We start from the raw sequence: 55544 nt of genomic DNA on the forward strand, positions 1-55544 counted from the left end.
CGTTCTGCAGGAACGCGAACGCGGTGTCCAATTCCTCGTCGTCGGTGACCAGTGCGCCGCCCACCACATCGGAGTGCCCGCCGATGTACTTGGTGGTGGAGTGCAACACGATGTCCGCACCCAGAGTCAGCGGCTGCTGCAGTGCCGGTGAGGCGAACGTATTGTCCACCAGGACTCTCGCCTTCACCTCGGCGCCCAGCTCGACGATGCCGGCGATGTCGGCGACGGACAGCAGCGGATTGGTGGGCGTCTCGACCCAGATCAACTTCGTCGCCGGCGTGCAGGCAGCCCGCACTGCGTCGAGATCACCGAGCGCGACCGGGGTGTGCGTCACGCCCCAGTGGGTGAACACCTTGTCGATCAGCCGGAAGGTGCCTCCGTACGCATCGTCGGGGATGACGATGTGGTCACCGGGGCGCAGGACGGCGCGCAGCGCGCAGTCGGTGGCAGCCATACCCGAGCTGAACGCCCGGCCGTAGGTGCCGTCCTCGACGGCGGCCAGCGACGCCTCGAGCGCCTGACGGGTGGGGTTGCCGGTGCGGGCGTACTCGAAGCCGCCGCGCAGGCCCCCCACGCCGTCCTGGGCAAAGGTCGAACTGGCATAGATCGGGGCGTTGACGGCGCCGGTGGCGGGGTCGGGCCGGAACCCGGCGTGAATGGCCTTGGTCGCCAGACCCTGCCAGCGGTGGGCATCGGCCTTGCTGCGCTGCTCGCTCATTGCACCGAGCCTAATGAACGCAGCAAGGCCCGGCTGACGCAGGGACCTCTAGCGCGGCGGCTGGATGGGCACGCAGACGGTGGTCATGATCTTGTCCGCGAAGGTCTGCCGCTTGCTGTCCCACAGTGGCCACAGGTAGCCGAGGTAGCAGACCAGGCTGTCGAGGATGTGGGCGATCTGCCGCACGATCGACAACCCGAATCCGATGGGCTGCCAGGTCTTTTCGCTGACCACCTTGAACTTCATGATGGACTTGCCGACGGTGGACCCGGTGGTGCCCTGGCGGTAGCCGTAGTTCCAGATGGCGAACACGAAGGCCGCGACGCCCACCACGATGGTGATGATGATGCCCAGCGCCGACGGCTCGGACGTGCAGTACGCGCTGTATCCGTCCACGGTGTCGGTGGTGCACTGGTTCTCCCCGGTGGCGATGGCGATGCCCTGTGCGATCGCGACCGGGATGCCGACGATCAAGCCGTCGATCAGGGCCGCCAGCACGCGGGTGAACCAGGAGGTGTAAGCCTCCTTGGGCAGCACCGGCGCCATCCCCGGCGGGGGTCCGTAGGCTCCCCCCGGCGGAGGTCCGTAAGCTCCCCCCGGCGGCGGTGGCGGCGGGTAGTTCCCGGGCGGTGGGGGCGGGTAATTGCCGGGCGGCGGCGGAGGCGGATACTCGGTCATGATCGCTCCTTGCTGGACGATTCTCGGTTGGAAGGGATGCCGGGGACTAGAGGGGCAGGCAGACGGTGGTCATGATCTTGTCTGCCAGGGTCTGGCGTTTGTTGTCCCAGAGCGGGAACAGATAGCCGATGCCGCAGAGGAACGAATCCACCAGGTGGGCCAACTGGCGCACGATCGACAGCCCGAATCCCAGCGGCTGCCCGGTCTTCTCGCTGACGACCTTGAACTTCATCACGGTCTTGCCGATGCTCGAGCCGGTGGTGCCTTGGCGGTAGCCGTAGTTCCACAACACGTACGTCAGCCCCAGCAGACCGGCCAGCGTCACCGCCGTCTGACCGATGGTCGAGGCTCCACAGGTCTGCTCGTTGTACGACTCCCCCAGGATCTCGCCGAGACCGGTGTCCGAGAAATCAACGCACTCTTGGGTTCCCATGAGGAAGCCCCAGCCGATGCCGATGATGATCACGTAGGGGATGTAGTCGATCAGGAATGCCAGCACGCGGGTGATCCACGGGGTGTACGCCGACGTCGGCAGCACACCCATCCCGGCGTGGGGAAAACCCGGGGGTCCCCAGCCAGGAGGCGGGTAGTACCCGGGCGGCGGTTGCTGACCGGCGGGGGGAAACGCGCCGTGCGGCGGGGGGAAGCTGCCCTGCGGCGGCGGGTTGCCGGGCGGAAAACCTGGCGGTTGATCGGTCATGGCGCCTTCCACTCAGGAGTACCGCGGGCTGCTGTGGAGCGGCCTTACAGTACCCGAGAAAGGCGCAACACAGCGACGCAAAATGCAAACTTCACGGCGCCGACATCTGCGCCACCGCCGATGAATTCAGACTTTCCGGAAAGCGACAGGCAATTCTTTGCCCCCGCCATTGTCACCGCCTGGCAACGGTGAATTCCGGCTATCGGCGGGACGTGCCCTCGGACAGGAATCCGAGCAGGTCACTGCGGGTGAGGACACCCACGGGTTTGCCGTCTTCGACCACCATCACCGCGTCCCATTCCCGCAGATCTTTCGCGGCGGCACTGACCAGTTCACCGGCCCCCACCAATGGCAATGCCGGACTCATGTGCTGCGCCACCGCATCGGCCAGCTTGGCCCGTCCTTCGAATACCGCGGAGAGAAGTTCACGTTCGGAAACACTGCCCGCCACCTCCCCTGCCATGACGGGCGGTTCGGCACCCACCACCGGCATCTGGGACACCCCGTACTCACGCAGGATCTCGATGGCGTCGCGCACGGTCTCACTGGGATGGGTGTGCACCAGGTCGGGCAGAGCACCCGACTTGCCGCGCAGGAGATCGCCCACCGTCACCTCCTCGGTGGAGCCGTCGAGGCGGCTGCGCAGGAAACCGTAGGACGACATCCACGAGTCGTTGAAGATCTTCGACATGTACCCGCGGCCACCGTCGGGCAACAGCACCACCACCAGCGAGTCCGGGCCGGCCTGCTTGGCCACCTCCACCGCGGCCACCACCGCCATGCCGCAGGAGCCGCCGACCAACAGCGCCTCTTCGCGGGCCAGGCGCCGCGTCATGTCGAACGAGTCGGCGTCGGAGACGGCGATGATCTGGTCCGGGATCGACGGGTCGTAGGCCGACGGCCAGAAGTCCTCGCCGACGCCTTCCACCAGGTACGGCCGGCCGGTGCCGCCGGAGTAGACCGAACCCTCCGGGTCGGCGCCGACGATCTTGACTGCACCGTCGGAGACCTCTTTGAGATAGCGGCCGGTGCCGGTGATGGTTCCACCGGTACCCACTCCGGTCACGAAGTGCGTGATCTGACCTTCGGTATCCGACCAGATCTCGGGACCGGTTGTCTCGTAATGGCTTTCGGGTCCGTGCGGGTTGGAGTACTGGTCCGGCTTCCAGGCGCCGTCGATCTCGTTCACCAACCGGTTGGACACGCTGTAGTACGACGCCGGGTCATCGGGTGCCACCGCGGTGGGGCACACCACCACCTCCGCGCCGTAGGCGCGCAACACGTTGCGCTTGTCCTCGCTCACTTTGTCCGGGCAGACGAACACACACTTGTAGCCGCGCTGCTGCGCCACCAGCGCCAGACCCACCCCGGTGTTACCCGACGTGGGTTCGACGATGGTGCCCCCGGGCTTGAGCAATCCCTCGGCCTCGGCGGCATCGATCATCTTGATCGCGATGCGGTCTTTCGAGCTGCCGCCGGGGTTCAGGTACTCGATCTTGGCGACCACCCGGCCGGCGCCGTCGGGAACCACCGAGGTCAGCTCCACCAGCGGAGTGTTGCCGATCAGGTCACTGATGTGCCGCGCGATACGCATGCCTACATCTTTGCGCACCCGGCCCCGGGCGCCCTATCCGGTGGCCTCGCGGATGTACTCGCCGATCTGGCGCAGTGACCGCTTCGCCTCCGGTACCAGCGGGGCGAACAGCTGGAAGTCGTGGACCTGGCCGCGCCACACGCGCACTTCCGTGGGCACCCCCGCCGCGGCCAGTCGGCGCGCTGCCAGGCGGGCGTCGTGCAGCAGCACCTCGGAGCCGGAGACGTGGATCAGGGTGCTCGGCAGACCCGGCTCGATGTGGTCCAGCGGCTCGTAGATCTGTTCGGGCTCACCGTCGACCACGCGCTTGGCGGCCGCCCGCGCCACCAGGCCGACCAGCGCGTCGAAGGCTTTGGGCGGGAACATGGCGTCGGTCTTGATGTTCGGGTGGGCCTGCTTGGGTTCCTTGGCCAGCTGCAGCAACGGCGAGATGGCCACCAGCGCGGCGGGTTTCTCCCCGTCGGCCTGCAATCGCTGGGCCAGCGACATGGCCAGGTAGCCACCCGCGGAATCACCGGCCAGCACGATCTGGTCCGGGCCGTACCCGCGCAGCCGTAACCAGCGGTAGGCGTCCATGCAGTCGTCGATGGCCTGGCCGATGGTGTGCTTGGGGATCATCCGGTAGTTCACCACCAGCACCGGGGCGTCCGCCGCGGTGGACAGTGTGGTGACGATGCGGTTGTGGGAATTGACCCCGCAGGTCAGGAACGCACCGCCGTGCATGTACAGCACGATCCGCCGCCTGCCATCCGCGGGCAACACCCCCGGAGCCCGGACCAACTGGGCATTGGCGTTGGGCAGACCGATGGTGGCCCGGACGGTGCCCGCCTGGGGCACCAGAGCCCGCGAAGCAAAGTCGATGACGCCCCACGGCCACGGCAGGTTGGGCACGTGACTGGCCACCGCCAGCGTCGGCCGGACCGTCATACGGCACGTCAGCGACAGCAGCCTGGCCCGCAGACTCGTTCCGGTCTCGACCACCTCGACGGGTGCGCCGTCACTCACCGGGAATTTGCGGTACTGACGTGCGCCGGACTGGTTCAGCCGAGAGCGTTCCTCACCGGAGACTTTGCTTGGTGCGGTCATCTCAAACTCTCCCCTACCTCGTTGTAGCGGTGTGCCGTGGCCCTACAGCGTGACACCTGTGATCTACATAACGTCGCGGAAGGTCGAATTGATACCGCATCTGGTACCGGAACGTGACTCTCCGGCCTCGTCGGCGTCACCTTCTGTGTTGATTTGCCACCTAAACTCGTGCTCGTGGGTACCCGCGTCAAGCGTCGGTCGGCCCTCGCGGTTGCGGCATTGCTGGGGTCAACCGGGGCGGCCGGTTACGTGGGCGTGCGCAACCTGCTCACCGGCCAAGCCGTCAAAGCCAGAGAAGTCATCCCCAAGTCCTGGGATGTGCCGCCCCGCGCGGACGGCGTCTACACCCGCGGCGGCGGGCCCGTGCAGCGCTGGCAACGCGATGTGCCGTTCGACATCCACTTGATGGTGTTCGGCGACTCCACCGCCACCGGCTATGGATGCAAGGTGGCCGACGAAGTGCCGGGTGTGCGGATCGCCCGCGGGGTGGCCGAGCAGACCGGACAGCGAATCCGATTGAGCACCAAGGCAATTGTGGGTGCGACATCCAAGGGGTTGTCCGGCCAGGTGGACGCGATGTTCGTGGCGGGGCCCCCGCCGGACGCTGCGGTGATCATGATCGGGGCCAATGACATCACCGCACTGAACGGCATCAACGCCTCAGCCCGCCGCCTTGGCGATGCCGTCCGCCGGCTCCGCGACAGCGGCGCAGTGGTGGTGGTGGGCACCTGTCCGGACTTCGGCGTCATCACCGCCATCCCGCAGCCACTGCGGTGGGTCACCCGCATCCGAGGGCTGCGCCTGGCCCGGAGGCAGGCCGCCGTGGTGCGTGCCGCGGGCGGTTTGCCGGTGCCGTTCGCCGATCTGTTGGCGCCGGAGTTCCTGCAGGCCCCGGACGTGTTGTTCTCCGAGGACCACTTCCACCCCTCGGCCGCGGGTTACGACCTGGCGGCCCAGCAGCTGTTGCCCGCGCTCTGTTATGCGCTGGGCGAGTGGACCGGTGAGCTGCCGTGGGAGTCGCGGGGAGCGGAGAACCGGTCGCTGGGCACCCGGCTGCGCATGCTGGCGCGGGTGTGGCCGCGGCGCACCACCGGGGTCCCCGCGCCGGTGGTGGTTTCCGCGAGCTAGCCTGGTAACCAACCAAGCACTTGCTCAAGGAGGCCCCATGCCTGAAGCCGTCATCGTCGCCACCGCCCGCTCCCCCATCGGCCGCGCCGTCAAAGGCTCCCTGGCGTCCATCCGCACCGACGACCTCGCCGCCCAGATGGTGCGCGCGGTGTTGGACAAGGTGCCCGCGCTGGATCCGCGGCATATCGACGATCTCATCATGGGCTGCGCCCAGCCCGCCGGTGAGGCCGGGTACAACATCGGCCGCGCCGTGGCCGTCGAGTTGGGCTACGACTTCCTGCCCGGAACCACTGTCAACCGGTACTGCTCGTCATCGTTGCAGACCACCCGCATGGCGTTCCACGCCATCAAAGCCGGCGAAGGTGACGTGTTCATCTCTGCCGGGGTGGAGGCTGTCTCACGCTTTGGCATCGGCGCCGCCGACGGTGCGCCCAACAGCAAGAACCCCATGTTCGACGACGCCCAGGCCCGCACCGCCGAACAGGCCGCCGGTGCCGAGGAATGGCATGACCCGCGCAGCGACGGCAAGGTGCCCGACGTCTACATCGCCATGGGCCAGACCGCCGAGAACGTCGCCAACTTCACCGGCATCAGCCGCGAGGACCAGGACCACTGGGGAGTGCGCTCGCAGAACCGCGCCGAAGAAGCCATCAAGAATGGTTTCTTCGAGCGAGAGATCGTTCCCGTGACTCTGCCCGACGGCACCGTCGTCTCCACCGATGACGGCCCCCGCGCCGGCACCACCTACGAGAAGATCAGCCAGCTCAAGCCCGTCTTCCGACCCAACGGCACCATCACCGCGGGCAACGCGTGCCCGCTGAACGACGGCGCCGCGGCCCTGGTGATCATGAGCGACACGAAGGCCAAGGAGCTGGGCCTCACCCCGCTGGCCCGAGTGGTGTCCACCGGGGTGTCCGGCCTCTCGCCGGAGATCATGGGCCTGGGCCCCATCGAGGCCGTCAAGAAGGCACTCGGCAACGCGGGCATGGCCTTGAGCGACATCGACCTCTACGAGATCAACGAGGCCTTCGCCGTTCAGGTGCTGGGCTCGGCGCGCGAGCTCGGGATGGATGAGGATCGGTTGAACGTCAGCGGCGGCGCGATCGCCCTGGGCCATCCCTTCGGCATGACCGGTGCCCGCATCACCACCACGCTGATCAACAACCTCAACACCTACGACAAGACCTTCGGCCTCGAGACCATGTGTGTCGGCGGCGGCCAGGGTATGGCAATGGTGCTGGAGCGACTCTCCTGACTCGCGCCGAAACTGCACACAGTGCGGGGTTTGGCCTCAAATCGCCGCACTGCGTGCAGTTTCGCGGGCTCGGCGCACGCGCTGCACGATCTCCCAATCGGTGTCCTCTTTCAGCACCCACACGATGCGCCATCCGAGTCGCGTCAATGCGTCGCGCTTCTTGATGTCTCTGACGTAGCGACCCCGGTCGGTCTGGTGGTAGGCCCCTTCGTACTCGACACCGACTCTCCCGTGCTCCCAGCCCATGTCGATGAAGTACCAGCAGCCGTCGAGCGGATCGAAGACGGGGATCTGGGTTCGCGTCCTCGGCAGGCCGGCATTGATGAGAAGAATGCGGATCCTGGTTTCCTGCGGCGACTGCGCGCCGGGGTCGATGAGGTCGAGTGCCTGCCGCAGCTTCCGGAGGCCACGGGCCCCGCGGTGACGCTGTGCCACCACCTCGATGTCTTCCTTCGTGAGGCCGGTGGCAGCGGCCAACGCGTCGAGGCGGGCGAGGGTGTGCCATGTGAGCGGGTAGCGAGGCTGTTGTCGCCCGAGGTCGAACGCCGTGCGCGCAGCGGTGGTGACGCGCATCCCGTCGAGGGTCTCGAACTCGGCCCGCGGCAGGCGGGGGTTGCTGGTCCGGATGCCGCTCGGCGGCCTGGCCTGGGACCACACCAGGTCGATGGGCTCGTCTTCGTCTACCCATTTCGCACCGTGCAGCGCCGCGGCGGCCTGACCGGCCACCACGCCCTCCCGATGGGAGTACAACCACGCTGCGAAGGTGCGCTGCCACAGCGTCGGTGCGTCGTGGCCTGACAGGTAGATGTCCGGGAAGAGCCACTGGTGCTTGCTCCGGAGCTCATGGACCGTCACCAGTCCGGCGGACAGCGCCTCGCGACCGACGAAGGGCTTCACATCATCGTTCATCCGGAGAGCTTCGCGAAACCACGGCTCCCGAGACTGCACACAGTGCGGCGGATTGTGGAGAAATCCCGCACTGTGTGCAGTCTCGGGAGTGCGAAAAGGGGCCCGGCGCGTCAGCGCCGGGCCCCTTTTGCGGTCGTGACAGCTAGTCGTTCTGGAAGTAGCTGAGCAGACGCAGGATCTCGATGTACAGCCACACCAGGGTGACGGTCAGGCCGAGGGCGACGCCCCAGGCGGCCTTCTCCGGCGCACCGGCGCGGATCATCTGGTCAGCGGCATCGAAGTCCAGCAGGAAGCTGAACGCGGCGAGGCCGATGCAGACCAGCGAGAAGATGATGGCGATGGGGCCACCGTCACGCAGCGGGCCCGCACCATCGGTGAACAGCGAGAAGACCAGGTTGCCCAGGGCCAGGACGACGACGCCGATCATGCCGGCGACGAGCATCCGGGTGAACTTCGGGGTGACGCGGATGGCGCCGGTCTTGTAGACGACCAGCATGCCGAAGAACACGCCGAAGGTGCCCAGCACGGCCTGAGAGATCAGCGCACCGGCGCTGGCACCCTGGATGTTGAAGGTCAGCAGGAACGACACAGCGCCGAGGAACAGGCCCTCCAGCACGGCGTAACTCAGGACGATGGCGGGGTTGTCCTGCTTGCGCCCGAAGGTCGCGATCAGAACCAGGGCCAGGCCGCCGAGTCCACCCACGAGGGTGAACGGCATGGCCAACCCGGGGTTGGACCCCACCATGAAGTAGGAGACCGCAGCGACGGCGGACAGCACGACCAGCGTGATGCCGGTCTTGGTGACCACGTCGTCGATGGTCAGGGGCCGCGAAACGCCTGTCTGCGGCGGCACCTGATAGGGCGCGTACGCCTGGTCTGCCTGCGCGGTCGCGGCGCCCGCAGCACCGGAGCCGAAAGTCGCGTACCCGCCCTGCTGCTTCGGCAGCGAGCGGAATACCGGATTGCTGGATTCCCGCACCGTTGATTCCTTCCTGTGAGGTCCCTGAAAGTCTTACACGAACACTGGCTCAACGAACAGAAAGCTGCCTTCGGTTCCCGCATAACGGGCCGATTTTCGGGCGTTTCTCGGGCGATACGTTACCTGTGGGGCACCGCGCGCGGTGACGTGAGCCGGGTTACTAGGATGTCCTACTATCTGACACCACCCGCGACGGATGGGACGACATGCTGCAGACCGACGAGATCCTCACGCGTATCGACGGCAGCGTCGGCTATGTGACGCTGAATCGGCCGAAAGCCATCAACTCGCTGAACCAATCCATGATCGACACACTCCGGGACGTGCTGTCCGCGTGGCGAGACGATCCGGCAGTCGAGACCGTGGTCATCGACGGCGCGGGCGAACGCGGACTCTGCGCCGGCGGCGACGTGGTGGCCCTGCGCACCAGCGCACTCGCCGACGGCGCCGAGGCGCGCAGGTTCTTTTTTGACGAGTACACCGTCAACGGCCTGATCGGCCGCTTCCCCAAGCCGTATGTCGCCGTGATGGACGGCATCGTGATGGGCGGCGGCGTCGGGGTGAGCGCGCACGGCAGCGTCCGGGTGGTCACCGACACCACCAAGCTCGCCATGCCGGAGGTGGGCATCGGCTTCATTCCTGACGTGGGCGGCACCTACGTGTTGGCGCACGCCCCCGGCGGTCTCGGCCTGTACGCCGCCCTCACCGGGTCGTCGCTGTCCGGGCCGGACGCCATCGAACTCGGGTTCGCGGATCACTTCGTGCCGCACGACTCCCTCGATGCATTCAAGGCGGCCATCGCCTCCGACGGCGTGGATGCCGCCCTGGCCAAGCACACCGTCGCACCGCCGCCCAGCAAACTTGCCGCGCAACGGCTTTGGATCGACGAGTGCTTCGGCACCGCCGCCGATCCGACGCCGCTTCCGGAGCTGCTCTCGAGGCTGCGCAGACATGACGCCGAGGAGGCCCACAGGGCCGCCGACGTGATCAGCGGCCGATCTCCCATCGCGGTCGCGGTCACCCGGGAAGCGGTGCGGCGCGCCACCGATCACGCGTCCCTGGAAGAGGCGTTGATCCAGGAGTACCGCGTGTCCTGCGCCTCCCTGCGGTCGCACGATTTCGCCGAAGGCATCCGCGCCCAGCTGGTGGACAAGGACCGCAACCCGCAGTGGTCGCCGGCCTCCTTCGACGACGTCACCTCCGCCGAGGTGGACGCCTACTTCCAACCCGCCGACCCCGACCTGACCTTCTAGGAGCACACGTGTCTTACGAGACCATCCTGGTGGACCGCGACGAACGAATCGCCACCATCACCCTCAACCGGCCGAAGGCCCTCAACGCGCTCAACAGCCAGGTGATGGCCGAAGTCACCACCGCGGCAGCCGAACTGGACGCCGACCCGGGAGTGGGCGCCATCATCCTCACCGGCAACGAGAAGGCCTTCGCCGCCGGCGCCGACATCAAGGAGATGGCCGACAAGTCGTTCGGCGAGATGTTCGGCTCGGATTTCTTCGCCGGCTGGGCCAGGTTCGCGGCCGTGCGCACACCGACCATCGCGGCCGTCGCGGGTTACGCCCTCGGTGGCGGCTGTGAACTCGCGATGATGTGCGACATCCTGATTGCCGCCGACACCGCAAAATTCGGCCAGCCGGAGATCAAGCTGGGCGTGCTGCCCGGGATGGGTGGCAGCCAGCGACTCACCCGCGCGATCGGCAAGGCCAAGGCGATGGACCTGATCCTGACCGGCCGCACCATCGGCGCCGAGGAGGCTGATCGCGCCGGCCTGGTGTCACGGGTGGTGCCCGCCGCCGACCTGCTGACCGAGGCGAAGGCCGTCGCCACCACCATCTCGCAGATGTCCCTGCCCGCGGCCCAACTGGCCAAGGAAGCGGTCAACCGATCCTTCGAGGTGACGCTCAGCGAAGGACTGCTGTTCGAGCGCCGACTCTTCCACAGCGCATTCGCCACCGAGGATCAGACCGAGGGGATGAACGCGTTCACCGAGAAGCGCGCCGCGAACTTCACGCACCGCTAAAATCCATGCGTGACAGCGACCGTAGCGGCGGACGAAAAGCCTGAGGAACACCAGGCCGAGGTAGTCAGCAAAAAGGCTTGGTGGCTGCGGCACTACACGTTCTTCGGCACGGCCGGCGGTCTGGTGATGATCTGGCTGTCGCTCACCCCCTCGCTACTGCCCCGTGGTCCGCTCTTCCAGGGCATCGTCAGCGGCGCCTGCGGCGCGATCGGCTACGGGCTCGGCGTTTTCGCCGTCTGGCTGGTCCGGTTCATGCGCTCCAAGGAGACCAGTCCGCCGGCACCCCGGTGGGCGTGGTCGGCCCTGCTGGTGGTGGGTGTCATCGGCCAGGTGCTGATGATCATCTGGTTCCACCACTGGCAGGATGACGTCCGCGACATGTTCGGCGTCGCGCGGCTGGACCGCATCGACCATCCGATCGCCGCGGTGATCTCGATCGTGGTGCTCTTCCTGTTCGTGGAGCTCGGTCAGCTGATCGGACGGTTGGTGCGGTTCCTGGACCGCCAGCTGAGCCGGGTCGCACCCCCGCGGGTGTCGGCCACGGTGGTGGTGCTGTTGCTGGTGACGCTGACGATCGCGCTGCTCAACGGCATCGTGGTGCGGTTCGCGATGAGCACTTTGAACAACACCTTCGAAGCAGTGAACAACGAAGAGAGCCCCGACAACCCGGCACCCACGTCGGCCTTGCGCTCCGGTGGCCCGGAGTCCCTCGACAGCTGGTCGTCGTTGGGCCACCAGGGCCGGATGTTCGTCAGCGGCGGACCGACGGTGGAACAGCTCACCGAGTTCAACGGGGCGCCCGCCACCGAGCCGATCCGCGCCTACGCCGGACTGAACTCGGCCGACGGCATCTACGAGACCGCCGAACTGGCCGCTCGCGAGCTGCAGCGCACGGGCGGACTGGACCGTGCGGTGGTGGCGGTGGCCACCACCACCGGCACCGGGTGGATCAACGAGGCCGAAGCCTCGGCGCTGGAGTACATGTACAACGGCGACACCGCGATCGTGTCCATGCAGTATTCGTTCCTGCCCAGCTGGTTGTCCTTCCTGGTGGACCGGGAGAACGCTCGCCAAGCCGGTCAGGCCTTGTTCGAAGCCGTCGACGAATTGATCCGGGAGATGCCGGAAGCCCAGCGGCCCAAGCTGGTGGTGTTCGGCGAGAGTCTGGGTTCGTTCGGCGGCGAGGCGCCGTTCCTGAGCCTGAACAACATCATCGCCCGCACCGACGGTGCGCTGTTCTCGGGGCCGACGTTCAACAACACCATGTGGACCGAGCTCACCCGCACCCGGGACCCCGGTTCGCCGGAGTGGCTGCCGATCTACGACGACGGTGCCAACGTCCGATTCGCCGCGCGCCCTGAGGATCTCAATCGGCCCGACGCGCCGTGGGGCACCCCTCGCGTGGTCTATCTGCAACACGCCTCCGATCCGATCGCCTGGTGGAACACAGATCTGCTGTTCTCCGAACCGGATTGGCTGCGCGAGCCGCGAGGCTACGACGTGCTACCGAGCGTGCACTGGATCCCCGTAGTGACGTTCCTGCAGGTCTCGGCGGACATGGCCGTCGCCGTGGATGTTCCGGACGGCCACGGACACCGCTACGTGCAGAGTGTGGTCGACGGCTGGGCTGCCGTGCTGCAGCCACCGGGGTGGACGCCGGAGAAGACCGCCAGGCTGCGGCCGCTGATGCACTCGGACGAGTGACTCAGCGTTCGATCAGCGGCGCCAGCCCGTCGAGCACTCGGGCCAGACCGAAATCGTATGCGTGCGTGGCGCTGTAGGCACTGTCGTGCGCCTGGCCCGCCGCCGCTCCCACCCGGGCGGCCAGCGGGAACGCCGAGGCGTCGAACACCTCGGCGAGCAACGGCGCCGCACTCTCCCACCAACTGTGGTCACTCACCCCGCTGCCCGCGGCGGCCTCGTCGGTGGCGGCCGCGATGCCCGCCACCGCGGTGACGAATCCCAGCACGTAGGTCAGCGCCGAATCCATCTCCAGGTCCGTCAGACCCAGGCCGTCGAAGGCGGTCAGCTCGTGGTCGTACTTGGCGGCCATGCCCGGCCCCAGGGGCGGCCGGGTGGTGCCCATCCTTATCACCCAGCGGTGCCGGGCCAACAGGTCGCGATTCTCGGCGGCGATCGTGGACACTCGTGTGCGCCAACGCATCCGGCTCAGATCAGCTCTGGGCATGTCGCGGTAGACCGCGTCGAGCATGAGATCCAGCAGTTCGGCCTTGCCGGGAACGTAGGTGTACACCGACATGGCCGTGATGCCGAGCCTGCCTGCGACCGCGCGCATGGTCAGCGCGTCGAGGCCCTCGGCATCGGCGAGGTCGATCGCGGCGCTCACCACTGCGTCGACGGTGGTGCGTTGCCGCGGCCCGCGGGAGGGGCGGGACTCGCCGGGTGCCCGCCACAACAGCGCGAGCGTGCGCGCGGGGTCCCCTGCGCTACTGCGTTCGGCCATGGGGCGATCGTAGTTCCCACCTTTTCCATACGATGTACACTGTACTTCGTATAGAGAAAGGTGTCACGATGACTTTCACCCCCACCACCGCCGACATCAACTCGGTGCTCGACTGGTTCGCACGCTATGACGCACTGGCGGTCGCCAAGGACATCGACGCCATGGCGGATCAGGCCATGTTCCCACTCAACGAAGTCAGCGACAGCAAGGCTGAATCCTGTGACAAGGCACGGTTTGTCGCGCAGATGACCGAGCAACTCGGCGGCACCGGCGAGGTCACGATGGAGTCGGTCCGCACCCCGCACTTCATCAACGAGAACCTGGTGTTCGTGATCACCGACGCCACCATCACGGCCGACGACATCACCCGACCGGTGCGCTACGGCGACCTGCTGGTCAAGACGGACGGCGGCTGGAGATTCCAGACCATGGTCCAGGGTGGCTGGGGCGACTTCTGAGTCAGACCAGCGCGCCGGCAGCCACCAAGGCGTGGAAGCCACCCACGACATCGGTGGAGCGGTGCAGCCCGAGGTCCTGTAGGGCCGCGGCTGCCAGGCTCGAGGTGTAGCCCTCGGAGCACAGGATCACCCATTCCACGTCATCGCCCACCGCCTCGGGGATGCGGGCGTCGCTTGTCGGGTCGCACCGCCATTCCAGGACGTTGCGTTCGATGACCAGCGCCGCAGGCACGTCACCTTCTGCGGCGCGCTGAGCGGCGGGGCGGATGTCGACCAGGATGGCACCGCGGTTCAGGGCCGCCGGGACCGCGGTGGCCTCCAGCCGGGTCAGCTTGGCGCGGGCCTGCTCCAGCACCGCGTCGATTCGACTGTGGCTCATGGCTTCTCCGGCTGGTCGGTGAGCTCGGTGCGCTGGCGGCGCAGAGTACTGCGGTCGGTCACCTGGTAGTACGACATCGCGCTCAGTGGCGGCGAATAGGCGTGCACCGAGAGCGTCGGCCCGGTCACTGTGATCGGGGTGGGCGCCCACACCACGTCATGCACCCAGCCGAGCGGGAACGCCGCCTGATCCCCGGCATCGAGTCGGCGACGGCGCAATTGGTCGCCGTCCCAGCGGAATTCGTCGAGCGCACCCGACAGCACGGTGAGCGCGCCGAGGGAACTGCCGTGATCGTGCAGTTCGGTGGCGTGCCCGCGCACCCAGCTGATCAGCCAGATGTCGAGTTCGTCGTCACCGTGCACGCGGGTGAACCAGCGCCGGTCTGCCGGCACCCCGCCGACGGGCAACAGATGGTCATAGCGGCCGTCGAGCACGTCGTTGGCGGTGCGATCGGTGACGTGCAGCAGATCGGGCAGTCGCAGCCGTGTGGGCCCCGAGACGGATGGGATGTCGGACGCGCGCAACGACGGGAGAACAGCGGTCATGATGAGTGGCTTTCGGGGGAATGAAGCGGGACAGGACGTGGTCGGGCTCAGCGAGCCTGACAACACTCCCGACAACCGATGCGCTTCATCACGGAACCAGTGTGACACGGATGGGCCGGACATGGCCACCGCCGCCACATAGCCTCACCGTGATTCTGGAAAACCGCTGTTCGGCACGACGTCGTGATCGGTGCGGCGGGTGAGTGGGCGGCCTCGGGAACGGTAGAGCTCGGCATCCGCACGCGCATACAGGTCGGCGATGCCGAGTTCGGCGGACGTGGCCGTGCCCACGCTGGCGTCCGGGGTCTGCGACCGCAGGACGCCCAGGAAGTCGGCGACGATCTCGGGTTTGTCATCGATCAGGCACACCGCGAACTCGTCCCCGCCGAGCCTGGCCAAGGCCGCGCCCCGCGGCAGTGCCCGTCGCCACGTCTGTGCGTAGTCGAGGATCCGGCGATCACCGGCGTCGTGGCCGTAGGTGTCGTTCAGTCGCTTGAGCCCGTCGATGTCGAGCGCCACCACGGTCACCGGCGCACGGGTGGCCCGCGCGCGCGTCACCAGCTCCGCGGTGGCCATCTCCCAGCCTGCGCGGTTCAGCAGACCCGTCATCGGGTCGGAGCACGAGTCGGCGAACAGCGCACGCATGAGCAGCCCGAACGATTCTGCGGCCCCGATGATCGCCACGATGATGATAAGGACGGTGATCACACCGACGTGCGGCGCGGGCGCCATCACCACCGCCACCACGCAGGCAACGGTCAGGCAGCCGATCATCAGCCACGCGCGGCCCGGCCGGTGGAACGCCCGCAGGTACATGGCCAGGAACATCGGCGCGATGAGGCACATGTACTCCGCAGTCAGGGTGACGTGGAAGGCCATCACCACCGGCGTTGCCAGTATCGAGGCCACGGTCGCGAAGGCGAGCCGACGGGGCCACACCGCCAGCTGAGCCAGCGCAGCCGCACCCAGCACGATCGCGACGATGCCGCCGGCCGGGTTGGCGTAGGCGATGTCGGTGCGGACCGGGAAGATCGTGAACACCACGCCATAGGCGTAGAGAAACGTGGTGGCGCCCAGATAGATCCTCAACAACCGGACCTGGTGCCCACCAACGCGCCCCCCGGCCCCGGCAAGCGAGTTCGGTCGGAACATGAGGGCCCTGTCCTGCAGCACGAGTGTTTGCCAAGATTGCCGTAGCGTGGATTATCGCATTGGTGCACGGAGTCGTCGCGCCGACCCTTGACAGCCGGCGAGACACACGACTTACAGTGGGCTCCATGTGCAGTCACCGTGGTGGTCTGAGACCGTGGTCCGCCGGGGTGGCGGCACTGCTGGTGATGACTGTCGGTTGCTCGCAAGCCACCTCACCGCCGCCGCCCACATCCGCCGCGTCATCCAGTACCACCGCAGCGCCGCCTCCTCGAGCCTCGCCGCCGGGAGTGTCCCCCGGCGGCGTCACCACCGAGGTCGACGCCCCGTCCGACGCCACCGAATCGCAGTATGGCCAGGCCTGTCGCGCCGCCACGCTGTGGATGGACACCCAGCCCGGTGATCGCCGGCAACTCATCGAGCCGTACCTGGCGCAACTGCAGACGCCCGAAGCCGTGGGGCCAGGCACCTTCGGCACCACCTGGGCGTTGCTGTCCCGGGCTCAGCAGGCCGGCGTGGTGATGGCCGTGGAGGCGGCGGCCGACGGCGAGTGCGGGTAGCACCTCACCCGAGGTCGCCGTCGACATAACGCTGCAGCGTGGGCGCCAGTGCGGCGATCGCCTGGGCATCCGACATCGACGCCACGGGTTCGATCTCCCAGACGTAGCGCATCAGGGCGAAGCCCATGAGCTGCGATGAGATCAGGCCGCTGCGCAGCAGACGATCGTCGTCATCGGTTCCGAACCGGGACACCCCGATCAGGCTGCGTTCGACAACCAGACGCAGCTTCTCCCGCGTCGTGGGTTCGTGTGCGGCCGTCTGCAGCACCGCCCGCAGGAAACTCCGGATCTCCGGATCCGCCCAGTTGGCCAGCAGGGCCTCCACCAGGGCCCTGCCCAGATCCGGTTCCGGCACCGTCCAGGTCGCCGCCACCCGTTCCAGAAAGCGCGGCTCGGGCGTGGTGGCCGCGTCCAGCAGCCCCTCCTTGGACCCGAAATAGTGATAGACCAGAGCGGGGTCCACGTCCGCTGCCCTGGCCACCGAGCGGATGGTGGTCCCAGCCCAGCCGGTCTCGGCGAACGCGTCGCGCGCGGCCCGCATGATGCGCGCGGCCAGCACACCGCGTTCGTCACGCGGCCCCGGCGTGGCGGGCTTCTTCCCCATGGTCCCATCCTAGGGCTAGAGTTTCTCGTTGCGTTGAGACTAGGTTCGCCGTACGTTGACCGGGTGGCCTCTGCCGACGCCGTCGCACCCGACCGACCCTGGCGGCGCCCCGGTGCGCTGCGCTACGCGCTGCACCGGTTGCACCGCATCATCCGGCCCACCGTGCGGATCGACGACGTGCCGACGGGTGCCCTTGTCATCGACAACGACGTGGCCGTACCGATGCGCGATGGCACCCGGCTGCGGGTCAACGTGTACCGACCCGGGGGTGACGGACCATTCCCGGTGCTGCTGTGCGCGCACCCCTACGGCAAGGACAAGCTACCGACCGGTGGCCGAATCCCGTTCCCGTACCGCATCCTTCGTCAACCCGCCCCGGTGCAGTTCTCCAGCCTGACCACGTGGGAGTCGCCAGACCCGGCATGGTGGACCGCACAGGGCTACGCAGTGGTGAACTGCGACCTACGCGGCGCCGGCACCTCCGACGGCACCGGCAGCCTGCTGAGCGTGCAGGAGGGGCAAGACGGCCACGACCTCGTGGAGTGGGCGGCCGCCCAGCCGTGGAGCACCGGCCGGGTCGGGATGATCGGGGTGTCGTATCTGGCCATGTCTCAATGGAGTACCGCCGCCCAGCGTCCCGCCCACCTGCGCGCCATCGTGCCCTGGGAGGGCATGACCGACCCCTACCGTGACCTGCTGCGTCCCGGCGGGATCCAGGAGACCGGTTTCGTACAAATGTGGGCCCGCGGCCTGAAGGGCACGCGCCTGACCTACGACATGGGGCAGAAGAACATCGAGCATCCCCTGCGGGACAGCTTCTGGGACTCGGTGACACCGGACCTGGCCGCCATCGACGTCCCGGCGCTGGTCTGTGGCAGCCTGTCGGACAACAACTTACACAGCCGGGGCTCCATCAGGGGTTTCCAGCAGATCCGCTCGCGCGACAAGCACCTCTACACCCACCGCGGCGGCAAGTGGGCCACCTTCTACTCCTCCCAGGCCCGCGCCACCCAGCTGGCATTCCTGAACCGCCATCTACGCGACGGCGAAGATCCTGAGCTACCACCGGTGCGGGTGGAGGTCCGAGCGGGCCGCGACGAGATCGTCGACACCCGCGCCGAAGACGCCTGGCCGCTGTCCGACACCCGGTGGACGCCCTTGCACCTCGGCGCCGACGGTCTGACCCTGCAACCGTCTGCAGTCCCGGGGTCCGCCGGTTTCGACACCCGGCGCGGTGGTCTACGCTTCGGCTGGACGGTGCCCGAGGATGTGGAACTGACCGGTCCGATGGCACTGCGGTTGTTCGTATCGGTGGCAGGTGCAGACGACCTGGATCTGTTTGTCGGCGTGGAAAAGTGGCGCGGGTCAACCTATGTGCCCTTTGAAGGGTCCTATGGATTCGGCCGTGACCGGGTGACGACGGGCTGGTTGAAGGCCTCACTGCGCGACCTCGACACCGCGGTCTCCACCGCTTGGGATCCAGTCCCCACCTTCAGCTCCCCGCGACCGCTGCAGAGCGGTGAGGTGGTCGGGGTGGATATCGCGTTGGGCCCATCGTCCACCCTGTTCAGAACCGGCGAACAGTTGCGGGTCGTGGTGGCCGGACGCTGGCTCTGGCCCCACAACCCGCTGACCGGCCAGCTGCCCGCCCGGTATGCACCCGGCCCCCGAGCGACGTGCACGCTGCACTGGGGCGCCGGGCGCCGGCCCCGGTTGCTGGTACCGGTGGTCAGTCGTTGAACACCAGACAGAACGGGTGCCCGGCGGGATCGCGGAACACCCGGAAGTCGGTCTCCTCCTCGGCATCGGTGACCCGAGTTGCCCCCAGCGCCAGCACCTTTGCCTGCGCGTCCTCGACATCCTCGACGTAGATGTCGAAGTGGAACTGCTGGGAACCGCGCCGGTCCGGAAACGCCGGAGGCTCGTGTTCGGGCGCCAACTGGAACGCCAGCCGCACACCGTCCGGGGTGGTGAGCACCACCCACATTTCGTCGGACACCTGCACGTCGCCACCGAGCAGTTCGGCGTAGAACGCCGCGAGCAACCGCGGACTCTTGCAGTCGAGCACCACTGAACGCACTTTCCCGATCACAGTCACGAGGGTTACCCGCAGTCGGCGCCGCCAACCACGCCACAATGGAGCCATGCGGATGGCGCTGTGCCTGGGCAGTGGCGGGGCTCGTGGTTACGCCCACATCGGGGTGCTCCACGAATTGTTGGACGGGGGACACGAGATCGTCGGCATCTCGGGGTCCTCGATGGGCGCCCTGGTCGGCGGCGTGTACGCCGCGGGCAAGCTCGACGAATACACCGACTGGGCGCTGTCGCTGACCCAGCGCGCCGTGCTGCGCCTGCTGGACCCGTCGATCAGCGCTGCGGGCGTGCTGCGGGCGGAGAAGATCCTGGACTCGGTGCGCGACATCTTGGGCGAGGTCACCATCGAAGCGCTGCCCATCCCCTACACCGCGGTGTCCACCGACCTGATCGCAGGCCGGTCGGTCTGGCTGCAGCGCGGCCCGGTGGACGCGGCCATCCGCGCGTCCATCGCCATCCCGGGGATCATCTCTCCCCACGTTCTGCACGGCCGGCTGCTCGCCGACGGCGGCATCCTCGACCCGCTGCCCATGGCGCCGATCTCGGCCGTCAACGCGGACCTGACCGTCGCCATCAGCCTGGCCGGCAACGATCCCCGCCCGCCCGCGCCCGACGCCGACGCCCGGACCGGCACCGAGTGGATGAACCGGGTGTGGCGCAGCACGTCTGCGCTGCTGGACACCAAGGCGGCCCGCTCGATGCTGGACACTCCGTCGGCGCGCTCGGTGCTCAGCCGCTTCACCACCTCCAGTGACGACGAACTGGTGGACGCGTCCAAGGAATCACCGGCGCCCAAGCTCGGCAGCTTCGAGGTGATGAACCGGACCATCGACATCGCCCAGGCGGCACTGGCACGCCACACATTGGCCGCCTACCCGCCCGATCTGCTGATCGAGGTGCCCCGAACCGCCTGTCGCAGTTTGGAATTCCATCGCGCGGCCGAGATGATCGATATCGGGCGCGAACTGGCCGCGGCGTCGCTGGACGCCCTACCTCTGCCGTCGTAGGAACCGCGCCACATCCTCGGCGCAGCGACGACCCTGCTCGCGCCCGGCCAGGGCGGCAGGCCGTCGGCACCGCGGGTCCAGGGGGTCGGGCCCAAATGCGGCCATCGCGTTGTCATCGGCGAAGACGGCCAGGGTGTCGGCCGGGAAGGCTCTGATCTCCGCACCTGCGCCTGCCCCGAACGGCGACGGCGCGTCCTGCGGTGCAGGCACCAGGACCAGCACGGCGTCGCAGTCAGAGGCAACAGCGATGTTGACCGTGCTGGCCACGCCGCCGTCCATGTACCGGCGGCCCGCGATCGGCACCGGCGGCCACGCCCCCGGCACCGCGCAACTGGCAGCCACCGCGTCCACCAGCGCGACGCCACTGGAGCGGTCGAAGACCACCAACTCTCCACTGTCGATGTCGACGGCGGTCAACCGCAGCACGCGCGCCGGCCACTCATGTGACGGCAGCCGGTCGGCGATCACCTGATGCCGGGATGCCGCCGGCACTGTGTCCGCAGCGGCCGCGACCGCGCCGATACGCCGCAGGTGCTGCTGCGCGTCGCCGGCCGAATCCGCCAGGGCCGAGAGGAACAGTGAGGTCAACTCGTCGATGCCGACCCCCGGTTCGATCTCGGCCACGGTCCCGGCGAGCTGGCGCTCGAACAGCTCCGGCAGAGCCACGCCGCTGCTGATCTGGGCAGCCACTGCCGATCCCGCCGAGGTGCCCACCAGCACCTCCGAGTCCAGCACCGCTGCGGCGACGTCGGGCGCCGCATCGGCGATTCCGAGCAGCACCCCGGTCTCCCAGGCGATACCGGCCAACCCTCCGCCGGCCAGCACAAGTCCACGTGTCACAGTTCCGTAGTTTTCCGCATCGTTAGATCACCACGACCTCGGGTATGCCCTCGACCATGGGTAACAAGGCCAGTGACCCCGTTGACCATGCACGGACAACACGCAAGCACGCGGGTCAGAACCTGAAGAACACCAAAGCATTCCCGGCTCTGGTCGGCATCGGCCTCGGGGTGCTGGCGCTGGTGATCGGCATCTTCGGCTTTGCGGCGGGACATCCGCCGCTCGGCATCGCCGGCGCGGTGATCGCCGTGGTGCTGTGGGCCGCCGGCTTCGGCTGGCTCAGCCGGGAACGGCGACGGGTCCGCCGGATCGAGGCGGACTACGTCAGGACCCACCCGGGCGCTGACTGGCAGACGCCTTCAAGCTGATCATCGCCGTCGGTACTGGGCCTTGTAGATCATCCGTCGCATCTTGGTGCGACGGGCGTCCAGCAGACCGCCACCCTTCGAGCTCGCACGCAGCAACAACATGCCGGCCACGATGAGTGTCACGGCGATCAAGCCCAGGGCGACGGCTCCCCCGATGACGCCCAGTGCAGCTGCGGTCAGAAAAATTCCGATCGCTGCAACGCCCACGAACAGCATCTCGAAGCCACCGAGCACCGCCAGATGACGCGTCCAACCCCAACGTGTGGAAGTCATGTCGGGGCGGATACCCGTCGAAAACCACCTCAACCACGGCGAAATTGCGGAGCGGCTTTGGCCGAGAACAAGGGCAGATCGAAGTAGGTGGCGATGCCGGGCGGGGCGGCGCACACTGCGGGGACGGAGTTCACACAATGCGCCGCAGTGGCCACCACACCGGCCTCGACGCCATCATCCTGGGCGCCGTACTCGGACTGGAAGCCTCTGACCACGACGGTGAAATCGGGGTTGCCCCGCACCTCCATCTCGTAGCGCTGGCCTTCGACGCCGAAATTCCAGGCCGGGTCCAGATTTTCTTCGCCCATCAGCCAGTTCACCGTCACCCGGACCACCGGGCGGTCTCCCACCAACGCCTCCCAGTGGAACTTGCGCCCGGCCACCTGACCCGGCTCGATGGTGCCGATGGGCGACGCGATGGGGGCGGTGGCCACCGCAATTTCCTGTGTGGCACGCACTTTCGGATCGGCGGCGAAACCCATCTCGTCGACGATCATGCGCACCGCCTGGATGAAGCCGCCGTCGAGCAGCTTCTGCATGGGCCCCGACAGCGCCTTTTCCGGGGTGTCGCCGAAGCCCATCACGTGTCGCACCACGTCCGGAGCGAGATAGGTGCGCAGGTCCGAAAACTCTTCGGCGCGAACGAATGTCACGCCGGTGGACATCACCGAGAGCAACAACGGGAACTTCTCGCTGATCCCCCCGGGCGCGATGCCGGTACCGTGCAGGGTCGCGTTGCCCGCTTCGCCCGCGGCCCGCAGATCGGCGCCCTGGCGCTCACTCGGATAGACCCAGCCCACCGGTGTCACGACGTTCTTGCCCGAGCGCAGCAGCGCGGCCACCTCGTCGGGGTTGGGCAGCAGCGGTGCATAGATCACCGCATCGGCATCCAAGGCCAGGATGTCATCGAGGGAGTCCGTGGTCGTCACACCCAGCGGCGCGGTTCCGAGGAGTTCCCCCACGTCCTTGCCGGCCTTGGCCTGCGAATGCACCCAGCACCCGACGAGTTCGAGATTTGGGTGCTCCAACACCCCCTTGATGGCTGCGACCCCGACACCGCCGGTGGCCCACTGCACGACCTTCAGTGACATCGCCAGCCTCCCGCACCTCGACTAGAACACGTTCTATTTAGATCTACACCAAACCGCCCGCGATCTGTATGTTTCTCGCCATGGCCAAGAAAGTGTTCGTCATCGGTGTCGGTATGACCAAGTTCGAGAAGCCCGGCCGCCGCGAAGGCTGGGACTACCCGCAGATGGCCAAGGAGTCCGGCACCCGGGCGCTCGACGATGCGGGCATCGCCTACACCGAGATCCAGCAGGGGTATGTGGGCTACTGCGCCGGGGACTCGACCTCGGGCCAGCGGGCGCTCTACGAGCTGGGTATGACGGGCATCCCGATCGTCAACGTCAACAACAATTGCTCTACCGGCTCCACAGCGCTGTACCTGGCGGCGCAGGCGATCCGCGGCGGGCTCGCCGAGTGCACGCTGGCGCTGGGCTTCGAGAAGATGCAACCGGGCTCGCTCGGCGGCGGCGCAGACGACCGCGAGTCGCCGCTGATGCGCCACATCGTGGCACTGAGCAAGGTTGACGAGATGGCATTCCCCGTGGCGCCGTGGATGTTCGGCGCAGCGGGCCGCGAGCACATGAAGAAGTACGGCAGCACGGCCGAGCATTTCGCGAAGATCGGCTACAAGAACCACAAGCATTCGGTGAACAACCCGTACGCCCAGTTCCAGGACGAATACACCCTCGATGACATCCTGGGCGCACGGATGATCTCCGATCCCCTGACAAAGCTGCAGTGCTCCCCCACCTCGGACGGCTCGGGTGCGGCCATTCTGGCCAGTGAGGACTTCGTGGCCGCGCACGAACTCGCCGACCAGGCGGTGGAGATCGTCGGGCAGGCCATGACCACCGACTTCGCCAGCACCTTCGACGGCAGCGCGGCCAACATCATCGGCTATGACATGAATGTGCAGGCGGCGCAGCAGGTTTACCAGCAGTCCGGACTCGGGCCCGCCGACTTCCAGGTGATCGAACTGCACGACTGCTTCTCGGCCAACGAACTGCTGCTCTACGAGGCCCTGGGTTTGTGCGGGCCCGGTGAGGCTCCGGCGCTGATCGACGACAATGACACCACCTACGGCGGGCGCTGGGTGGTCAATCCCTCCGGCGGCCTGATCTCCAAGGGCCACCCACTGGGGGCGACGGGCCTGGCCCAGTGCGCGGAGCTGACGTGGCAGCTGCGAGGCACCGCCGACAAGCGTCAGGTTCCGGACGTCACTGCCGCACTGCAGCACAACATCGGCCTCGGCGGGGCTGCGGTCGTCACGGCCTACCAGCGCGCCACCCGGTGATTGCGGCGCGCTGGTAACCGCGCAGCGGTTGTGAACGCGCCGAAACCCCTAGGGTCGTGGTCTGTGATGGTGACCAAGTCGGTGCTGTTGTTCCTGTTGGCCGCCGTGTTCGAGATCGGCGGGGCCTGGCTGGTGTGGCAGGGCGTCCGCGAGCACAGGGGTTGGGTGTGGATCGGCCTGGGGGTCGCCGCACTGGGCATCTACGGCTTCGTCGCGACCCTGCAGGCCGACGCCAATTTCGGGCGTATCCTGGCCGCCTACGGCGGGGTGTTCGTGGCGGGCAGCCTCGCGTGGGGCATGGCGCTCGACGGATTCCGCCCGGACCGCTGGGATGTCACCGGCGCGCTGATCTGTCTGCTCGGGGTCGCGGTCATCATGTACGCCCCGCGCAGCGCCTGACGAGCAACGTTGTGCCATCCCGCGGCGATGTACCGTCGAAAGCCAGGGCCGGGGTGTAGCAGGAGGAGATGGGAATGCGGACCGCAAGAGCAATCGTCGTGGCGGGGGCGGCAGCGGGCGTGCTGGTGACTCCGGCGGGAATCGCGGCTGCCGACATGACGGCCGCGGAGACCATCGCCAACCTGGAAGCGCAGGGTTACACCGTCAACATCGACCGGGTGGGAGCAGGCCCGCTGTCGGACTGCGTGGTGACCAACGTGCGCAACCCTCAGACCAACAGCGAATACGTCGGCGTGGTCGGCGACGACGAGCCCGGAGCGGTCCGGGTGATCACCAGCCAGACCATTTCCGTCTCGCTGAACTGCACCTAGCGGACGCGCGTCAGACGCGCTCCAACTCGCGCACGGCGGGTCCGGCCAGCGCCTCGGGGGTGTTCATCCTGGCCAGCGCCGGCGGCGTGGCCGGTGCCACCGTGTACAGCGCCACCCGCCCGTCGAAGCCCGCGACGTACAGCAGGCTCCCGTCTCCGCTCTCGGCGACACAGGACGGCGCGGAGTCGGTGGTGATGACGTCGGCCACGGTGTGGCTGTCGGTGCACACCACGGACACCGCATCGGCGGTGACGGCGTAGACCCGGTCACCGGCGGCGCTGAGCATCAGCTGTCGTACCGGTGCGTCCACAGCGACGGTGCGCATCACACGGTGTGACCGCATGTCGAGCACGTCGACCAGTCCGCCGGCGGCCTCGTCGTCGGTGGCGACCCACAAGGTGGCACCGTCGTGGCTGACAGCGAGGCTGCGCACCGGTTCCGCCACGGTCAGGGCGTCGATCACCGAGAGGTCAGCGGTGCTGATGACCACCAGGCGGCCGCCGAGCTGATCGGTGGTGGCCAGCACGAGGAAGCGGCCGTCACCGCTGAGTCGCACGGTGGTGGCGACCTCGCCGGATCGGGTGGCGAGCTCCACGCTGCGCTGCATGCCCGATGCGGTGTCCACGACCACAACGTCCACGCCGGTGTCGCTGGTGCGCGCGACGTACACCGAACGTCCTTCGCGGTCGGCCACCAGGTCGGCGACGCTGTCGGTCAGCGCGTGGCTGTCCAGGATGGACTCACCGTCGAGCACGGCGAGTACGTCGTTTCCACAGTCGAGGGCACTGACGTAGGCGCGGCCTCGCGCGATCGACAGCGCGTAGGGCTCAGGCACCTCGTCGATGACGGCGGCGGTCCGAAGAGTCCGACCGTCGAGCACCTTCACGGCGTCGCCGGCGTAGTCGGCCACGAACACGCGTCCGTCGAACGGGTTGACCGCCATCGCGGTGATCGCACCCGAGCCCACTGCCGAGATGCCCACCGCAGCGAAGTCGCCGGACCGCAGTGTGCTGTCCCTCACCACAGAGTCGTCGACCTCGGCGGCCACCGCGGGCACACGATGCAAATGGCTGTGCAGCAGCTTCGCCGGCACCCCACCGAATCCGGGCACCCGGTGCTGAGCGCGGTCCAGCACAGCGACGCCGTTGATCGCATCCGTCACATCGTCCACATTCGCCACTTTGTTTGCCATGTTGGCCGACCTCCCTTGCTGACGGCCGCGGTACCGACGCGTTCCCGTCTATTCTCAGCGCCATGCGACACTGACTCGGATCGAGTGTAACCGCGCGAAACAGTGCAATTCTGGTTCCTGCCAAAACTGCGGCGCGAAGTAGCGACATTACCTCAGCAGCTACTCACATACGATCCGCCGGCAGTCGAAAATTGCGCCAACAGCAACCTTCATAACACGTCTTTTACAGTATTTTTTGATCTGACAGCGAATGAGCTGATTTGAATTCTTGGACTACTCTTAATTATGTAATTCTTAGCTTGACGAATAAAATGAGGTCCAAATCACAGGGCCGGTTGCCCGCGTGTCCCCTGCCTAATCACGGCGAGTGACGTAACACAGCCGTGACACAGACGTCGGGATCACACCGGGGATCGGCGGGCCGCGGCGGTTGTTCGCTGTAGTTGCAGCTGCCTCGGCGACTGCGAGGCGACGGAATCCGTACCTCGGTTCGGTGCCGGGGCACGGACCTGCGGGCGGTCGAGTCCGCAGGCCACAGCCCCCCACCCCGCCGCTCCGTCCGTTCCGAGGTGCAGCCGCCCCGCCGGCAGTCACGGATTTCGTAGCCGGGGCTCGAGAATGGCAAACGATCTCATCTGACCTGGGCACGCGAAACGGCGCCTCGGAGCAGCCGCTGCTGACAGGATGTTTCCACCGAGACGGGGAGGTGAAGATGGCCGGACGCAGAGTCCTGACGGCGCTGGCCACGGTGGCGGCGCTGACGCTCGCGCCGGTGGTGACCCCGCCGACGGCCACCGCGGTCAGCGCGCTGGTGATGGGTGGCACCGACCAGCCCGACCCGGAAAAGCTCGGTGACTACCTGCCGGACGTGCACACGACCTTTCTGGACCCCTTCACCGCGTGCTCGGCGACTGACTGCGACCTCACGGGAGTGGTGTATCCGGCGGAATTCTGGCCCTTCCCGCAATGGGGCGGGCTGGAAGGGCAGAAGTATGACCGCTCGGTGGCCGAGGGTGTGGTCAACCTCGAGGCCGCGCTGCGGCGGCAGTATCTGGAGGACCCGGATGAACCCGTGGTGCTGTTCGGCGCGTCGCAGAGCGCCACGGTGGTCACCTTCGTCAAGCGCAAGCTCGCCACGCATCCGGAGGGCATGCCGGCCCAGGTCCAGATCGTGCTGATCGGCAACCCCAACCGACCCAACGGCGGATTGCTGGCCCGGTTCGCGCCTCTCACCATCCCGGTTCTGGAGTTCACCGGTAGTGGCGGCACCCCCACCGACGCGGGTATGCCGACCACCGACATCGCTTTCCAGTACGACATCGCCGCAGACTTCCCCAAGTACCCGCTGAACCTGTTCGCGCTGCTGAACTCGATCATCGGCATCGATATCCACGGCGACTACCTGCTGAACCGCAACGGATACACCGAAGCCGAGTTACAGGCCGCCATGCAGGATCCCGCCAACCAGCAGATCCACGGCGACACCACCTACATCACCATCCCGACCAAGCGCCTGCCGCTGCTCGCGCCGCTGCGTCAGCTCGGCGTCGACCACAACGCCACCGCCGTCACCGAACCGCTTGCCGCGCTGATGGAACCGACGTTGCGCGTGCTGGTCGAGCTCGGCTACGACCGTGGTGCGGGATATGGTCGCGCAAGCGGATTCGGCCTGCTGCCCCGTGTCGATCCGGTGCGCCTGACCACCGATCTGGTCACCGCCGTGAGCACGGGCCTCCGCGATGCCCGCGCCGCCGCGGTGGCGCCGTCGTCACGCCAGGGCGAGCCGCCGCGCGAACCTGAACCAAAGGTCCAGCAGATGTCCTCTGCTGCAGATCATTCCGATGTCGAACCCGCACCGGTACCCGAGCGGGACCGTCGGCGGCAGTCCGAGCCGGAGGTTGCAGACGACGCCGACGAGACCGACGACACCACCGACGAGGGCACCACCCAGGACGAGGACGATTCCGAGGACGCCTCCGTCGACGAGCCCGATCCATCGGACGCGTCCGACGCGGAGGACGAGGCCGACGCGGAGGACGAGGCCGACGAGCCCGCTTCCGATGCTCCCGCGGAGCCGGCCGCCGCCTGACCGCGCTCCGCCCCGGATCTCCAGGCAATCTCCACACTGCCTCCAAGCACCGGACTGCCCGGGCCGACACCATGGTGATCATCAACCGTGAGCCGACAACGGCTCCTACACAGAGGATTTCACCATGAAAAAGATGGTCTCGGTTTCCGGCCTGGCCCTCGTCGCCGCGTCCGCGGCACTGCTGGCAGCCCCCCTTGCACATGCGGCCGATTCGGCCTCGACCACCATCGGGCTGCTCGAGGCTCAAGGCTTCGACGTCAAGGTCGACCGGGTGGGCAGCGCCCCCCTGGACCAGTGCGAGGTGACGTCGGTGCGCAACCCGCGGGTGCAGCGCTCGCTCATCGACTTCGACGACGATGACAACAACGTCTTCGACGTCGAGCGACGCACCATCACGGTGTCCCTGAACTGCGCGCGATGACGCTCCCGCGGCGCCGCGGTGTGGGAGCATCGGCGCATGGAGGCGCAGGACGATCCGGAGGCCCGCATCAGGGACCTGGAACGCCCGCTGTCCGACCGGGCGCGGGCGTCTGAGCTCGGGACCCAGCCACCGGGTGCCGACCCCTACCCGCCGCCGACGCAGCCGTATCCCGCGTACCAGGACCCCTACCCGCCGCCCCCGCCCATGACGGGACCCCTGCCGCCGATGCCGCCGCCGGTCGGCTACGGCCCGCCGATGCCCGCCCCCGGGCGGCGCCCGGGGGCGGGCGCCAAGGTGGCCACGCTGGTCGGGGTGGGGGTGATGCTGATCGTGGGCGCGATGATCACCGGCGGTGCCCTGTGGTTCATCAATCAGTTCAACAACGTCTCGTCGTTCGTCGACTCGTTCGACCCCACCCCGTCGGCGGCGCCGTCGATCGACATCGAGATCCCGCCGATCGTCATTCCCGATCGTCCCGACGTGGGCGCACCGGTGGCGCCGGACGTACCGGTGGGCCCCGGCGACGTGGTCTCGGTGTCCGGCGTGGGCATGGATCGGCGCCTCGAGTGCGCCGGCGGGACCGTCAGCATCAGCGGCGTCGACAATGTGGTCGAACTGACCGGGATGTGTGCCGAGGTCCGGGTTTCGGGGGTGCGCAACGAAGTCCGGGTCGCCGGGACGGGCAGCATCACCGTCTCCGGGTTCGACAACGTACTCACCTACCGCGACGGTGACCCGCAGGTCGCCGAGTCCGGCAACGGCAACTCAGTCCGTCGTATCGACTAGCCGCAGCCGCAGCGCGGCGGCGGTCGCCGGGCCGACCACTCCGTCAGCTCTCAGTCCTGTTGTGCGGCGCTGGAACTCGCGGACCGCGGCCTCGGTCTGCGGGCCGAAGATGCCGTCGATCTGCAGCTCGCCGGCGTACTGCGCGTAGGCGTTTTTGAGCCTGCGCTGCAGTTCGGCCACCTGTGGGCCCGTCGAACCGCGGAACAACAGCACGTCGGCGTACTCCCCCACGGGAACCGGGGGCCGGGGCGTCGGCGCGGGATCGACAAGCGCACCGATTCGTCGTGCGATGTCCGCGCGCAACGTGTCCATGTCGATGGCGCCGGGGTCCCACTTGCCCTGCGCGCGGCCCGCATACTCCTTGTGCCCGATCGTGCGCGACGACCCCTGGCCCAGCCGACGGTGGATGGCCGCACAACACCGCACCAGCGCGGTGTACTGCGTCTCGGGCCAGTTGTGGCGATGTGACGCCGACGGCGCCGTACCGCTGTTGGCGCACTCGATCCCGATGGTGTGCCAGTTGCCCATGTTGGTGGGCAACCAGGGGTACATCCCCACACCGGCGTGCCAGGCCACCCCGGCGGCCACCACGGTGACCACGCCGTCACGCGCGATGTGCAGGGCGGACAGCGGTCCGTCCAGACCCGGCCTGCCCCCGGCGATGGCGGCCGCAGTGGCGGTGTCGGAACCGGTGTGGTGCACCATCACCCCACGGATGTCTTTGAAGTCGCCGTGACCCCGCATGCGCCACCCGGGGTACTCCACCAGGTCAACCCCCTCGGCGCGTAGCACCTCGGCAAGCCAGGTGGGATCACCGATCCAGCGTGTCGTCGCGGCCACGCTGACCGACACTACCGACGGTCAGAAGCCGGCTCAGCCGGCGAAGTGGGACTTGTAGATCTGCCCGTGCACCCCGACCGTCCGGTCCACCACCTGCGAGACCGCGAAGTCCGCCGCCGCCGACAGGTAGGCATAGGCCGTGGCCCGGTCCATGCCCTGGTCCTGCTCCAGGAAGTCCAGCGCGTTGACCACAGCACGGCGCATCGCGATGTCCAGGTCGCTGCCCTGCTCATTGATCGACCCGTCGGGGTCGGACAAACCGATGGGCACCCAGGCGTCCGCGGTTTCGGCGAAGGGGTACCGGTAAGCCACCGACGGCGCGTCACCGGATCCGGGTTTGCACACCGTCAGCCGGTAGGTGCCGCGCAACGAGCCCTCCATGGCGGTGAGCGCCACCTCGCCGTCGCCCATCGCCATGTGGGGATCGCCGACATAGAACAGCGCGCCCTCGGCGAACACGGGGAGGTAGAACGTCGACCCCTCACCGAGCAGTTTGATGTCGATGTTGCCACCACCGAGCGTCGGAGGTATCGAATTGGCACTGGCAGCAACGGGATCGGTGTCCGGAGAGAAAGCCACGCCCATCATCCCCATGAAGGGGGTGAGCGGGAACCGCACCTGGGCGTTGCCGTAGCTCATGATGCCGTGACCGTCCTCGACGGCGGTGAAGGTCGAGACGTTGCCGTACGCGGTGGGGTCCGGGCTGGGTCGGCCGTCGGTGGCGATCGGGGGCATCACCTCGGCATCGACGATCCCCGCCGGCGCGGCGCCGCCGGACGTGCGCCCGAGCGCTCCCTTGCCGTGCCTGCTGGAGACCACCCCGTAAGGCACCCGCGGAACCGCCTCCAGCGTCTCGATTTTCAGCACATCACCGGGCGCGGCACCTTCGACGAACACCGGACCCGTGACGACGTGGGGGCCGTCCCTGTCGAAATTGCGCGGGGTCCGGGCGTAGTCGGCGGCGATGTCGATGGCGTCTTGGAGCACATCACCTTCGGCCACGCCCTGGGCTCCGAAGTACTCCACCGGATTGCGGCCCTGGTCTTCGAGAATGCCTTCGTGGGACACCGCGTCGACGGTCACGGTCTCACCGCTGCGCATCGTCATCACCGGCGCTGCATGCACATTGGGGACATACCCCCACAACACCTCATCCGGCAGCGACTGCAGGTAGTGATCTCCGCTGACGTCTCCCTGACCGGGTTGCAGGACGGTGAAACCCTCGGTCCCGCCGGCGGGGGCCGCAGGGGACGCACCGGGGCTGGAACTCCCGGACCCGCAGGCCGTCGCCACCGACGCGCCCGCTCCGACTGCCGCGACAACGCGGACGAAATCTCTCCTACCGATCCCGTGGAGCAGAGTAGTTGCTGCACTGCGGGCGAATTCGTTCATCGGACCTCCGTGTCGTCGGTCCGCCCGAAGCTACCGATGCGATGTTGCGACGGTATTGCCCCTGGGAAAACCGGCAGTTCAGCGGGTCCGAGTGGGGAAGGGGTCGTCGGCGAAGTCGATCTGGGCGCCCGGATTGCTCACCGCGGTCACCAGACCCGTGCCGAAGGCACCGTCCCGATCGAACAGGGTGGCTGCGCCCACCGCAATGCCGTCGGCAGCCCAGTGCGAATCGGCCTCCAGTCCGATCCAGTCATCCACGGGTAGCCGGGACAGCGCCACAGTGAGGTCGCCGTTGATGTAGCCCACTCCGGCGGTGCCCAGGTTGGTCACCAGGCTGGTGCCCTCGGCGGTCATCGCCGCCCGAACGAACGGTGAGCTCGGGGCGTCGTCCACCACGTCGATGGTGCGATTGAACGTGCGTTTGCGGTCGGCGTTCTGATGATCGGCGATGGCGGAAGTCCAGCCCAGCGCGTCGCTGCCGATGTTGATCCCCGGCGCCTCGTCGAGCTGCGGCGGGATGCTGAAGTGCGACGGCCGCACCCACTCCGTGCCGCGCGGCGCCTCGGCCCGGCGGTACTGCACCAGCACTGCACGCGCCACCGGGACGCCGTCCTGGGTCAGTTCACACTCGGAGTTGCGCACGCGGCGACCGTCGCGGATCAGCTCGGTCTTGGCGATGGTGGGTACCCCGCGGGCCGCTTTGAACAGGTCCACGGTCAGCCGCGCGGGGAGGAACTCGTCGAGGCCGTAGCACCCCTCCAGGACGTGCGCAGCCAGCCCCACCACAGCGGGCCCGTTGAGGTGATCCGGGCCCCAGTGACTCTGCGCGTACTCGGTGGGCTGGAAGCGGTCCTGGTCGAGACGCTGGAAGTGGAAGCGGGGCTGGCTCATTTCCGCATCGTCGCACAGCGGCCGACGGGGGGTCTCGGCGGCCGCAGCGGCAGCGGTAGAGTGCCCGGTCGTGCCACCGATCCCCGTCATCGCCGTCACGGGCTACCTGGGTGCGGGTAAGACCAGCCTGCTGAACCACGTGCTGCGGACACCGCACGCACGGATAGGTGTGGTGGTCAACGACTTCGGCGACATCAACGTCGACGCCGGGCTGGTCAGCGGCCAGGTGGACGAACCCGCGTCGATTGCGGGCGGCTGCATCTGTTGCCTACCTGACGACGGTGAACTGGATGCGGCACTGGCCCGTCTCGCCGATCCGAAGTTGCGGCTGGACGCCATCATCGTCGAGGCCAGCGGCCTGGCCGATCCGGTGTCCATCGCGCGGATGGTCGGGTTCAGTGGGGTGAGCGGGGTCCGTGACGGCGGCGTGGTGGACGTGGTGGACGCGGTGAACCATGCCGACCGGGTGGACGACGGCGGTATCCCGCCGGCCCGCTACGGCGCGGCCACCCTGGTGGTGGTCAACAAGTTGGACCTGGTCCCGGAATCGGATCGGGACGCGGTGGTCCGGCACATCGAATCCCGCGTGCGTCAACGCAACCCGCGCGCTCAGGTGGTGGGCGCCGTGGATGGGCGGATCGATCCGTCGCTGCTGTACGACGTGGCCTCGGCACAGGACGAGTCGGGCCAATTGTCCTTTCGCGATGTTCTTTTCGAGGCCGAGACGCAGACACACGACCACGTGCACGCGGATGCGGTCACCGTCACCAGCTCCGGCGACGTGGACCCCCTGGCCTTGGTGGAGCTCCTGGAGAACCCGCCGCCGGGCGTCTACCGCATGAAGGGCACCGTCGCCGTGCGACAGCGCTCGGCCCGTCGCAGACTCGACGTCAACGTCGTCGGTTCGGCGGTGCACGTCGCCCGGGCGTCCTCACGCACCCCGGCCAACTGCCTGGTGGCCATCGGTATGCATCTGGACACCCCCGCGGTGCGGGCCGCGGTGACCGCGGCCCTGCGTCCCACCACCGCACCGCCGTCGGCGGCTGCGGCCCGCCGGCTCCAGCGGCACCTGCACAGCTGACCACCACCCCGCGAGCAGACGCGAACTCGGGTGATGTGTGACCACATCACCCGAGTTCGCGTCTGCTCGGCATGGGTCAGTTGAGCCAGCACTCTCCGCGGCCGCTGTAACGGTCCATGGAGGTGCGGCGGTCCATCACGGCCGCATACTGCCGGTCGAAGGCGGGCAGCAGCGCCCGGTTCAACGACTCCAGCCGGTCCTGCCAGCTCCGCAACTCCGGCCCGCGAGCCTGGAGCTCGGCGAGCACCGCCCGTTCGTCGATGGTGGTCAGGGTGTTGTCCTGCAACACGATTCGGCCGTCCACCATCACCATGTCGATCGACGACCCGTTCTCGGAGTACACCAGGTGCAGCTCGGGGTTGTTGCGCGGGGTGAACGCCAGCGAGTTCATGTCATAGAACACCAGGTCAGCGCGCTTGCCCACCTCGATGCTGCCCACGGTGTCGCCCAGCCGTGCCGAACGGGCGCCCCCGAGGGTGCCCGCCGTCAACACCTCAGCCGCGGTGGGCCACTGCCGGTAGTCCGGGCCGGTGACCTTGTGCAGCAGGGCCGCCGCCTTGACGGCCTCGGACATCCTGGCGGTGTCGCTGCTGGACATCCCGTCGGTGCCGATGCCCAGGTTCACCCCCGCGTCGAGGTACCTGCGCCACGGCGCGATCCCGGAGCCGAGCTTGAGGTTGGAGATGGGGTTGTGCGACACCGACGCCCCCGTGTCGACCAGGACGTCGATGTCGGAGTCGGTCATCCAGATGCCGTGGGCCATGGTCACGCGCTCACTCAGTACGCCCAGGGAATGGAGGTACTCGACCATGGTCTTGCCGTAGAACTCGGCACCGGTCACCGCCTGGGTCCGGGTTTCCAGGACGTGGATGTGGAATTCGAGGTCGAACTCCGCCGCCAGCCCGTCGATTTCGGCCAGCAGCTCCGGTGAACACCGTTGCGGCGCAGAGGGTCCGACCATGAAGCGCAGCCGCCCTTGCGCGTAGTCGGCGTAGCGCTGCGCCGACGACCGGGCGTAGGACAGGTACTCGTCGTCGGCGACCACGGCCAGGGCGTCGAGTTCGCGGCGCAGACCGGGTTCCAGCGCGTCCGCCAGGAACGGGAAGTGTTCCACGAACGGCCGGTCCATCACGTGCCCGGAGACATTGGCGCGGATCCCGATGTCGCGGTAGGCCTCGAAGACCGCGGCCAATTGGTCCTCGGTCTGCCCGGGGATCTCGAGCACGTCGTCCACCAGGGTGGTCACCCCGTTGCGCAGCGATTCGATGGCCACCAACTGGGAGCGCAGCCGGATCAGGTCCGGCGCCAGCGGCGCCAGCCCCAGCACCGGGTAGCTCAGCAGCATCCAGTGCTCCAGCGGCAGGTTGTCCAGCCGCGCCCGGAACAATGCCTCCCAGGAGTGGGTGTGGGCGTTGACGTAGCCGGGCACCACCAGGCGGTCGCGGCCGTCGAGCACCGTCTCTCCGGGTTGGGCGTCGAGAGTGGCTGCGACGGCGGTGATCTCACCGTCGATGATCCGGATGGAGCGGGTGAGCGGGGTGGCCCCGGTGGCGGCGTCCATGGTCAGGACGGTTGCCCCCTGGATCAGGTAGTTCATCGGATCACCTTGTTGAGTGCGAGGTAACTCAGCGCCGCCGCGGTGCCACCGGCCAGCCAGGAAAGGTCGATGCCGCCCATCGCCGCGGCCACCGGACCCTGCAGCACGGGCAGCAGCCCGTACATGCACATCCAGGTGCAGACGATGCCGATGGCCAGCGCGATCAGAGCGGCGGGTCGCACCGCGGGCACCAGGCCGGCCTCGGCGGGGGCCACCAGCGCCTGCGGGTCGACCTGCTGACGCGCGATGACGAAGTAGTGCACCAGCACCACCGCGGCCCAGGGTGACAGCCAACCCACGATGCCGATGAGCCAGGCGTCGATGGTGGCAGCGAAGTCCCCGTTGAGGACGAACACCACCACCACCCCCATCGCCACCACACCGATGATGATGTTGAGCACCCGCCGGTCGATGCGGATGTCGAGGGCCTGGGTGGACACCGTGCAGGTGTAGATGTTGAGGATGTTGGTGGCCAGCGGGCCATGCACCACCAGCAGCAGCACCGGGATCGCCAGCACCCCGTAGGCGTCGACGATGATCTCGCCGGGATCGGTCGACGAGCTCAAGGTGGCCAGCGTGGCGCCCAGCGCCCCGAGCCAGACCACCGGGATGAACTGTCCCAACGCGCTGGCCAGGAACAGTTTGCGCGACGAGACCGAGGTGGAGACGAACCGGGAGTAGTCACCCGCGTAGCCCAACCAGGTGATGCCCCAACCGATTCCGATCGCGGTCATGACACCGGTCACGGCAGCGAGGTGCTCGCCGGTGGTCAGGGCCGGGTCACCGGTGTACCCCCACTGGACGTCGAGGCCGAACCAGGCCACCAGCGTCATCGCCACCAACACCAGGACGGTCGGGGGCACGGTCCAGCGTTCGAAGGCCGAGATCACCCGGTAGCCGAACCAGGCGATGACCACCTGGATCACCATGATGATCGCCGCCACCGCGATACGCGGCGCCGCCGAACTGTTCTCGGGGTCCACCAGGCCGATGCGCCCCAGCAGCGCCATCACCAGGTCCAGGACGATCCAGGTGTTGACCGCGCACCAGCCCATGCACACGATCGACTGGACCGCGGCGGGGACGTAGGCGCCGCGGCGGCCGAAGACCGCGCGCGAGAGCACCATGCCGGTGACACCGGTACGTTGCCCGATGACCACGAAGATGCCGAACAGCGACATGCCGATGGCGTTGCCCACCGCCAGCACCGCGATGGTCTCGAACAGGCCGAGACCCATCGACACCCCGAGCGCGCCCAGCACCCAGTTGATCGGCGCGATGTTGGCGCCCGCCCAGATCCAGAACTGGCCGCGCACATCGGTGGTGCGCATGGATTCGGGGATGACGGCGAGTTCGGATTCGAGATGGTCGGCGTCGGGTGTCGATGTACCCGCGGAGACAGCTGACATAGAGGTTCCTGTTCCATCGAGGTGGAGGGAGACGGGCCGCGACGCTGCGTTGACTCCATCCTCTGGGCATCCAACTCCAGAAGGTGATAGACATTCTGTCCATAGATTCTGTTGTTGTGTATAGCTTTGGTCGAGGTGTCGGATGCTGCCCCCACAGTCCACACTGACTTTGCGCGATGTGCTCGACGACCCGGCCCTCTTCGCGGCACGGCCGCAGGTGCTGGCCGGATGGGACCGGCTGGACACCGAGATCCGCTGGGTGCACACCAGCGAGGTGCTCGACATCGCGGAGTTGCTCAGCGGCGGCGAGTTACTGCTGGTCGCGGGGGTCATCCTCGGTGACTCGACGGCCGCGCAGTTACGCGCCTACGTCGACTCGCTGGCCGACGCCGGGGCCGCCGGACTGGCGGTGGAGCGTCCCCGCGTGGGCACCATCCCGGCCGCGCTGGTGGAACGGGCCGGTGCGCGGGTGTTCCCGCTGATCGAACTCACCGAGGTGGTGCGCTTCGTCGAGGTCACCCGCGCCGTCAACAGCCGTCTGGTGAACGAGTCGGTGCGCGCGCTGCATTTCAACGACGAGGTGACGCATCTGCTGGCCGGGGTGCTGGCCGCACAGGGCGATCTCGATGACATGGTGGCGGCGTTGCGTGATCTCAGCGGGTGCTCCCTGGTGGTGCGCTCAGCCTCCGGCGCGGTGCTGGCTTCGGCGGAGGTCGACGGTGCACGCCCGCGCGGGTACGCACACGTGGCCGCCATCGAGTCCGCCGGCGTCACGATCGCCACCCTCGAGGTGCTGCCCCGCGCGGGCGTGGATCTGCAGATGGTGACCGCTGTGTGCCGGCGGGCGCCGGAATCGCTGGCGCTGGCCCTGCTGCGATGGCGTCCCCTCACCCGCTCGGATCAGCACCTGCGCGAGGTGTTCCGGCTGCTCATGCTCGCCGAGGACACCTCCCGCCCACCGGCGTTGCGCGCCGACACCCAGGCGGCGTTGCGGCGCGCGACCGGCGAGCTGGGATTCGCGCCGGGCGGGTGGTACGTAGCGGTGGTGGCGCTGTCCGTCGACGGGCCGTTGCAGGTGGCCGAACTGGCGGCCGCCCTGCACCGCGACGACCGGCCGGTGCTCTCGGAGATCCGCGACGGCAGACACCGCTCGATCGTGCGGTTCGACGGCCGCCGCGAGGCGGGCACACTCGCCGACGAACTGGTGGCCCAGCTGTATTCGTCACCGTTGCCCCGCGCCCTGCGTATCGGCGTCGCCGAACCCACCCGGGAACTGCCGGCGCTGGCGGAGGCCATGTCCGTCGCGGCGACGGCCGCCCATCTGGCCACCGAGACGGAGTTCGTGGGGTTGGCCCGGGACGTGGCCATCGATCACCTGCTCACGCAGCTCGATGCCAGCGCCGTCGACCGCTTCCTGCAGGCCGTGCTCGGCCCCCTGCTCACCACCGAACGCTCGACCGAGCTGGTCGCGACGCTGGCGATGCTGTTCCGTACGGGCTCCCGGGTGGCGGCGGCCAAGGAGCTCAACATCCATCGGCAGACCATGTACCAGCGACTGCACCGCATCGAGACGCTGCTCGGCCGTTCGATTCACGACGCCTCCGGATCCACCGGCGCGTTGGCGGTGGCCGTCGAGCTGGCCACGGTGCGCCGCCGTCTGGGTTGAATGACATCAATGTTATTCACAGAATTTGCTGACGAGGCCACAGTGACGCCTGTGCAAATTTGACGAAACTGATGCGATTGTGTGACCCGTTAGGTACCGTATCGCCCGTCAGCAAACAATCGAAAGGAGGCCGGCATGTTCGGCAGGATCATCTTCACCGCAGGTGTGGCCGCCGCCGGCCTGGCCTTGGGGACGGCAGCACCGGCTCTGGCCGACGAGAACGACGACATCTTCATCAGCGTGATCGACGACGAGGCCATCCCGTATTCGTCGGCCGAGAACGCCATCGGCCTCGCCAAGGCCGTCTGCGAGTACGCCGCCGCAGGACAGGCGCCCGAGCAGATCGCCGTGGAGATCAGCGGACCCGCGAACTGGACCATCGAGCAAAGCGGCTTCTTCGTCGGTGCGGCCACCCAGGTGTACTGCCCCTCCTGATTTACCCCAACCCATTCCAGCACCCGCGGGACGTTTGCCGAAAAACGAAACTCGCGGGTGTTGTGCATTCATAGTCAGTTGTCTGCGGGAGGGCGCTTCAGCAGCACGGGTGCAGAACATCACCGGCCGTGACGAGCTCACTCCCCGTGTTGGTCGTAGTGCTTGACCAGACCCGCCGACTCGGCGGCGTCGATTTCGCGTTCCCACCCGACCCATACCGCGGCGATGACCGTGACGGCCGTGGTGAACCCGAGAACGGCGGAGACGGTGGCCATGGACCACTGGTCGGTGACCGCGGCAGCGCCGAGCAGGATCACGACGAACACGGAGGCGAGCGCGAACCGGCGGACGGTCGCCGGATGCCGTTGCGCAATGGTCGACGCGGCACCAGCGCTGCGGACCTCGATCAGGTGAGACATGACTCCACTGTCGCGATCATTGCTAAGGAAGCGGCCAGAGACCGCTATGAGAACGAACTGAGTTCAGGGGCCGCATCGATCACACATCCAGGACCAGCCGCGCTCCAACGGTTTTCGCACGCGACACACAGACCAGCATCTGCCCGTCGCGGCGCTGCTGTTCGGTGAGCAGGCTGTCGCGGTGGTCGACGTCGCCGTCGAGCACCCGCTGCACACAACTGCCGCAGAACCCCTGCTGGCAGGAGTAACCGACATTGGGTCTGACGTCCCGCAGCGCTGCGAGCGCGGTCCGGTCGGAGGGCACCGGGACCACCTCGCCGTCACCGAGTTGCATCTCGAACGGCGCGCCGTCGACCACGGGCAGCGGGGAGAAACGCTCGACGTGCACTTCGACCCCCGCATCCACCGGGATCGCCGCCCGCACCAGATCGGTCATCGCGGGCGGGCCGCAGACATACACGGCGGTGCGCACATCCACCTCCCCCAGTAGGTCAGCGGCGGTGGGGAGGCCGAATTCGTCGTCGGTGCGAACCCGGACTCGGTCACCGTAACCGGAGAGTTCGTCCAGGAACGGCAGACTGTCGCGGCTGCGGCCGGTGTAGCACAGCGACCACGGCACCCCTCGCCGCTGCGCCAGCCGCACCATGGGCAGAATCGGCGTGATCCCGATTCCACCCGCAATGAAGCGCAATGTCTCTGCGCGCGAGGAGGTTCCGGGAATCGGCATCATGAACGCATTGCGCGGTTCACTGATCTCCACCGCATCGCCGACCGCCAGAGCGTGCGCCTCGCCCGACCCGCCGTCGCGCCCGATGAGCCGAACCGCGATCCGATACTCCCCGCTACGTTCCGGATCCCCACACAGCGAATACTGGCGGGTGCGTCCCGACGGCAGATGCAGGTCGATGTGTGCGCCCGGGTGCCAGCGCACCAGCGGCGCCCCGTCGGGCGCCGTCAAGGTCAACTCGACGACGTCCTGATCACGCGCCACCTGGCGCGCTGCGGCCACCCTCACCTGCCTGCGGTTGACGGCGGCCGGGAGATCCGGCAGGTCGGCGCTGCCACCCAACCGGGTGACCACCGAAACAAAGTGCGGCACAGCCATTCCCGCAATCCGGATCAACAGATCGGGACGCTGCGACCGGTAGAGCCCCGGCGGTGGTTCACCGGCATACGGCCTGAGAAGACGCTGCAGCAGTTGCCTGCGGTCAGCCATGGACCGCGCGGGCCGCCGGCGAGGTGGCCAGATAGGCGACCGCCTGCGCCGTATCGCCTTCATCGACAGGGTTGTAACTGGGTTTGAAGAGCCGCCCGGCCGCGCGCGCGATCATGCCGCCGGTCGGAATGGCGCCCCGTTTGCCGGAGGCGCGCAGCTTCCACAACAGTCGCGGGTACCCGAGGTTGGGCAGATCAGGATCGGCGTGCACCAGGAACTTGGTGCCGCGCAAGACGATTCCCACCAGAGCAAAACTGACGATGACCCCGGACAGGGCCTGGGCCAGGTAATCCATGTTGAAATACTTGGCGACGTTGTACGACACGTGCCGGTGCTCGACCTCCTCGGCGCCGTGCCAGCGGTAGAGGTCGGCCAATGTGGGGTTGGCGCCCATCTCATCCCAGGAGTTGTTCAACGCCCAGTGGCCGAGCACACCCGTGAAGTGCTCGGCCGCACACAGCGCATGGGTTCCCGAGGCCAGCGCTTTACGCCGATGCCGTTGCGGGACCTTGGCCATCTGCAGGTCGTACTGCCCGGCCACCCATTCGAGCTGGGCCAGGAACCGGGCGGGGTCGATTCCGTGCCGCTGCAGGTAGTCCACCAGCACGCGGTCATGGGTCTGCGCGTGAACCGCTTCCTGGCCGACAAAGCCGACGATCTCTTCACGCAGGTGATCTGCCCGCACGTACTCCAGTGCGTCGGAGAGCAGAGCGCTGAACCACCGCTCGGCGGCGGGCAGGAAGAGATTCAACGCGGTGACGGCGTGCGAACCGTAGGGATCACCGGGGATCCAGTGCAGCGGCGCGTCGTCGAGGTCGAACCGGACATTTCGGGGTCGCAACGCCACTTCTTCGGGAGCTACGCGGTCGGCCGGATCCATCGGCGGATCGGCTCCTTCCTCTTGGCTACACGTCACCTGAACAGAACGTCGCCAAGGCATACCCGCTTCGCCGCGGTCCAACAGTGTTTCCCGGGGCCACCGTACGCCGGGAGCGCACAACTATGTTGCTCCGGGGCGGTGACGCACGTGTGACGGTGTCTCCACCAGCTCTCCGCCCAATCTCCACACAACCTCCAAGCCCAGACCCGGGCCGCCGACGACGCTTGGTCACATGAACGATGACACCGCCACCTTGCCCTTCGGCTACCGCGTACTCGGCCCGGTTTCCGCCCCCGTCGGCACCATCCTGATCACCCCGTCGACACCACGATCACGCAGGTGGAGTCAGCTGCTGCGCACGTGGGCAGTCCGCCGCCGGCACCCGGCGCCGCGTCGGCGGCCGGACTTCTTCGAGGCCTCCGCGATGGCCAGGGAGATGCACCGGCTCTGAGTCGGCGGGTTCAGCGCGGCGGCGGCGGGCCCATTCGTTCGCCCAGACTGTCGTAGATGGGTGGGGTGCCGGTCAGCGAGGACACCAGCACCGCCGCCGCCGTCGCCGCCAGCATCGGTACCGCCACCGACGTGGTGGCCGTCATCTCGATCACCACCACGATCCCGGTCAACGGCGCGCGCACGGTGGCGCCGAAGAAGGCCGCCATCCCCACCAAGGCCATCGGGATGGCCAACGCCGTCACCTCACCACCCCACACGGCATCCAGACCCCCGATGAACAGCAGTCCCCACAATGCCCCCAGTGCCAACAGCGGCGCGAACAGCCCACCGGGCACCGCGGCGGCATACGACAGCGGGCCCGCCAGGAACCGCACCAGCAGCAGCCCGATGATGACGGGCATCGCCACCTGCTGGCCGCTGAGGATCATCTGCGTCAGCGGGTCTCCGCCGCCGACCGACAGCGGGTAGATGATGATGGCCAGCCCGATGACGGCGCCGATGATCGCCGCCTTGGCCACCACCGGCGGGCGCGGCAGCCGGGCGATGCGGTCGAGGAACCAGATGACGTTGCGGTTGTAGGCCGCGCCCAGCAGGCCGGTCAACAGGCCGAACACGATGAACAGCGGCAGCCAGGCCAGATCCGGGGCGGGAATGGCCGCGACGTCGAAATCGGGGTTGTTGCCCAGCATCCACCGCATGCAGCTGACGGCGGTGGCCGCGGCGAACAACGTCGCCAACACGGCCTCCAAGCGGAAGGACTTGGTGACCTCCTCGAGTGCGAAGAGCGTGCCGGCGATCGGTGCGTTGAACGCGACGGCCAGTCCTGCGCCGCCGACCGCCGTCTGCATCAGCCGGATGTCGGCATCGGGCAACCGGGCCTGCCGCGCGGACTCCGCGCCGATCACCGCGCCCATGTGGACCGTGGGGCCCTCGCGCCCCAAGACCAGTCCCGAGCCGATGGAGAGCACTCCCCCGATGAACCTGGCGGGCAGCACCAACAACGTCGGCGCTCCGACGTCGCCCCGGTAGACGGCTTCGACGTGCGGGATGCCGCTGCCCGACGCCAAGGGCACCCACCGCACGATCAGCGCCGCCAGGGCTGCGCCGGCAGCAGCCACCGCCACGGGTACCAGCCAACCCGGTCCCGGCGCCGCATGCGACCATTCGACCAGCTCACCACGGAGCCGGTCGGCGGTCATCAGACACCAGCGGAAGGCCCCGCCGATGAAGCCGATGAGAGCGCCTGCCACCACTGCAGTCAGGTACAGCAACGCCGTCCGGGTGTGGGGCCGCTTCATTCGGGCACAGCGGGTCAGGCTCCCCCGGTGCCGGTGCCGGCCCACGAGGTCGACGCGTCGTCAGCGACCGCGATGACGGCGTCACCGACGTTGACCGTCACCACGTGGTCCACGAACGGGATCTGCAACAGTCCGTGGAAATCGTCGGTCCGGACGAAGGTGTGCGCTCGGGCGAACAACGGCTGTACATCGAACACCCGCACCTGCAGTTGCTCGCGGCGCAGGATGCCGAGCTCGCGCCCCGATTCCGGGTCGGTGATCACCTGGCCGTCTCCGCACTGGACCGTGAACACCATGCCCGGCAGCACTCCCGCCTCGGCCCCGCGGTTGATCACCAGGGTGTGGTCGTCCTCGATGAAGGCGACCTGTCCCGACAGCGGCGCCGCGGTCACGAAGCCGCCATGGAATTACTCTCCCGCAGAAGCGATTTCGACACCGAACCGACTCTGATGCGGGGGCGTGCGGTCTGCTCGTCGCCGGGCAGGTCGATGGCACCGGCGCCGTCCTGTTCGGTGCCCAGGGTCAGCTCGACAGCGGTCTTGGCCTGGAAAAGAGCGATGACGGCCTGCTGATGACGATCGGTGCCGAAGGAGGTCAAGGCCACAGCGAGCTTCTTGTCGACGTACTCGACCGAGCGGTGTAGCTCCGAGGTGGGCACGCTCGGGCGGTCACCGGACTCACTGCGGGGTCCGCTGTGCCAGCGTTGCCCTAGTGCACCGAGCACCAGCGCGCTGAGCGGGACCACCACCACGGTGCAGATCAGGCTCAGCGTGCCGGTGCCTGTGAGGGCGCCGGCGAGCCCGAACAACAGCGCCAGTAGCGCCGCACCGAAGAGCTGCAGCGACGCCGGGACCGCTTCGATCGCGCGCCAGGCCCCGGTGACGATCCGCCCGACGAAGCGCGCGGACGCCGCCAGTGCGGTCCCGATACCCGCCAACGCGATGCGGGCAGCACGGCCGGCCTGGTCGACGCGGTGCGCCGGGGGTGATGGCATTTTCCACACCCGTTGCGCAGTGACCGTCTCAGCGGTGGGGCTCGTCGGCGCTCCGGAGACGTCCGCCGCAGGGATGGAGTCCTCAGTAGTCACACTGGTCACATCGGCCACATCGGTATCTTCTCGCGGTGGCGCCCCGATGTCTGCCTGACGCGCCGGGACGGCGGGCGTCTTTCCTGAGGCTTACGCCGCGGCTGACCCGCTGTCGGAGGACGAGGACGCCTTCGTTCCGGTGTCCTTCTTGTCCTTGTCCTTGTCCTTGTCCTTGTCGGTGGAGTCCGTGCGGTTGTCGGCATCCGCCTTGTCGGCCTTGGTGTCCTTGTCGTCCTTGGTGTCCTTCGAGCCGGACGTCGACGTGGTGTCGTCGGAGACGTCGGAGTCGGCGGTCTCGTTGTCCTGGGCGTCCTTCGAGGCGCCGGACTTGCCGTGGTGGCCGAGGATCTTGCCGAACTCATCCACGGCCGAGCGCAGCCCGTCCACCAGATCCTGTCCCGGGTTCCACTGCGTGGCGCGGGGGGTGGTGTCCTCGTCGGCGGCATCGTCGTCGACGACGACGACGGGCTCCGTCTCCGGCGGAGTCGACACCGGGTCCTCGACCGCAGTCGACGTGCCGGGCTCCTCGGCAGCGGTCGTCGGCTGTGTGGTGAGCAGTTGCGCGCTGGACGCGGGGATCTCGTCCACCGCGGCGAGCGTGCTGCGGCTTTCCTGATCTCCGCCCAGCGGGTTGCCGGTGCCGTCCCAGCCGATGGCCTTGGCGATGATCTTGTTCATCTCGATCAGTGATCCGATGAACCCGGGCCCCTGTCCGGTCGCGAGGTTGATCCGGATGAGCGGCAGGCCCAGGATGTCGCGCTCATAGTCCAGGTCCAGAGCGTTGAAGATGGACCCGCCCGGGCTGAGCAGACCGCCGAAGGCGATACCCACCTTGGTGCCTTCGGGGAACGACACTCCGAACGACGGGCCCAACGCCTCGACCAGCGGGGTGACGTCGACGTGCACGTTCCCGTTGAGGAAGGCGTCGACCATCTGGGCCGGCGTGTTGACGACGGTGTTCAGCGCCCGCACTGCGTCCGGGTTCGCCGCAGCCAGGTCAGCGATGATCGACTGCAGGTTGGCCGCCAGCACCGCGATGGGTCCGGCGACAGGTCCCGCGAGCCCCAAGACCACACCCGACAGCGGGGACGCCGAGAAGTCGAGCAGCATCTGACCGGTCGGCGAGATCTGGAACAGCAGGTCGACCCCGGGGATCGAGGTGATGATCGGCAGCGCGTTGTAGAGGAACGCGTGCTGAGCGTCCAGCGTGTCGGTCGACGGCGAGCCCGGCGCCGTGGCCCCGCGGGCGACATTCGTGGCGATCTGCTCGAGGATGCCCACAACGTCGGGGAGCTCGCCGAGGTAGCGGATCTGGTTGGCGATGCTCTGCTGCGTGATCGGGAACGGTGGATCAAAAGCCGAGGTGGCCAGGTTGCCGGCGTTGAGACCAGCCTTGTCGAAGATCTCCAGCCAGTCCGAATCGGCGGACAAGGCGACGGCCGGCTCCACGGTGTCCTGCAGCGGAGGCTTGATGGGGGTGGCCGCCATGACGCCCGCGCTCACGATCGCCACACCCGTGACCGCCAACGAACCCACGCTCGCGTGCATCCCGACTCCCTCGTCCGCCCGCGCACCCTCTGCCCAGAACCGTACTGAGTATCCCGCACATTGCGAAGGAGTTTGCACTGACGGCCGCCCGGCACGCCGTCGTTACCGCTCTGTGATCAGGTGCGGCGCTGCTTCGTGTGGCCGGCCGAGCCGGCACGCGCACCCGGATCTGCCGCCGTGACCTCCTGGACCGGCGATCCCCCGTCGGCCCCGGCAACGCCGGGCGCCCGCGTCGGATCGCCTCCGGAGGGTTGTGCGCCGGCCTCGAGTTCACGCTGGCGCGCCTCGAGCAGTTCGAGCACGGGGACGCGCGCGGCATGGCCGGCTTCGTGCACCATCACCGCTTCCAGTTGTTCGGCGTCGAGCGAGCGGATCCGGTGCCGCAGATCGCCGAGTGCCATCTGGTCGTAGTCGGGCAATGGCAGTTCGTCATGGTTTTTGGACATGTGCACCTTCCTCTTTCGGGCTTGCTGTGGCATTCGCCGCCGTGCGTAACGGGGCTCGGACGTCGTGAACCGGTTCGTCGGGGTCCCAGTTGGAGTAGGTGTAGCGCTGTTCCGGTCGGTCCGCGGCCCCCAGCATGAACGCCCGGTGGTAGCGGCCGGGCCGGGCGATGTAGGCCAACCAGGTGGAGATCGTGCTGACGCGGTTCTTCACACCGGTGAGGAAGGCGATGTGGATCAGCCCCCACGCGAGCCATCCGAGCCCGCCGGCGACCCGCAGCGGGCCGAGTTGCAGGAGCGCGTTGCGGTGACTGATGTAGGCCGCCGATCCCAGATCGTGGTAGCGGTAGCGGCGTCGTGGGCGGCCGGCCAGGTCGCGGCGGATGCACCGGGCGGCGTGCAACCCACCCTGCATGGCGTTCTCCGCGACCCCGGGCAGGTTGTCACGTCCGGCGAGATCGCCGATGACGAACACCTCCGGGTGGCCCGCGACCGAGAGGTCGGGTTCCACCTCGATGCGGCCGGACCGGTCGGTGGCGGCGCCGAGCACGTCGGCGACGTGGCGGGCGAAGGGCACCGCCTCGACGCCGGCCGTCCACAGCACCGTACGGGTGGAGAACTCGACGGACGGGTCGCCGTTCTTCGGGGTGACAGTGGCGCCGTCGCGGCGCACGTCGGTGACGTGCACGCCGAGATGCATCTCCACACCCAGCTCCCGGAGCGAGGCGGTGGCCTTCTCCGACAGTTCGGGCGCGAAGCTCTTGAGCACCCGTTGCCCGCCGTCGAACAGCAGCACTCGGGCCTCACCCGGGTCGATGTGGTGGAACTCGTTGGCCAGCGTGCGCGTCGCCATCTCCCGGATCTGACCCGCCAATTCGACACCGGTGGGCCCGCCGCCCGCGACGGCGAAGGTGAGCCAGCTCGCCCGCTCCGGACCGGGCGGCAGGGTTTCGGCGATCTCGAAGGCGATCAGCACCCGCTGCCGGATCTCCAGGGCATCGTCCAGGGTCTTCATGCCCGGCGCCCACTCCGCGAACCGCTCGTTGCCCAGGTAGGACTGCTGCATTCCGACGGCCAGCACCACCACGTCGTAGTCGATGGTGAACGTGGTCTCGTCGGGCCGCAACGCAGTGACGGTGCGGCGGTCGGGGTCGAGCTCGATGGCCTCGCCGAGCAGCGCACGCACATTGGCGCGCCCGGAGAATTCCTCCCGCAGCGGCCGGCTGATGTGCCCGATGCTCAGCTTGCCGGTGGCGCACTGGTACAGCAGGGGTTGGAACAGGTGGCTGGCGGCCCGATCCAGCAGGGTGATCTCGACGTCGGCACGCGCCAGGCGGCGGGCGCAGAACAGCCCGCCGAACCCGCCGCCGATGATCAACACCCTGGGCCGTTTCGGGATCGTCATTCCCCCCCTATTCCCTATCGGCGAAGTTGCAAAAGTAGTCGCCGCAAAATGGTTGCGTGGCAATCACTTCCACCGGGTACCCGGGCGCATGATCTCAGCAGTGCGCACCCTGGTATCCACGATGGCCGCACTGCTCGTGGTGTCGTGTGCCGAGAGTCCGACCTCGCACAGTGAGCCGCCTGGTCAGGGCGTCACCGATGTCGCCACCGGCCTGGCAGTGCCGTGGGGCATCGCGTTTCTGCCCGACGGCAGCGCGCTGATCGCCGAACGCAATACCGGTGCCATCATGCATCGCCTGCCGACTGGCGCCGTCACCGAGGCCGGCCGAGTGGCCGACGTCCAGGCGCGCGGTGAAGGCGGTCTACTGGGATTGGCCACTACGGGGTCCACGGTGTACGCCTATGTGACCACCGGCTCGGACAACCGGGTGGTCCGGGTGGACTTCGACGGTTCAGCGCTGGGAGCCCAGACGCCCATTCTGACGGGAATCCCCGCGGGATCCATTCACGATGGCGGGCGCATCGCGTTCGGGCCGGACGGCAAGCTGTACGTGGCCACCGGCGAACGCGGCACACCTGAACTGGCGCAGGATCTTTCGTCGTTGGGCGGCAAGATTCTGCGGATCAACCCCGACGGGTCCATACCCGCGGACAACCCCGACCCGCAGTCACCGGTGTGGTCCTACGGCCACCGAAACGTGCAGGGGTTGGCGTGGGACCCGGCGGGGCGCATGTGGGCCACGGAGTATGGCGCGCGAACCTGGGATGAACTCAATCTGATCCAACCGGGCGGCAACTACGGGTGGCCGACGGTGGAGGGCCGCGCTGGACGCGACGGCCTGATCGACCCGGTGCTGCAGTGGTCTACCGACGAGGCATCGCCGTCCGGATTGGCCTACCACGCCGGGTCGCTCTGGGTGGCGGCGCTGCGCGGCCAGCGGTTGATCCGGATCCCGGTCGCCGCCGACGGTGCGCTGGGACCGTCGTCTCCGTTGTTCGTCAACCAGTTCGGCCGCTTGCGCACGGTGGTCGGCGCACCCGATGGTTCGCTGTGGTTCACCACGAGCAACCGCGACGGCCGCGGCGACGCCCGAGACGGGGATGACCGGATCCTGCAGTTCCGGGAGTGAGCCGGCGATCAGGTCGGCTCATCGTCCGCCATCGGCCAGCTCGTACTCTTCCGGGGGCGGGGCGTCAGCGGTGCCGGGAACCTCGGTGCCGTTGATGGGGCAACGGGCCGTCTCCGGCATCCGGATCAGCGCCAGAGCGCCGACCACGCACGAGGCCATCATATAGAACGCGGGCCACAGGTTGTTGCCCGTCTCTCCCACCAGCCACTCGTTCACCGCGGGTGCCGTCCCACCGAAGATCGACGTCGAAACGTTGTAGGCGATCGCGAAACCGGCGAACCTCACCTGGGTGGGGAACAGCGCGGGGAACGTCGCTGAGATGGTGGCCAACTGCGGGACGTAGAGCAGACCCAGTACTGCGAAGCCGATCAGAGCTCCGATGGGTCCGGTGGACATCAGCATGAACATCGGCACCACGGCCACGAACAGTCCGACCAGAGACACCCACCACAGCGGCTTGCGGCCCACCCGGTCCGACAGCAGACCTGCGAACGGGAGGAACACCATCATGGCGAGCTGCCCGATGATGGGGATCACCAGCGACATGTCGGTGGACAGCCCGATGGAGGTCTCCAGGTAGGTCGGCATGTAGCTCAGCAGCGTGTAGTTCACGACGTTGAGCGCCACCACCAGACCGGCGAGACGCACGATGGGGCCGCGGTACTGCGTCACCAGACTCCTGAACCCGGAGCTGACGTTCTCGTCCTGCCCGGACTCCTCCAGTTCCCGGTACACCGGGGACTCCTGCAGCTTCGAGCGCAGGTAGAACCCGATGAGCCCCAACGGGGCGGCGATCAGAAACGGGACCCGCCATCCCCACTCCTGCATCTGGTCGTCGGGCAGCACCAGCGAGACGGTGAGCATCAGCAACGCGCCCGCGGAAAAGCCCGCCAGTGTGCCGAATTCCAGGAAGCTGCCCAACAGACCGCGGCGGCGCGAGGGCGCGTACTCGGCCATGAAGGTGGCCGCTCCGCCGTACTCGCCGCCGGTGGAGAAGCCCTGCACCATCCGCAGGACCACCAGCAGCACCGGCGCCCAGAACCCGATGGACGCGTAGGAGGGCACCAGGCCGACGCAGAAGGTGGCCGCAGCCATCAGCAGAATCGTCATGGCCAGGACCCGCTTGCGGCCCAACTTGTCCCCCAGGGGCCCCCAGACGAATCCGCCCAGCGGCCTCATCAGGAAGGACACCGCGAACGTCATCAACGCCAGCAGTGTGCTGCGCTGTGTGTCGCCCGGGAACATCGCCGCCGAAATGTAGGTCACGCCGTAGGCATAGATGCCGTAGTCGAACCATTCGGTGGCGTTGCCGATGGCGGATGCCGCGATGGCTCGTCGCACATCGCGTTTCGGCGGTGCCGGCACCGACGCCGACGCCGACCCGTCCGGTGTTCCTTCTTCGCGGACCATGATTCTCCTCGCGTAGCGGTCGCCGCTGCACACCGAGGCAGCGCGCGCCGGCAGCGGCTGTGTGCACTGCGATATGTCCGCAGCAGACGTGGGGTCGGAATTTCACGTTACAACGGGGGCGTTTTCGTGTGGCGTCCGGCCCCGGTCCGCGCGAGGGAACGGGTGCGCGTCGGGCGACCCGACCGATCTCCGTTCCACGAAACGAGTTCGGATTGTTGCTTTTTCGCGAAAGAGCGCGAATTCCGTTGCAGCACAGCGTTTCTAACGCAGATACGGCAAGACACCACAGCGCCGAAAGATAACGATCCGATAACAGAAGTCGGCGGCGGTTGTGCGCTTGCAGGCGCCGTCTCGGCTGGTGAGGCGCGATATGTGACCACAGTGGCGCAACGACGGTGCCTGGATTCCGGAGCGAAGTCTCGTTACCTTCGCCGTGCCGATTGACGTGAACTGATGATGATGCGAATGGCTGGTTCGGTAGTGGATGACACAGAACGAAGGCGTTCTGACGGCGGTGAGGGCGTCGCTCAGTCGTGGACCTCAAGACCACGAAACGCCACCGCCGAACACAATTCGTGGTCGTCGTTCCTGCGCCATCCCACCGACACCGACGCCTCGGACATGCAGGCGCTGGTGGCCGGCACGGGAATTCTGGATGTCAACTCCACCTACGCGTACCTGCTGCTGGCCAGCGATTTCGCCGAGACCTGCATCATCGCGCGGCGCGACGATGAGGTGTGCGGGCTGGTCACCGGATACCACCCGCCGTCACGACCCGAGGTGTTGTTCGTGTGGCAGGTGGCCGTCGCCGAGCGGGCGCGCGGCACCGGTTTGGCCGTGACCATGCTCGACGAGCTGGTCCGGCGCGTCCGCGATGCCCGGCAGGGCCATCCCATCACTGTCGAGACCACTGTCGCTCCCACCAACGTGCCCTCGCGTGCCCTGTTCGGCGCCTTCGCCCGGCGCCATGGTGTTCCGCTGGTGGAGAAACCACGTTTCGCAGCAGCACAATTCGGCAGCGACGGTGCGCACGAGGACGAACCGACACTGCGCATCGGACCGATCCTCGCCGCCGTCCCAGGCTGACGTCCGCACCGCTGGAGCACGCCCGACACAGTGTCAGAAGAAAGGATTCATGACCGCACAATCGATTGCCGTCCCCACGCTCGAATCACCCATCGCCGAGGTGTTCGCCTCGGTGGAGTCCGAAGTGCGCAGCTACTGTCGCAACTGGCCCACCACCATGGTCACGGCGCAAGGCTCGTGGATCACCGACAGCACCGGACGGCGCTATCTCGACTTCTTCGCCGGCGCCGGCGCACTGAACTACGGCCACAACAATCCGCTGCTCAAACAGGCTCTGATCGACTACTTGGTCAACGACGGTATCGTGCATTCCCTCGACATGGCCACGGCCGCCAAGGCCGATTTCCTCGAGACCTTCGACCAGCTGATCCTGCAGCCCCGGGGTCTCGACTACAAGGTCCAGTTCCCCGGACCGACGGGCGCCAACTCGGTGGAGGCGGCCCTCAAGCTGGCCAGGAAGGTGACCGGCCGCGAGTCGATCATCAGTTTCACCAACGCTTTTCACGGAATGACGCTGGGCGCCCTGTCGGTCACCGGAAACTCGATGAAGCGCGCCGGTGCCGGAATTCCACTGGTGCACGCCACTCCGATGCCCTATGACAACTATTTCGGCGGTATCACCGAGGACTTCCTCTGGTTCGAGCGGGTGCTTGACGATTTTGGTGGCGGGCTCAACACTCCGGCTGCTGTGATCGTCGAGACGGTCCAGGGTGAGGGCGGGCTCAATGTCGCGCGGCCGGAGTGGCTGCGCGCCCTCGCCGACCTCTGCCGGCGCCGCGACATCCTGCTCATCGTCGACGACGTGCAGATGGGCTGCGGCCGGACCGGACCCTTCTTCAGCTTCGAAGACGCCGGCATCGTTCCCGACATCGTCACACTGTCGAAGTCCATCAGCGGGTACGGGTTGCCGATGGCGCTGACGTTGTTACGCCGTGATCTCGATGTGTGGTCCCCCGGAGAGCACAACGGGACCTTCCGCGGACACAACCCGGCCTTCGTCACCGCCACCGTCGCCCTGAAAAACTACTGGGAGACGGCGAATTTCGCCGAGGAAACCAAGACCAAGGGTGATTACCTCCGTCGGCGCCTCGAGGGCATCGCCGACGCACACCCCGGCGTCAGCACCCGGGGCCGGGGCATGGCGCAGGGGCTGAAGTTCGACGACGAGTCGTCGGCAGCCGCCGTGTGCCGGCGGTCCTTCGAGCACGGACTGTTGATGGAGACCAGCGGACCCCGAGACGAGGTGGTGAAGCTGCTGCCTGCTCTGACCACCTCGATCGACGACCTGGACACCGGGCTGGATGTGCTGGCCGAGTCGCTCGCCACCGTGGCGTCCTCCTGACAATCTGACGAAAGGAGTGGGGGTCGATGATCGTTCGAACCACCCATGAGATCACCGGAACCGACCGTGACGTCTCGGCAAAGGATTGGCGCTCCAAGCGCATCGTCCTGGCCGGCGACGGCGTTGGGTTCTCGTTCCACGAGACCACCATCAATGCGGACTCGGTGAGCGAATTCCACTACCGCCATCATGTCGAAGCGGTCTGGGTGGTGGACGGGTCCGGCACCCTGACCGATCTCGAGACCGGCCAGTCCTATCCACTGGCCCCGGGGACCATGTATCTGCTCAATGGTCATGAGCGCCACCGGGTGACCTGCGACGAGCAGTTGCGGATGCTGTGTGTGTTCAATCCGCCCGTCACCGGTCAAGAGGTTCATGACGAGTCCGGCGCCTACCCGGCAAGCGTCTCATGAGCGCGCCCAGCGTTGCGCCGCTGCGCGACACCTATCCCACCCGGCTGGACCATGCGGCCCAGCCCATCGCACGCATCGAGCCCACCGTGTGGGCCACGGAGTTCAGCGGACCATTGGACGCCGGCGCACTCGAGACGATGGATCGTCGCGGTTACCTGCTGCGGCCCTCGACGGTGGGGCCGGACTGGATACCGCCGCTGACCCAGGAGCTGGAACGCATCGGAAGCGCGCTGGGCGACGATCCCAGGATCATCCGCGAGCCCGGTGGCAGCGTGCGTTCCATCTTCCAGCCGCACCTGCTCAGCGAGGTGATCGAGGAGGTGCTCGGCCTGGATACGGTACTGCCGGTGGCGCGCCAGTTGCTGGGCAGCGACGTGTACCTGCATCAGGCCAGGATCAACGTGATGCCGGGCTTCGTCGGCACCGGCTTCTACTGGCATTCGGACTTCGAGACCTGGCACGCGGAAGACGGGATGCCGTCCATGCGGGCGGTGTCGTGTTCGATTTCGCTATCGGACAACTTCCCCTACAACGGTGCGCTGATGGTCATGCCGGGCTCACACCGGACCTTCTACCCGTGTGTCGGTCAGACTCCCGCCGACAACCACCGAAACTCTTTGGTGAAGCAGGAGCTCGGGGTTCCGGATCGGGCAACACTGACCGAGGCGGCCACCCGCTTCGGCATCGATCAGGCGGTGGGCACCGCCGGTACGGGGCTGTGGTTCGACTCGAACCTGATGCACGGCTCCGGTTCCAACATCACCCCTTTCCCACGCTCCAACGTCTTCCTGGTGTTCAACTCGGTGGAGAATCAACTCGGCCACCCATACGCCGCTGCGTCGCCGCGCCCCGAATACCTTGCCGCGCGGGAGGTTCAACCGCTGCGCTCCGGTCTCTGAGCAGCCGGCTCCGCCGCCTACTTGTCGCTGAGCGGCTGCAGCGGCCTCGGATCGTCCGCCACCTCGTTGGTGACCACCGGGCGTCGGAACGCCGAGGACACCAGGCGAAAGCGCAGCGTCGTATCTGACTGTCGGAACAGTGAATTCATCGCCGACATGGTTCCGCGCAGATCGTCGCGCGCGGTCAGGTAGGTCCACCGGTGCGGCTCGGGCAGCGCGAAGAACCGCTCGAAGAATCCGGGTACGTCGCGGGGCGGCATGCGCAGCAGCGCCTCCAGTCCGATCCGCCGGAACTGGTGGACCGCCAGCGCTGCGGGCGGCCACACGGCGCGCTGGGCGGCCGCCAATGCACGGCCGGGGCGCTGCGGCAGATTCGCGGCGATCGCGTCAGCCACCCGCGGGGCCAGATGCAGTGACGTCGCGAGGCTGAAGCCGGTGGCCGGGTGAACCAGCGGCGCTGACGCCCCGAAGGCCAGCACACCCCGTCCGCGGTGGCGGGGATGATCCACCCGGAACGAGACCCGTTCGGTGCGCGCCTGCTCAGCGGGCCTGATGCCGTAGGTCGCCAGCCGGGCGTGCAGTCGGCGGCGCAGCGTCGCCAGCGGCAGTCCGGGCCGGCGCGCCAACGACGTCTCCTCCGCCAGCACGTCACCGCCGCCCAGCGGCACCACGTACAGGAACGTCGGCCAGCCGTCTTCGCCGTGATCGGCCCGCCAGTCCATGAACAGCGCCTCGCCGGGGGCGGTGAGCGGGGCAGCGGTCTCCTCGTCGAGGATGACGCCGAACGCGGTCTGCTCAGCCGGCAGCCGCGGGGAGGGCGTCCGATCCAGCGGGCGCCATCGCCCGGCAGCGTCCACCACCACCGACGCGCGCAGCTGTGTGCCGTCGGCCAGTGCCACCACACCCGGTTCGGGTGAACCCACCGCGCGTCCGCGATGGAAACGCACGCCCGCGAGCTGGGCGCGCAGATGTGCCTGCAGGGCGGGAACGTCGAGGACGGCGTAATCCCAGCCCAGGCGGTGTTCGCCGATTGCCACCGCGCGGCCTGCAGCGCGCGCGGCCACCACCGTCTCGGGCAGATCGTGCGGTAATTCTCGCCACCACATGCCGTAGGTCGCAGTCCAGGACCGGTCAGGGGCGGGGTCCAGGACAGCGGTGTCCAGGCCGCGGTGTGCGCATGCGGAGGCCAGCGCCAACCCGGCGGGCCCCGCTCCAACCACCAGAACGTCCATCGGCTCCATCGTGCCTGGCCCGCTGGGATACGTACAGGGCAACCCCGGTGGGTACCCGGCCGTCAGGGACGGCGGAGGAGAAGCAGTTGGGCAAGGACACCGAGACGAAGATCTGCGCCGCGTGCGGGCGTCCGTTCCACAACCGCAAGAAGTGGCGGTCCCGGGGTCAGTGGGACCAGATTCTGTACTGCTCGCGCCGCTGCCGGGGTGCGGCGCGCTGAGGCGGCTACGTCAGGGTGTCCGCGAGCGCGGCGCCCAGCCGCCGGCCGGACAGCCAGGCCGACTCGACCCGTGGGGAGCCTGAGGCACACCAGGCATCACCGCAGATCCCCAGCGGACGCCCAGCGGTGGCCAGGCCGAATTCCGCGTCGCCATGGGTGTCTGCGGGTTTGGCGAACGTCCAGCGGTGGGCGTGGGTCCACGACGGCGCCGCGGTGATGTCGAGCAGCCGGGCCACGGCGGCGAGCACCGGCGCCACCGCGTCGTCCGGGCGGTCGAGGTGACTGCGGGCGCGGGCGGCGGTGGTGTGC

At 67.8% G+C, this 55544-nt stretch carries 60 protein-coding genes (2 of these 60 only partly in view); 26 read left to right on the forward strand and 34 right to left on the reverse strand.

Going from position 1 to position 55544, the window contains the following annotated elements; all coding sequences use genetic code 11:
• The 5 genes from G6N58_RS02730 to G6N58_RS02750 form a co-directional block, all read right to left on the reverse strand.
• Positions 1-718: the 5' portion of a cystathionine gamma-synthase gene (locus G6N58_RS02730; protein WP_115279823.1), read on the reverse strand. 464 nt of this gene lie to the left of the window's left edge; the window shows 718 of its 1182 coding nt (coding positions 1-718); the start codon lies at positions 716-718; the stop codon falls past the left edge of the window.
• 48 nt (positions 719-766) lie between these two features.
• The gene (locus G6N58_RS02735) at positions 767-1396 is read right to left on the reverse strand and encodes an Rv1078 family RDD domain-containing protein (protein ID WP_115279822.1); all 630 of its coding nucleotides are present in this window, start codon (positions 1394-1396) and stop codon (positions 767-769) included.
• A 46-nt stretch (positions 1397-1442) separates the two neighbouring features.
• Entirely contained in the window at positions 1443-2096 is a 654-nt protein-coding gene (locus G6N58_RS02740) for an Rv1078 family RDD domain-containing protein (protein ID WP_115281862.1), read from the reverse strand.
• 199 nt (positions 2097-2295) lie between these two features.
• Positions 2296-3690, reverse strand: a complete 1395-nt coding sequence (locus G6N58_RS02745; protein WP_115279821.1) for a cystathionine beta-synthase — start codon at positions 3688-3690, stop codon at positions 2296-2298.
• A gap of 33 nt (positions 3691-3723) precedes the next feature.
• On the reverse strand, positions 3724-4776 hold the full coding sequence (locus G6N58_RS02750; protein WP_115279820.1) for an alpha/beta hydrolase fold domain-containing protein: 1053 nt from the start codon (positions 4774-4776) through the stop codon (positions 3724-3726).
• Between the two features lie 174 nt (positions 4777-4950).
• Between G6N58_RS02750 and G6N58_RS02755 the strand changes: the two genes are divergently transcribed.
• The gene (locus G6N58_RS02755; RefSeq protein WP_115281861.1) at positions 4951-5904 is read left to right on the forward strand and encodes an SGNH/GDSL hydrolase family protein; all 954 of its coding nucleotides are present in this window, start codon (positions 4951-4953) and stop codon (positions 5902-5904) included.
• 37 nt (positions 5905-5941) lie between these two features.
• The gene (locus G6N58_RS02760; protein ID WP_115279819.1) at positions 5942-7159 is read left to right on the forward strand and encodes an acetyl-CoA C-acetyltransferase; all 1218 of its coding nucleotides are present in this window, start codon (positions 5942-5944) and stop codon (positions 7157-7159) included.
• Between the two features lie 36 nt (positions 7160-7195).
• Here the strand turns inward: G6N58_RS02760 and G6N58_RS02765 are convergent, their stop codons facing one another.
• Entirely contained in the window at positions 7196-8068 is an 873-nt protein-coding gene (locus G6N58_RS02765) for a putative endonuclease domain-containing protein (protein ID WP_115279818.1), read from the reverse strand.
• Positions 8069-8210: 142 nt separating this feature from the next.
• Entirely contained in the window at positions 8211-9047 is an 837-nt protein-coding gene (locus G6N58_RS02770; RefSeq protein ID WP_115279817.1) for a Bax inhibitor-1/YccA family protein, read from the reverse strand.
• A gap of 206 nt (positions 9048-9253) precedes the next feature.
• On the opposite strand from G6N58_RS02770, the gene G6N58_RS02775 reads away from it, so the two are divergent.
• The 3 genes from G6N58_RS02775 to G6N58_RS02785 are packed head-to-tail and all read left to right on the forward strand — an operon-like array spanning position 9254 to position 12786.
• Positions 9254-10300 carry an enoyl-CoA hydratase/isomerase family protein gene (locus G6N58_RS02775; RefSeq protein ID WP_115279816.1) on the forward strand — a complete coding sequence of 349 codons (1047 nt, stop codon included), beginning with the start codon at positions 9254-9256 and terminating at the stop codon, positions 10298-10300.
• A gap of 8 nt (positions 10301-10308) precedes the next feature.
• A complete protein-coding gene (locus tag G6N58_RS02780; protein ID WP_115279815.1) occupies positions 10309-11082 on the forward strand; it encodes an enoyl-CoA hydratase in 774 nt (257 codons plus the stop codon).
• A gap of 9 nt (positions 11083-11091) precedes the next feature.
• Entirely contained in the window at positions 11092-12786 is a 1695-nt protein-coding gene (locus tag G6N58_RS02785) for an alpha/beta hydrolase (protein WP_232067703.1), read from the forward strand.
• Between the two features lies 1 nt (position 12787).
• On the opposite strand, the gene G6N58_RS02790 is transcribed toward G6N58_RS02785, so the two are convergent.
• Entirely contained in the window at positions 12788-13546 is a 759-nt protein-coding gene (locus tag G6N58_RS02790; protein WP_115279814.1) for a TetR/AcrR family transcriptional regulator, read from the reverse strand.
• A 68-nt stretch (positions 13547-13614) separates the two neighbouring features.
• On the opposite strand from G6N58_RS02790, the gene G6N58_RS02795 reads away from it, so the two are divergent.
• Entirely contained in the window at positions 13615-14004 is a 390-nt protein-coding gene (locus tag G6N58_RS02795; RefSeq protein WP_115279813.1) for a nuclear transport factor 2 family protein, read from the forward strand.
• Between the two features lies 1 nt (position 14005).
• Here the strand turns inward: G6N58_RS02795 and G6N58_RS02800 are convergent, their stop codons facing one another.
• The 3 genes from G6N58_RS02800 to G6N58_RS02810 all read right to left on the reverse strand — a co-directional run bounded on the left by G6N58_RS02800 (position 14006) and on the right by G6N58_RS02810 (position 16017).
• Complete coding sequence (locus G6N58_RS02800; RefSeq protein WP_115279812.1) at positions 14006-14383, reverse strand: rhodanese-like domain-containing protein; 378 nt, start codon at positions 14381-14383, stop codon at positions 14006-14008.
• Positions 14380-14928: a cysteine dioxygenase gene (locus G6N58_RS02805; protein WP_115279811.1), complete on the reverse strand. Its 549-nt coding sequence runs from the start codon at positions 14926-14928 to the stop codon at positions 14380-14382. The genes G6N58_RS02800 and G6N58_RS02805 overlap by 4 nt, the downstream gene beginning before the upstream one ends.
• Positions 14929-15072: 144 nt before the next feature.
• Complete coding sequence (locus G6N58_RS02810) at positions 15073-16017, reverse strand: GGDEF domain-containing protein (protein ID WP_232067704.1); 945 nt, start codon at positions 16015-16017, stop codon at positions 15073-15075.
• Positions 16018-16205: 188 nt separating this feature from the next.
• Between G6N58_RS02810 and lpqV the strand changes: the two genes are divergently transcribed.
• Positions 16206-16637, forward strand: coding sequence for a lipoprotein LpqV (lpqV, locus tag G6N58_RS02815; protein ID WP_115279810.1), 432 nt, complete (start codon positions 16206-16208; stop codon positions 16635-16637).
• A gap of 4 nt (positions 16638-16641) precedes the next feature.
• Here lpqV and G6N58_RS02820 read toward each other — a convergent pair whose 3' ends face one another.
• The gene (locus G6N58_RS02820) at positions 16642-17241 is read right to left on the reverse strand and encodes a TetR/AcrR family transcriptional regulator (protein ID WP_115279809.1); all 600 of its coding nucleotides are present in this window, start codon (positions 17239-17241) and stop codon (positions 16642-16644) included.
• Positions 17242-17304: 63 nt separating this feature from the next.
• Between G6N58_RS02820 and G6N58_RS02825 the strand changes: the two genes are divergently transcribed.
• On the forward strand, positions 17305-18981 hold the full coding sequence (locus G6N58_RS02825; RefSeq protein WP_115279808.1) for a CocE/NonD family hydrolase: 1677 nt from the start codon (positions 17305-17307) through the stop codon (positions 18979-18981).
• On the opposite strand, the gene G6N58_RS02830 is transcribed toward G6N58_RS02825, so the two are convergent.
• Positions 18971-19333 (reverse strand): VOC family protein, encoded by a 363-nt coding sequence (locus tag G6N58_RS02830; protein WP_115281858.1) that lies wholly within the window; start codon positions 19331-19333, stop codon positions 18971-18973. The genes G6N58_RS02825 and G6N58_RS02830 overlap by 11 nt on opposite strands.
• Before the next feature lie 52 nt (positions 19334-19385).
• Between G6N58_RS02830 and G6N58_RS02835 the strand changes: the two genes are divergently transcribed.
• Positions 19386-20342, forward strand: coding sequence for a patatin-like phospholipase family protein (locus G6N58_RS02835; RefSeq protein ID WP_115279807.1), 957 nt, complete (start codon positions 19386-19388; stop codon positions 20340-20342).
• Here G6N58_RS02835 and G6N58_RS02840 read toward each other — a convergent pair.
• Complete coding sequence (locus G6N58_RS02840; protein ID WP_174904652.1) at positions 20325-21182, reverse strand: patatin-like phospholipase family protein; 858 nt, start codon at positions 21180-21182, stop codon at positions 20325-20327. The genes G6N58_RS02835 and G6N58_RS02840 overlap by 18 nt on opposite strands.
• A gap of 56 nt (positions 21183-21238) precedes the next feature.
• Here G6N58_RS02840 and G6N58_RS02845 point away from each other — a divergent pair, with 56 nt between their 5' ends.
• Entirely contained in the window at positions 21239-21550 is a 312-nt protein-coding gene (locus G6N58_RS02845; protein ID WP_115279806.1) for a hypothetical protein, read from the forward strand.
• Here the strand turns inward: G6N58_RS02845 and G6N58_RS02850 are convergent, their stop codons facing one another.
• Positions 21551-21823 carry a DUF4175 domain-containing protein gene (locus tag G6N58_RS02850; RefSeq protein WP_147289377.1) on the reverse strand — a complete coding sequence of 91 codons (273 nt, stop codon included), beginning with the start codon at positions 21821-21823 and terminating at the stop codon, positions 21551-21553.
• 29 nt (positions 21824-21852) lie between these two features.
• Positions 21853-22914, reverse strand: coding sequence for an NAD(P)H-dependent amine dehydrogenase family protein (locus G6N58_RS02855; RefSeq protein WP_115279804.1), 1062 nt, complete (start codon positions 22912-22914; stop codon positions 21853-21855).
• 80 nt (positions 22915-22994) lie between these two features.
• On the opposite strand from G6N58_RS02855, the gene G6N58_RS02860 reads away from it, so the two are divergent.
• The 3 genes from G6N58_RS02860 (at position 22995) to G6N58_RS02870 (ending at position 24955) form a co-directional block, all read left to right on the forward strand.
• Complete coding sequence (locus G6N58_RS02860; protein WP_115281856.1) at positions 22995-24185, forward strand: lipid-transfer protein; 1191 nt, start codon at positions 22995-22997, stop codon at positions 24183-24185.
• 66 nt (positions 24186-24251) lie between these two features.
• Positions 24252-24584, forward strand: a complete 333-nt coding sequence (locus G6N58_RS02865; protein WP_197746465.1) for a YnfA family protein — start codon at positions 24252-24254, stop codon at positions 24582-24584.
• Between the two features lie 74 nt (positions 24585-24658).
• Positions 24659-24955: a hypothetical protein gene (locus tag G6N58_RS02870; RefSeq protein WP_115281855.1), complete on the forward strand. Its 297-nt coding sequence runs from the start codon at positions 24659-24661 to the stop codon at positions 24953-24955.
• Between the two features lie 10 nt (positions 24956-24965).
• Here G6N58_RS02870 and G6N58_RS02875 read toward each other — a convergent pair whose 3' ends face one another.
• A complete protein-coding gene (locus tag G6N58_RS02875) occupies positions 24966-26147 on the reverse strand; it encodes a YncE family protein (RefSeq protein ID WP_115279802.1) in 1182 nt (393 codons plus the stop codon).
• Positions 26148-26859: 712 nt separating this feature from the next.
• On the opposite strand from G6N58_RS02875, the gene G6N58_RS02880 reads away from it, so the two are divergent.
• The 3 genes from G6N58_RS02880 to G6N58_RS02890 all read left to right on the forward strand — a co-directional run bounded on the left by G6N58_RS02880 (position 26860) and on the right by G6N58_RS02890 (position 29443).
• Positions 26860-28236: a PE-PPE domain-containing protein gene (locus G6N58_RS02880; RefSeq protein WP_147289376.1), complete on the forward strand. Its 1377-nt coding sequence runs from the start codon at positions 26860-26862 to the stop codon at positions 28234-28236.
• Positions 28237-28360: 124 nt separating this feature from the next.
• Positions 28361-28657: a hypothetical protein gene (locus G6N58_RS02885; protein WP_163907859.1), complete on the forward strand. Its 297-nt coding sequence runs from the start codon at positions 28361-28363 to the stop codon at positions 28655-28657.
• Between the two features lie 36 nt (positions 28658-28693).
• Positions 28694-29443, forward strand: a complete 750-nt coding sequence (locus tag G6N58_RS02890; protein WP_115279799.1) for a DUF3060 domain-containing protein — start codon at positions 28694-28696, stop codon at positions 29441-29443.
• Here G6N58_RS02890 and G6N58_RS02895 read toward each other — a convergent pair.
• From G6N58_RS02895 to G6N58_RS02905, 3 genes are all read right to left on the reverse strand, one after another.
• Positions 29423-30283, reverse strand: a complete 861-nt coding sequence (locus G6N58_RS02895) for a peptidoglycan recognition protein family protein (protein ID WP_115281854.1) — start codon at positions 30281-30283, stop codon at positions 29423-29425. The two genes, G6N58_RS02890 and G6N58_RS02895, sit on opposite strands and share 21 nt — an antisense overlap.
• 33 nt (positions 30284-30316) lie before the next feature.
• Positions 30317-31675, reverse strand: a complete 1359-nt coding sequence (locus G6N58_RS02900) for an acetamidase/formamidase family protein (RefSeq protein WP_115279798.1) — start codon at positions 31673-31675, stop codon at positions 30317-30319.
• 78 nt (positions 31676-31753) lie between these two features.
• The gene (locus G6N58_RS02905) at positions 31754-32566 is read right to left on the reverse strand and encodes an acyl-CoA thioesterase domain-containing protein (protein ID WP_115279797.1); all 813 of its coding nucleotides are present in this window, start codon (positions 32564-32566) and stop codon (positions 31754-31756) included.
• A 70-nt stretch (positions 32567-32636) separates the two neighbouring features.
• Here G6N58_RS02905 and G6N58_RS02910 point away from each other — a divergent pair, with 70 nt between their 5' ends.
• A complete protein-coding gene (locus G6N58_RS02910; RefSeq protein ID WP_115281853.1) occupies positions 32637-33647 on the forward strand; it encodes a CobW family GTP-binding protein in 1011 nt (336 codons plus the stop codon).
• A gap of 76 nt (positions 33648-33723) precedes the next feature.
• Here G6N58_RS02910 and G6N58_RS02915 read toward each other — a convergent pair whose 3' ends face one another.
• Both G6N58_RS02915 and G6N58_RS02920 read right to left on the reverse strand, forming a co-directional pair.
• On the reverse strand, positions 33724-35244 hold the full coding sequence (locus G6N58_RS02915) for an amidohydrolase family protein (RefSeq protein ID WP_115279796.1): 1521 nt from the start codon (positions 35242-35244) through the stop codon (positions 33724-33726).
• Positions 35241-36653 carry a cytosine permease gene (locus G6N58_RS02920; protein WP_115279795.1) on the reverse strand — a complete coding sequence of 471 codons (1413 nt, stop codon included), beginning with the start codon at positions 36651-36653 and terminating at the stop codon, positions 35241-35243. Before G6N58_RS02920 ends, G6N58_RS02915 begins: the two co-directional genes overlap by 4 nt.
• A gap of 142 nt (positions 36654-36795) precedes the next feature.
• Here G6N58_RS02920 and G6N58_RS02925 point away from each other — a divergent pair, with 142 nt between their 5' ends.
• Positions 36796-38319 (forward strand): helix-turn-helix domain-containing protein, encoded by a 1524-nt coding sequence (locus tag G6N58_RS02925; RefSeq protein WP_115279794.1) that lies wholly within the window; start codon positions 36796-36798, stop codon positions 38317-38319.
• A 135-nt stretch (positions 38320-38454) separates the two neighbouring features.
• Positions 38455-38754: a DUF732 domain-containing protein gene (locus G6N58_RS02930; protein WP_115279793.1), complete on the forward strand. Its 300-nt coding sequence runs from the start codon at positions 38455-38457 to the stop codon at positions 38752-38754.
• Between the two features lie 137 nt (positions 38755-38891).
• On the opposite strand, the gene G6N58_RS02935 is transcribed toward G6N58_RS02930, so the two are convergent.
• The 3 genes from G6N58_RS02935 to G6N58_RS02945 all read right to left on the reverse strand — a co-directional run bounded on the left by G6N58_RS02935 (position 38892) and on the right by G6N58_RS02945 (position 41269).
• Positions 38892-39173, reverse strand: coding sequence for a hypothetical protein (locus tag G6N58_RS02935; RefSeq protein WP_115279792.1), 282 nt, complete (start codon positions 39171-39173; stop codon positions 38892-38894).
• A 79-nt stretch (positions 39174-39252) separates the two neighbouring features.
• Complete coding sequence (locus G6N58_RS02940) at positions 39253-40389, reverse strand: PDR/VanB family oxidoreductase (RefSeq protein WP_232067705.1); 1137 nt, start codon at positions 40387-40389, stop codon at positions 39253-39255.
• Complete coding sequence (locus tag G6N58_RS02945) at positions 40382-41269, reverse strand: metal-dependent hydrolase (protein ID WP_115279791.1); 888 nt, start codon at positions 41267-41269, stop codon at positions 40382-40384. Before G6N58_RS02945 ends, G6N58_RS02940 begins: the two co-directional genes overlap by 8 nt.
• A gap of 232 nt (positions 41270-41501) precedes the next feature.
• On the opposite strand from G6N58_RS02945, the gene G6N58_RS02950 reads away from it, so the two are divergent.
• A complete protein-coding gene (locus G6N58_RS02950; RefSeq protein ID WP_115279790.1) occupies positions 41502-41720 on the forward strand; it encodes a hypothetical protein in 219 nt (72 codons plus the stop codon).
• A 10-nt stretch (positions 41721-41730) separates the two neighbouring features.
• Here the strand turns inward: G6N58_RS02950 and G6N58_RS02955 are convergent, their stop codons facing one another.
• The 6 genes from G6N58_RS02955 to G6N58_RS02980 form a co-directional block, all read right to left on the reverse strand.
• Positions 41731-43020: a chloride channel protein gene (locus G6N58_RS02955; RefSeq protein ID WP_115279789.1), complete on the reverse strand. Its 1290-nt coding sequence runs from the start codon at positions 43018-43020 to the stop codon at positions 41731-41733.
• 14 nt (positions 43021-43034) lie between these two features.
• Positions 43035-43412 (reverse strand): hypothetical protein, encoded by a 378-nt coding sequence (locus G6N58_RS02960; RefSeq protein ID WP_115279788.1) that lies wholly within the window; start codon positions 43410-43412, stop codon positions 43035-43037.
• Positions 43409-44014: a hypothetical protein gene (locus G6N58_RS02965; protein ID WP_232067706.1), complete on the reverse strand. Its 606-nt coding sequence runs from the start codon at positions 44012-44014 to the stop codon at positions 43409-43411. The genes G6N58_RS02960 and G6N58_RS02965 overlap by 4 nt, the downstream gene beginning before the upstream one ends.
• A gap of 183 nt (positions 44015-44197) precedes the next feature.
• Positions 44198-45655 carry a hypothetical protein gene (locus G6N58_RS02970; RefSeq protein ID WP_115279786.1) on the reverse strand — a complete coding sequence of 486 codons (1458 nt, stop codon included), beginning with the start codon at positions 45653-45655 and terminating at the stop codon, positions 44198-44200.
• A 116-nt stretch (positions 45656-45771) separates the two neighbouring features.
• On the reverse strand, positions 45772-46101 hold the full coding sequence (locus G6N58_RS02975; protein ID WP_115279785.1) for a DUF8129 domain-containing protein: 330 nt from the start codon (positions 46099-46101) through the stop codon (positions 45772-45774).
• Positions 46085-47503 (reverse strand): NAD(P)/FAD-dependent oxidoreductase, encoded by a 1419-nt coding sequence (locus G6N58_RS02980; RefSeq protein WP_115279784.1) that lies wholly within the window; start codon positions 47501-47503, stop codon positions 46085-46087. The genes G6N58_RS02975 and G6N58_RS02980 overlap by 17 nt, the downstream gene beginning before the upstream one ends.
• Before the next feature lie 88 nt (positions 47504-47591).
• On the opposite strand from G6N58_RS02980, the gene G6N58_RS02985 reads away from it, so the two are divergent.
• Positions 47592-48632 carry a PQQ-dependent sugar dehydrogenase gene (locus G6N58_RS02985; RefSeq protein WP_115279783.1) on the forward strand — a complete coding sequence of 347 codons (1041 nt, stop codon included), beginning with the start codon at positions 47592-47594 and terminating at the stop codon, positions 48630-48632.
• An 18-nt stretch (positions 48633-48650) separates the two neighbouring features.
• Here the strand turns inward: G6N58_RS02985 and G6N58_RS02990 are convergent, their stop codons facing one another.
• Positions 48651-50042 carry an MFS transporter gene (locus G6N58_RS02990; RefSeq protein ID WP_115279782.1) on the reverse strand — a complete coding sequence of 464 codons (1392 nt, stop codon included), beginning with the start codon at positions 50040-50042 and terminating at the stop codon, positions 48651-48653.
• Between the two features lie 480 nt (positions 50043-50522).
• On the opposite strand from G6N58_RS02990, the gene ectA reads away from it, so the two are divergent.
• The 4 genes from ectA to thpD are packed head-to-tail and all read left to right on the forward strand — an operon-like array spanning position 50523 to position 53782.
• A complete protein-coding gene (ectA, locus tag G6N58_RS02995) occupies positions 50523-51128 on the forward strand; it encodes a diaminobutyrate acetyltransferase (RefSeq protein WP_435406170.1) in 606 nt (201 codons plus the stop codon).
• Positions 51129-51177: 49 nt separating this feature from the next.
• Positions 51178-52470 carry a diaminobutyrate--2-oxoglutarate transaminase gene (ectB, locus tag G6N58_RS03000; RefSeq protein WP_163907861.1) on the forward strand — a complete coding sequence of 431 codons (1293 nt, stop codon included), beginning with the start codon at positions 51178-51180 and terminating at the stop codon, positions 52468-52470.
• Between the two features lie 26 nt (positions 52471-52496).
• Positions 52497-52883, forward strand: coding sequence for an ectoine synthase (locus G6N58_RS03005; RefSeq protein WP_115279781.1), 387 nt, complete (start codon positions 52497-52499; stop codon positions 52881-52883).
• Complete coding sequence (thpD, locus tag G6N58_RS03010; protein WP_115279780.1) at positions 52880-53782, forward strand: ectoine hydroxylase; 903 nt, start codon at positions 52880-52882, stop codon at positions 53780-53782. Before G6N58_RS03005 ends, thpD begins: the two co-directional genes overlap by 4 nt.
• Before the next feature lie 17 nt (positions 53783-53799).
• On the opposite strand, the gene G6N58_RS03015 is transcribed toward thpD, so the two are convergent.
• Positions 53800-55014, reverse strand: a complete 1215-nt coding sequence (locus G6N58_RS03015; RefSeq protein ID WP_232067707.1) for a lycopene cyclase family protein — start codon at positions 55012-55014, stop codon at positions 53800-53802.
• Here G6N58_RS03015 and G6N58_RS30685 point away from each other — a divergent pair.
• Positions 54960-55235 carry a DUF2256 domain-containing protein gene (locus G6N58_RS30685; RefSeq protein WP_115281851.1) on the forward strand — a complete coding sequence of 92 codons (276 nt, stop codon included), beginning with the start codon at positions 54960-54962 and terminating at the stop codon, positions 55233-55235. The genes G6N58_RS03015 and G6N58_RS30685 overlap by 55 nt on opposite strands.
• A gap of 5 nt (positions 55236-55240) precedes the next feature.
• Here the strand turns inward: G6N58_RS30685 and G6N58_RS03025 are convergent, their stop codons facing one another.
• Positions 55241-55544 carry the final stretch of an NAD(P)/FAD-dependent oxidoreductase gene (locus G6N58_RS03025; protein ID WP_115279778.1) on the reverse strand. Its footprint extends 623 nt past the window's final position, so only the last 304 of its 927 coding nucleotides appear in the window; its start codon lies beyond the right edge, outside the window; its stop codon occupies positions 55241-55243.

The organism is Mycolicibacterium tokaiense (assembly GCF_010725885.1).
In the GTDB taxonomy this organism is placed as follows: Bacteria; Actinomycetota; Actinomycetes; order Mycobacteriales; family Mycobacteriaceae; genus Mycobacterium; species Mycobacterium tokaiense.

Bases quoted from the DNA above. Each gene is read 5' to 3' on its own strand.
- G6N58_RS02745 (WP_115279821.1), bottom strand. From the start codon at position 3,690: ATGCGTATCGCGCGGCACATCAGTGACCTGATCGGCAACACTCCGCTG.
- G6N58_RS02915 (WP_115279796.1), bottom strand. From the start codon at position 35,244: ATGAACTACCTGATCCAGGGGGCAACCGTCCTGACCATGGACGCCGCC.
- G6N58_RS02930 (WP_115279793.1), top strand. From the start codon at position 38,455: ATGTTCGGCAGGATCATCTTCACCGCAGGTGTGGCCGCCGCCGGCCTG.
- G6N58_RS02970 (WP_115279786.1), bottom strand. From the start codon at position 45,655: ATGCACGCGAGCGTGGGTTCGTTGGCGGTCACGGGTGTGGCGATCGTG.
- G6N58_RS02920 (WP_115279795.1), bottom strand. From the start codon at position 36,653: ATGTCAGCTGTCTCCGCGGGTACATCGACACCCGACGCCGACCATCTC.
- G6N58_RS02760 (WP_115279819.1), top strand. From the start codon at position 5,942: ATGCCTGAAGCCGTCATCGTCGCCACCGCCCGCTCCCCCATCGGCCGC.
- G6N58_RS02740 (WP_115281862.1), bottom strand. From the start codon at position 2,096: ATGACCGATCAACCGCCAGGTTTTCCGCCCGGCAACCCGCCGCCGCAG.
- G6N58_RS02975 (WP_115279785.1), bottom strand. From the start codon at position 46,101: ATGTCCAAAAACCATGACGAACTGCCATTGCCCGACTACGACCAGATG.
- G6N58_RS02955 (WP_115279789.1), bottom strand. From the start codon at position 43,020: ATGAAGCGGCCCCACACCCGGACGGCGTTGCTGTACCTGACTGCAGTG.
- G6N58_RS02880 (WP_147289376.1), top strand. From the start codon at position 26,860: ATGGCCGGACGCAGAGTCCTGACGGCGCTGGCCACGGTGGCGGCGCTG.
- G6N58_RS02985 (WP_115279783.1), top strand. From the start codon at position 47,592: ATGATCTCAGCAGTGCGCACCCTGGTATCCACGATGGCCGCACTGCTC.
- ectB (WP_163907861.1), top strand. From the start codon at position 51,178: ATGACCGCACAATCGATTGCCGTCCCCACGCTCGAATCACCCATCGCC.
- G6N58_RS02850 (WP_147289377.1), bottom strand. From the start codon at position 21,823: ATGACTTCCACACGTTGGGGTTGGACGCGTCATCTGGCGGTGCTCGGT.
- G6N58_RS02800 (WP_115279812.1), bottom strand. From the start codon at position 14,383: ATGAGCCACAGTCGAATCGACGCGGTGCTGGAGCAGGCCCGCGCCAAG.
- G6N58_RS02950 (WP_115279790.1), top strand. From the start codon at position 41,502: ATGAACGATGACACCGCCACCTTGCCCTTCGGCTACCGCGTACTCGGC.
- G6N58_RS02865 (WP_197746465.1), top strand. From the start codon at position 24,252: ATGGTGACCAAGTCGGTGCTGTTGTTCCTGTTGGCCGCCGTGTTCGAG.
- G6N58_RS02905 (WP_115279797.1), bottom strand. From the start codon at position 32,566: ATGAGCCAGCCCCGCTTCCACTTCCAGCGTCTCGACCAGGACCGCTTC.
- G6N58_RS02940 (WP_232067705.1), bottom strand. From the start codon at position 40,389: ATGGCTGACCGCAGGCAACTGCTGCAGCGTCTTCTCAGGCCGTATGCC.
- G6N58_RS02870 (WP_115281855.1), top strand. From the start codon at position 24,659: ATGCGGACCGCAAGAGCAATCGTCGTGGCGGGGGCGGCAGCGGGCGTG.
- G6N58_RS02765 (WP_115279818.1), bottom strand. From the start codon at position 8,068: ATGAACGATGATGTGAAGCCCTTCGTCGGTCGCGAGGCGCTGTCCGCC.
- G6N58_RS03015 (WP_232067707.1), bottom strand. From the start codon at position 55,014: ATGGACGTTCTGGTGGTTGGAGCGGGGCCCGCCGGGTTGGCGCTGGCC.
- G6N58_RS02845 (WP_115279806.1), top strand. From the start codon at position 21,239: ATGGGTAACAAGGCCAGTGACCCCGTTGACCATGCACGGACAACACGC.
- G6N58_RS02965 (WP_232067706.1), bottom strand. From the start codon at position 44,014: ATGCCATCACCCCCGGCGCACCGCGTCGACCAGGCCGGCCGTGCTGCC.
- G6N58_RS02875 (WP_115279802.1), bottom strand. From the start codon at position 26,147: ATGGCAAACAAAGTGGCGAATGTGGACGATGTGACGGATGCGATCAAC.
- thpD (WP_115279780.1), top strand. From the start codon at position 52,880: ATGAGCGCGCCCAGCGTTGCGCCGCTGCGCGACACCTATCCCACCCGG.
- G6N58_RS02935 (WP_115279792.1), bottom strand. From the start codon at position 39,173: ATGTCTCACCTGATCGAGGTCCGCAGCGCTGGTGCCGCGTCGACCATT.
- lpqV (WP_115279810.1), top strand. From the start codon at position 16,206: ATGTGCAGTCACCGTGGTGGTCTGAGACCGTGGTCCGCCGGGGTGGCG.
- G6N58_RS02980 (WP_115279784.1), bottom strand. From the start codon at position 47,503: ATGACGATCCCGAAACGGCCCAGGGTGTTGATCATCGGCGGCGGGTTC.
- G6N58_RS02750 (WP_115279820.1), bottom strand. From the start codon at position 4,776: ATGACCGCACCAAGCAAAGTCTCCGGTGAGGAACGCTCTCGGCTGAAC.
- G6N58_RS02990 (WP_115279782.1), bottom strand. From the start codon at position 50,042: ATGGTCCGCGAAGAAGGAACACCGGACGGGTCGGCGTCGGCGTCGGTG.
- G6N58_RS02945 (WP_115279791.1), bottom strand. From the start codon at position 41,269: ATGGATCCGGCCGACCGCGTAGCTCCCGAAGAAGTGGCGTTGCGACCC.
- G6N58_RS02855 (WP_115279804.1), bottom strand. From the start codon at position 22,914: ATGTCACTGAAGGTCGTGCAGTGGGCCACCGGCGGTGTCGGGGTCGCA.
- G6N58_RS02795 (WP_115279813.1), top strand. From the start codon at position 13,615: ATGACTTTCACCCCCACCACCGCCGACATCAACTCGGTGCTCGACTGG.
- G6N58_RS02735 (WP_115279822.1), bottom strand. From the start codon at position 1,396: ATGACCGAGTATCCGCCTCCGCCGCCGCCCGGCAATTACCCGCCCCCA.
- G6N58_RS02890 (WP_115279799.1), top strand. From the start codon at position 28,694: ATGGAGGCGCAGGACGATCCGGAGGCCCGCATCAGGGACCTGGAACGC.
- G6N58_RS02835 (WP_115279807.1), top strand. From the start codon at position 19,386: ATGCGGATGGCGCTGTGCCTGGGCAGTGGCGGGGCTCGTGGTTACGCC.
- G6N58_RS02860 (WP_115281856.1), top strand. From the start codon at position 22,995: ATGGCCAAGAAAGTGTTCGTCATCGGTGTCGGTATGACCAAGTTCGAG.
- G6N58_RS02820 (WP_115279809.1), bottom strand. From the start codon at position 17,241: ATGGGGAAGAAGCCCGCCACGCCGGGGCCGCGTGACGAACGCGGTGTG.
- G6N58_RS03005 (WP_115279781.1), top strand. From the start codon at position 52,497: ATGATCGTTCGAACCACCCATGAGATCACCGGAACCGACCGTGACGTC.
- G6N58_RS02885 (WP_163907859.1), top strand. From the start codon at position 28,361: ATGAAAAAGATGGTCTCGGTTTCCGGCCTGGCCCTCGTCGCCGCGTCC.
- G6N58_RS30685 (WP_115281851.1), top strand. From the start codon at position 54,960: ATGCGGAGGCCAGCGCCAACCCGGCGGGCCCCGCTCCAACCACCAGAA.
- G6N58_RS02775 (WP_115279816.1), top strand. From the start codon at position 9,254: ATGCTGCAGACCGACGAGATCCTCACGCGTATCGACGGCAGCGTCGGC.
- G6N58_RS02805 (WP_115279811.1), bottom strand. From the start codon at position 14,928: ATGACCGCTGTTCTCCCGTCGTTGCGCGCGTCCGACATCCCATCCGTC.
- G6N58_RS02790 (WP_115279814.1), bottom strand. From the start codon at position 13,546: ATGGCCGAACGCAGTAGCGCAGGGGACCCCGCGCGCACGCTCGCGCTG.
- G6N58_RS02925 (WP_115279794.1), top strand. From the start codon at position 36,796: ATGCTGCCCCCACAGTCCACACTGACTTTGCGCGATGTGCTCGACGAC.
- G6N58_RS02900 (WP_115279798.1), bottom strand. From the start codon at position 31,675: ATGAACGAATTCGCCCGCAGTGCAGCAACTACTCTGCTCCACGGGATC.